Genomic DNA, 55772 nt, shown 5'->3' with positions numbered 1-55772 from the left:
CGACGCGGTGACACGCGCGCCCGCATGGTGCGCAGCGCCATCGGTCTCATGCAGCGCAACGGTGCGGCCGCGGTGACGGTCGACGCCGTCCTGGCCGACAGCGACACCCCTCGGGGATCGGTCTACCACCACTTCCCCGGCGGTCGCGATCAACTCGTCGGCGATGCCCTGCGCAGCGCGGGCGACATCATGACGTCCATGATCCGGTCCAGCATCGACAAGCCGCTGCGCGAGGCGGTCGACGAATACTTCGACTTCTGGCGTCACATGCTCACCTCGAGCGACTACCGGGCAGGGTGCCCGATCGCCGGCGCGGCGGTCGGAGGCGCGGAGAGCGACCCCGCACTGCACGATCAGGTGGCCGAGATCTTCACCGAGTGGCACGTGATCATCCGCGACACCCTCGTCGCGGCCGGGGCGTCTGCCGCCCGTGCACAGTCCGTGGCGATCATGCTCGTCGCCGCCACCGAGGGGGCGTTGATCCTCGCCCGCGTCCAGCGCTCGCTCGCGCCGGTCGACGACGTCGCCGACGAGATCCGACACGTCATCGACTCCCTCGACCTCGCGACCTGAGACGGCGGCGCGCCTCCTCGTCGCGGCCCGCGAAGGGGAGCCTGACCTTGCTGGTGAAATCGGTCACACGGTCGTAGCGTGATGTGTGCCAGGCGATCCCGACGCCCCGTGGTCGCCGGTCCCAGCCGACTGTCCGGAGGTTCCCATGGCCACTCTCGAGATGCCGCACGTCACCGAGTGTTCGGTGAGCGCATGCTCCTACAACCACGACGGATGCCACGCATTCGCCATCAACGTCAGCGGTGACAACGGCACCGCCGACTGCGCCACCTTCATCCCGCTGTCGACCAAGGGTGGCCTCGACGTCGTCTCACCCCAGGTCGGCGCCTGCCAACGAGCCGACTGCACGCACAACGCCGATCTCGAGTGCACCGCCGCGGCCGTACGCATCGGCGCCGGCGAGTCCTCGGACACCGCCAACTGCCTCACCTACTCGAAGGCCTGACGCAGCCCCCTTTTTTCGATGAGAACGCCCCGCGCTCCTTCGCGGGGCGTTCTCGCGTCCATGGGGTACGAGCGATGAGTTCTCACCCTCCCCCGAGTCGACACCACCGATGAGAACGATCTCGAGGAGAGGACGACGCATGCGCGTGGTGGTGATCGAGCATCTGAGCCTCGACGGAGTCGTACAGGGACCCGGTCGCGTCGACGAGGATCCCCGCGGCGGTTTCGAGCACGGCGGATGGGCGCTCGCGGCGGCCGACCCGAGCACCGGCGCCGCGATGGGCGCGGCGATGGGCCCCGACTTCGCCTGGTTGTTCGGCCGCCGGAGCCACGACGACATGCTGGCCCACTGGAACGCGGTCGGCGGACCTTTCCGTGACGGACTCAACGCCGCCACGAAGTACGTCGTGTCCCGCGACCCGACGACATCACTCCCCTGGCCGAACTCGATCCTCGTCGCCGGCGACGCCGTCGAGAACGTCGCGCGACTGCGTGAGCGCCCGGGCGGGAACCTCGTCGTGATGGGCAGCGGTGAGCTCGTACGAGCACTGCTGGGCGCCGGGCTCGTCGACGAGATGCTGCTGATGGTGCATCCGGTCGTCCTGGGTTCGGGCACACGGCTCTTCGGCCCGGGTGATGCACCGATCCGCCTGCGCCTCGTCGACACCGCGTCGACGCCGACCGGGATCCTGATGACCACGTATCGGCCGCCGACCGACTGATCGCCCGGCGCCGACCGGACGCGGGGGCGTCACGCTGTCACACGCGGGCCGGCCACCACACGCGGTTGCCGATGACGGCCATCGCCGCCGGCACCAGAACGGTGCGCACGATCACCACGTCGAGGATCAACCCGACGCCGATGGTGAACCCCAGCTGCAGCAGGTTGATCACCGTGGCGCTCATGAGCGCGAACATGGTGACCGCGAACACGATTCCCGCCGTGGTGATCACGCCGCCGGTGGAGCCGAACCCGCGCACGATCCCGCTGATCATCCCGGTCGAGGAGTGTTCGCGGATCCGCGACGCGAACAGCATGCTGTAATCGGCGCCCACCGCCACCAGCGCCATGAACGCGATCGGGATCACCGACCAGTCGAGGTCGATGCCCAGAAGGTGTTGCCATACCAGCACACTCACGCCGACGGTCGCCGAGAACGACAGGACGACCGCCAGCACGAGCAGCGCGGGCGCCAGCAGACTCCGCAGCAGCACGCACAGGATCGCGAACACCGCGAGGATCGCCACGATGGCGTAGAGCGCGAAGTCGCGGTCGACCTGGTCGCTCATGTCGGCCGACAGCGACGCCAGTCCGGTCGATGACACCTCGGCCCGCTCGAGCACGGTGCCGGCCGCAGCGGTGCGCGCGGTCTCGGCGATCCGACCGACGTCACGAAGTGCTCTGTGGCCGTACGGGTTGTCGCTGCGGATCACCAACATGCGTGCGGTGTGCCCCGACGGCGACAGCAGCAGTCTCGACCCGGCGACGAAACGTGGATCGCTCAGCCCCTGCGCGGGGAGGTAGAAGCCGGCACCCGGGCCCGAGGTGGTGTCGCGGGCCATCGTCTGCAGGTAGCCACCGGCCTCGCCGAGTCCGGCGGTCAGTCGCGCGGTGAGGGCGACGGTCTTGTCGGTTCCGTCCTTCACCTGGCGTAATCCGTCGGCCAGGCGGTTCATCCCGCCCGTGAGCTCTGTCATCCCCGCGGTCAGTCGACCGAGGTCGCCGCGCATCTGCTCGATGCTGCGCCCGCCGAGTCCGTCGAGCAGGGCCTGAATCTGGCGCAGTCCGGTGCGGATCTCGGGCAGCGCGGCGGTGGCGCGAGCCACGACCTCACCGGGTACCCCGGCGATCGCCGACACCTCGCGCAGCGCCCTCGAGGCGCGTCCGGCGGTGGCCTGATCGAACATCCCGAACGCCGCGCGGGCGGCGAGGCAGCGCGGATCGGTCCGGCAGGTCGCGTCGGGGGCGGCGGTGAGCATCGGACCGAACACGTCCTGCAACCGCGCCGCCGCGGCAAGGGTGGACGAATTGCTCTGCGACACATCACGGATGAGGTCTCCGAGTACGTCGGCGAGCACCGAGAGCGCGCGCACGCCCTGCGGGAGGTTCAGCGATCCCCCGGACGCTGCGGCGACGATCCGGTCGGCGGTGTCGGCGGCACCGAGCACCCCGTCGGCCAGCGACACCACCTGATCGGTGCCGGCGACGAGATCGGGGAGCCGGGCGGCCGCTGAATCGGCGCCGTCACGCAGATCGGTGACACCCGAGGCCAACTGGCGCAGTTGTGGTGTCGCATCGAGCACCTGACGGTGGGCGTCGGTGAGTCGACCGCCGACCTGGCCGACCTGATAGCCGGTGGACGCCTCCGGGATCGGCGCGCCGTCGGGTCGCGTGATCGACCGGACGTGGGCGACGTCGGGCAGTTTCGACACCGCCATCGCCATCATCTCCAGTGCCGCGAGGTCATTCGTGTTACGCATGTCGTGGTCGGCGCGCACCACGAGGTATTCGGGGAGGATCTCGTTGACCCCGAAGTGTTTCAGGACCGCGTCGTACCCGCGCGTGGAGTCGTTGGCGTAGAGCTGCACCGACTCCTCGTCGAAACTCACCCGCATCGTGGGGATCACCATCGCCAACGCGATCAGCACCACCAGCGAGGCCGCGGCGAGCGGTCCACGATGTCGGATCACCTGCGCGCCGCGCCGTCGCCAGCGACGCTCGGTGTCGGCGCGGGGCTCGAGGTGCCCTCGTCCGGCGGCGACCGCCATCAGCGCCGGGGTCAGCGTCACCGACACCGCCAGGATGACCAGCACCCCGATCGCGGTGGGTGGACCGGAGGTGGCGAACATGCCCACCTTCGCGAAACCCATCGCGGCGGCGGCCGCGGCGATGGTGAGAGCTGAGGCGATCAGGATCGGCGACACGCGCCCGCTCGCCGTGGCGATCGCCGTGCTCGGATCCTCTCCGGCGCGACGCGCATCGTGGTAGCCCGCGATCAGGAAGATGGCGTAATCGGTTCCCGCGCCGAGCAACAACGCGGTCATGATCGCGATGGTGAAATTGGAGATCGACACCACCTCACCGGCGCCGAGCGCGGAGATGATCGGCCGCGCGATCCCGAGACCGACCCCGATGGTGATCAACGGGACCAGCGCCGCCACCAGCGAGCGGTAGGCGATGAGCAGCATCACGGTGATCAGCAGCAGCGACACCACCGTGATGATGAGCAGCGAGACGTCGATCGACGAGAACAGATCGGCCAGGGTCGGCGAGGCGCCCGTGTAGTACACGTCCAACCCGGGCGGTCGCGGGATCGCGTCGATCTGCGAACGGATCTCGACGGTGCTGTGGTGCGCGCGCGTGCTGCCGACGTCACCCTGGGCGACGACCATAACGGTGACGGCCTTGCCGTCGGGGCTGCGCGCGGAATCCCGCGTCGCGGGGTTGCCGTACATGTCGAGCACGTAGGCGACGTTGTCGGTGTCGGCGGCGAGCCTGCGGACCAGTTCGCCGTAGAACGTCGTCTCCGCCGGTCCGACACCGCGATCGGTCGCGAGCACCACGTTCCCGACGGCCGTCGAGGCCGGTGACCCGAAATCGGTCGACATGTCCCGCAGCGCGTCCACCGAGGGCATGTGGTGGGGCAGGAACGCCGCGGACTTCTCCGCGGCGGTGTGTTCGATCTGGGGCACCGCCAGGTTGAGGCCCGCGACGGCGATCAGCCAGAAGCCGATGACCCACCATCGGCGGCGGGCCACGAATTCGCCCGTGCGACCGAGGACCGAACTGTGCCCGTGCGACATCCTGCTCCCCTGCATTCCTTACCAACCGGCATTGTTATGTCGGGATGCATAGTAAGACACAGAGGCGGGTGTTCTGCCCACCTGGAGTGACGAGCGACACAGTGGGCGAGGCGCAGCGAGAGGAGACGAGAACGGGCCGCGGTCAGCGACCGGCGACCCAGCGCGATTGCGGGACGAACGGTTCCGCGATCGGGACGCCCCGTCGCGCGGGTGTTCCGATACCCGCGGTGAGCAGCGCGAACACGCCGGCGGCGACGACACCGATGGCGGCGAGCACCAGGTGACCCGTGTGCACGGCCCACACGAGGGGGCCGATCGCGGCGACGACAGCGGTCAGCGCCGCGACGCCCGGCGGTACGCCCGAGCGCGTCGAATCGGGTACGAGGATCATCGCGGCCCCCACCATGAACAGGGACCCGACGATGTCGCTGGGCCGATGGGCGCCGACCTCCATGAGCCCCTGCCCCACCACGGTGGTCCACATGGCGCCGACGACCGCGACGACCGGCGCGACCACCCGGGGCGCCGCGCGGATCGCCGCCGCGACACAGCCGGCAGCGGCCGCGGTGTGACCGCTGGGAAAGGTGTTGAACGCGGCGCGGGCGATGTCCATCAGTTCGGGCCGCGGGAGGATCTCGGTCCGCAGCATCCGTGCGACAACCACACCGAGCGCGGGCAGGACGAGCAACGCGATGATGCTGCCCCGACGACGCGCCAGCAGGCCCAGCACGATCACGACGACCGCGGCGACGAGCCACAACCGTGGATCGGTGACCCGCTGGAAACCGACCCGGTGCAACAGGTCCCGCCACGAGTCGGCGCCGTACATCGCCTCGTAGACGCGTTGGTCGACACGCTGGCCCGCCGTGGTCCACACGGTGACGAGATAGACGACCGCCATCGCGGCCAGCAGCACGACGCTGCCGACGATGCGTCCGGTCATCTCCTTCACCGGCTCAGGGTACCGACGCGGCGCGGGAACCCGCTGGATCAGTGGACCAGGCGATACCGGACGAACGCCGGCACCGCGAGTGCCGCGACCACCGTGAACACGATGACCGCGACACCACCGCCCGCCGTGGTCACCGCCACACCGGCGGTGGCCGCGACACCGCCGTGCGCGACGTCGGCGATACGGGGACCGCCTGCGACGACCACCGTGAACACACCCTGCAGGCGGCCGCGCACGTCGTCGTTGGCCGCCGACTGCAGCATCGACTGCCGGAAGGCCGCCGACGCCATGTCGGCCGCGCCGCCGATCATCAACAGCGCCACCGCGATCGGCAGCATCGGCAGCGACGCTCCCCCGGCGAACGCCACCACCACGCCGAGCCCGGCGATCGACGCACCCCAGATGACGATGCAGACGATGACCGCCAGGCCCTGTCGCTGCACGCGCGACACCCACCCGGAGAACACGCCGCCGACGACCGCGCCCGCCCCGATCGCGGCGAACAGCAGCGCGAAGGCGAGGCCACCGCCGTCGGGACCGCCGAAGTTCTCGTGGGCCATCTGCGGGAACAGCGCGCGCGGCATGCCGAACACCATCGCGATGAGGTCGACGACGAACGACATCATCAACACCTTGTGTCCGCGCAGGTAGACGAACCCGTCGATCACCGATCGCAGTCCGGCGACCCGTGGCGCGTCGTCGCTGCGTTCGGGTTTCAGCGAGGGCAGCCGGATCACCGCCCACAGCGTCGCGAACAGGAAGATCGTGTCGACGAGGTAGAGGGTGGAGTACCCCAGCTTCGGGATGAGGGCGCCGCCGATGACCGGTCCGGCGATGGCGCCGGCCTGCATCACCGTCATGTTCAACGAGTTCGCGGCGGGCAGGTCCTTGATGTCGACGATCTTCGGCAGGATCGCCGACTTGGTCGGCTGGTTGACCGCGAAGAAACCCTGCTGCACGGCGAACAGCGACAGGATGACCCACACGTTGTCGATCCCGGCGGCGGCCTGCAGCCAGAACAGGGCGCTGCACCCGATCAGGCCGATCGTGGTGATGATCAGCAGCAGCCGACGATCGACGATGTCGGCCACGGCGCCGCCCCACAGCCCGAACACGACCAGCGGGACGAGACCGAACAGCCCGGCGAGACCGACGTAGGCCGAGCTGCCGGTGATGAAGAAGATCTGCGCCGGCACCACCACGACGGTGAGCTGGGCGCCGATGACGGTGATGATGTTCGCCGACCACAGTCGGCGGAAGTGCGGACTGCGCAGCGGCGCGGTGTCGGCGAGGAGTCCCGCCATCAGGGTTGCAGCCTGCGTGCGTCCCACACGCCCGTGTCCGGGTCGCGCACGACGCGCACCCGATCGTGCAGACGGTCGGCACCGCCCTGCCAGAACTCGACGGTCGTCGGCTCGATGCGGTAGCCACCCCAGTTGTCGGGCAGGGGCACCGGCTCGTCGCCGTCGACGCCGCCGAAGCGATCGGCCACCGCACGTGCCTGGTCCTCGAGTTCGGCCCGCGACGCGATGGGATGCGACTGGGTCGAGGCGAGTGCGCCGAGCTGTGATCCGCGGGGGCGACTGGCCCAGTAGGCCTGCGTCTCGGCGCGCTCGATCTGCACCACCGGCCCACGGAAGTGGACCTGCCGCTCCATCGCGATCCACGGGAACGTGGCCGAGGCAACGGGTTGCGCCGCCAGGTGTCGTCCTTTGTCGGAATCGTGGTTGGTGTAGAACACGATTCCGCGGTCGTCGACCGCCTTGCACAGCACCGTGCGGGTCGCGGGTACGCCCTCGGCGTCGACGGTCGCGACCACCATCGCGTTGGGTTCGGGGATCGAGCGGGCGACCCCGTCGGCCAGCCACCGCTCGAACAGGTCGAGCCACATCGGCTCACCGGTCAGCGACTCCGGCCCGAGTCCGCCGCCCCCGGCCGACCCGTAGCCGACGCGCATATCGGACACGTTCACTGCCTCACCATCCACGCGAGACGACGCTACTCGCGGGCACTAGAGTTCTCGTCGTCAGCAGTGCGCACGGGCGACGAAGGAGTCGACACGATGGCAGAGAGCTCACCGACCCCCTCGGACACCGCACACGTGCCCGACGACTTCGTCCCAGGACTCGAAGGTGTCACCGCCTTCACCACCGACATCGCCGAACCCGACAAGGCCGGGGGCAACCTGCGCTACCGCGGTGTCGACATCGAGGACCTCGTCGAGAACCGGGTCACCTTCGGTGACGTGTGGGCCCTGCTGGTCGACGGACGCTTCGGTGACGGGCTCCCGCCCGCCGAGCCGTTCCCGCTCCCCATCCACACCGGCGACGTGCGCGTCGATGTCCAGGCCGCGCTGGCCATGCTCGCGCCGATCTGGGGTTACCAGCCGCTGCTCGACATCGACGACGCCACCGCTCGCGACAACCTCGCCCGGGCATCGGTGATGGCGCTGTCGTACGTGGCGCAGTCGGCACGCGGCATCCATCAGCCCGCCGTACCCCAGGCCCAGGTCGACGAATGTGACACCGTCACCGCACGTTTCATGACCCGGTGGCGAGGCGAGCCGGATCCGGCGCACATCCGCGCGATCGACGCCTACTGGGTCAGCGCAGCCGAACACGGCATGAACGCCTCGACGTTCACCGCCCGCGTGATCGCCTCGACCGGCGCCGATGTCGCCGCATCGCTGTCGGGAGCGGTCGGCGCCATGAGCGGACCGCTGCACGGTGGCGCGCCGGCACGCGTGTTGCCGATGATCGAAGAGGTCGAACGCTCCGACGATGCCCGCGGGCTGGTCAAGGGCATCCTCGACCGCAAGGAGAAGCTGATGGGCTTCGGGCACCGGGTCTACCGGGCCGAGGACCCACGGGCACGGGTGCTGCGGCGCACCGCGAAGGAGCTGGGGGTGCCGCGTTTCGAGGTCGCCGCCGCACTGGAGCAGGCGGCGCTGACCGAACTGCGCGAACGGCGCCCCGACCGCGCCATCGAGACCAACGTGGAGTTCTGGGCCGCGGTGATCCTCGATTTCGCCGAGGTGCCGACCCACATGATGCCGGCGATGTTCACCTGCGGACGGACCGCGGGATGGTGCGCCCACATCATGGAGCAGAAGCGCCTGGGCAAGCTGGTGCGGCCGGCGGCGATCTACACCGGACCCGGCCCGCGCCGCCCCGAGGACGTCGACGGATGGGCCGAGATCTCCTGATCTCGCTGCGCGAGCACCGTTCTCACGGACGAGCGAGCGGTTCGACGAGGAAGGCGCGGCCCGCACCGGCGACCCGGGTGAGCACGATGAGCGCCGAGCGACTGCCGGTGAGCCGGAGCTTGGCGATGAGGTCTTCCGGGACCACCTGCACGCCACGCTTTTTCACGGTCACCGTGCCGATGTCGAGATCCTGCAGAGCAGTACGCAGCTGCTTGGTCCGGTAAGGCAGTTCGTCGAGCACGAGATACCCGCGGGCGAACGGGGTGTCGGCGGGTTCGTCGGTGGTGATGTAGGCGATGTGCCGGTCGGGCAGCCACCCGTCGATCCGCTCGGCCAGGTGCGCGACGAGACCGGCGCGGATCACCGCGTCGTCGGGTTCGAAGAGGTAGCGGCCCACCGGACCCGCCTCGTCGCTGTCGGCCCCGTCGGACCCGGCGCGCTCGCCGCCGCTCATCGTGGCACCCGACGGCAGCACCGTCGCGACACGGGTGTCGGCGTCGGGGTGGGTGAATCCCGCTCCCCACAGGCAACATTCGACGAGCTTGCCGCGCTCGGAGACCCATTCGGCGCGCACGCCGTCGCCGATGTCGTCGTGGCCGATGCCGGGCATCACCTTCGCGACCGCGCGCCCGGTCAGCCGCTGCGCCACGAGATCCCATGGCGGCGTGAGGCCGTCGAGCCGGAACACGCGGCCCCGTGCGGTGCGCCGGGCGGGATCGAAGAACGCGACCTCGTCCTCGGCGACGGTCGCGGCGGTGGCGTCACCGACCTCGACGGTGCCCGGCAGACCCAGGGCCGCGAGGTTGGCGCGCGCGATCTCGACACGCACCGGGTCGATGTCGACGCCCCGTACCGCGATGCCGGCCCGCGCGAAGGCGATGAGATCCGACCCGATGCCACACCCGAGGTCGACCACCGCATCGGCGCCGAGCGACCGCAACGTACGCGCGCGATGGGTCGCGACCGAGGCGCGCGTGGCCTGCTCGAGGGCGTCGTGGGTGAAGTACATGCGCGTGGCGTCGTCGCCGAACTTGGTCCGCGCCAGCCCGCGCAGATGGTTCTGGGTGACCGCGGCGGCCACGAAGTCACCGTCGTGAACGGTGCGCAGCCGGCTGCCCAGCGCGTGGTCGGACTCGACGCCGGCCCGCTGTGCGATCTCGGTGAGCAGCGCCTGTCCGGGTTCGGTCAGCAGTCGGCGAAACGTCTCGACATCCACGACCGCATCGTGTCACCTGACCGTTCAGCCCGGGATGTCGCGGCGACCGAACCCCCATCCGCCGAGGCCGAGAAGCACCGCCGCAGCCACCAGGCTCAGGATCGGTGCGACGAGGCCGACGTCGCCGGGCGGCATGCCCGACACGTGGGTGTGGGGCGCGAGATCGCGCACCCACATGGGCAGTCCGAACAGCTCGCCGAACTGCGCGAGCAGCATGTCGGCCAGTACCGCGGCCCACCCCACCGCGACGAGTCGTGGTCGTAGGCCCCAGGCGGCGACGCCGACCGCGACGACGACCAGGGTTCCGGGGATCTGGACGGCCCCGGCGGCGAGGACGGTCCCGATGTCGGGTGCCGCCGACGTCCCGGCGCTGATGGTGTGGGCGACCGCGATGGCGACCGATGCCGCCACGATCACGACGATCGACGCCCCGAGCGCGGCACAGGAGGTGCTCACGAACCACCGTGTGCGTGACGTCGCCGTGGCGAGGACCTGCTCGGTGCGGCCCGCGGTCTCGTCGGCGCGGGCCCGCACCACCACCGCGAGGCCGGCGAGACCGGCGATCACCCCGACGAACCCGAGCACCGCGGTCATCACCGACTCGGCGAGCGCGCCACCGCCCCCGAGGTCACGGACGATGTCGGTGACCCCGCCACCCGACGGCACCAGGTCGCTCACCGATGACAGCAGGAATCCCAGCAGCAGGCAGTAGGCGGCGGTCGCCGACACCCACGGCGCGATCGTCGGCGCCGACACCCGCGCCACCACCGCACCCACCGAGCGCAGTCGGCGCGATCCCGCGGGGCCGGGTCGCCGCACCAGCAGGCCCTCCCCGAGGTCGCGGCGACGCGCGATGGTCGCCGCCACCGCGACCCCGACGACACCCACCGCCACACCGGCGACGACGGGCAGCACCCGACGATGTCCGAACGGGTCGATCAGCTCGACCCACCCCACCGGCGAGGCCCACCGCAGCCAGGTGACCCCGTCGACGAGATCACCGACACCGCGTAGGACGTAGCCACCGGCGAGGACCGTCACCACGGCGACATTCGCCCCACGTGCGGTGCCGAACACCTGATCGGCGACCGCGGCGATCCCCACGGCAGCGGCACCGACCGTCACATAGCCGATCCCGACCATCACCGCCGACGTCGCCGACGCTCCGACGAGCGCTGTCGCACAGGCCATCACGACGCCGAGGACCGCGCCGGCGATCATCGCGGCCGCGGCGGCGACGAGCACCGGGGCCGTCGGCGCGACGACACCGGCGCGCACGAGTTCGCCCCGTCCGGCGTCCTCCTCGGCGCGGGAATGACGGATCACGGTGAGGGCGACAAGGATTGCGGCTACGAGCACGAGGAACAGTCCGACCCGCCACGTCGTGATCGCCGCGGCCGAGGTGTCCTCGCCGAGCGGACCCAGCAGCAGCCGGAACGCGGGGTTGTCCGCGGCACCCGATCGCAATTCCTCCCGAGCGGCGGCATCGGGGTACAGCGACGCCATGGCCACACCGGTGACCACCACCAGGACCGGCAGCGCGACGATGCCCAGCGACGAACGGATCCGTTCGCGCCGCAGCGCGACACCGGCCAGCAGCCCCGCGCCTGCGACGTCAGTGCTCATCGCGGTCGGGCCCCTCACCGTGGCGTCCGTAGTAGCCGAGGAACAACTCCTCCAACGACGGCGGTGCGATCTGCAGCGACCGCACACCACGGGTGCCGAGTGCGGTGAGCAGCGTCGACAGACCCGCCGGCGCGACGGAGAGGGTCACCCCGGTGGCGTCGGTGGTCGATGACGTCGTCTCGAGGTCGGCGACGTCCGGGAGCTCGGCCAGGCCGTCGGTCGATCCGACGACCTCGGCGGTCACCCGGGTCCTGGTGAGGTGACGCATCTGCGCGAGTGTGCCGCTCTCGACGGTGCGACCGGCCCGGATGATGGTGACGGTGTCGCAGAGGCGTTCCACCTCGCCGAGGATGTGGCTCGACAGCAGGACCGACGTGCCCGCCTCGGCCGCCTCGCGCACGCAGTGACCGAAGACGTCCTCCATCAGCGGGTCGAGTCCCGAGGTGGGTTCGTCGAGGATCAACAGATCGGCGCGGGAGGCGAACGCGGCGACGAGGACGACCTTCTGCCGGTTGCCCTTCGAGTACGCCGAGATCCGTTTCGTCGGGTCGAGGTCGAAACGGTCGATCATCGCCGCGCGATCGGCGGGACGCGGCGTCGCCCCACGCAACGCGAGCAGGGCGTCGATGCACTCGCCGCCGGTCATCTGCGGCCAGAGGTTCACATCGCCGGGTATATAGGCGATCCGGCGATGGATCGCGACGGCGTCACGCACCGGATCACCGCCGAGGACGCTGACCGACCCGCCGTCGCGGCGGTAGGTCCCGAGCAGTACTCGGATGGTGGTCGACTTCCCGGCGCCGTTCGGGCCGAGAAAGCCGGCGACGGAACCCTTCTCGACGGTGAGATCCAGGCCGTCGAGAACCTGGTTGCGGCCGAACCGTTTCCGGAGACCTGACACGGCGATGACCGCTTCTGGTTCGCTCATCGCTCGCTCCCCCGGTAGGCCACGACGGCGTCGAGGACGGTGGTGTCGGTGAGGACGCCGTGGGTCGCGTACTCCGCGGCGGGCAGCATCGTGCGCTGCGCGTACGCGGCGACGATGGCGGCGCTGTCGGCGTGGTCGGGTGGCGGGTGCACGGCGAGGTCGACGAGCATCGCCCCGATCGACTGCGCCACCAGATAGCGCGCCCGGGCCGCCTCGTCGAGCGAGGGACGGATGCGACCGGCCGCGACGCCGACGGCCATCGATCGCTCGGTGTCGGCCACGAGTCGTTCGATGAACGTGCGCGCGAGGTCGCCGCCCTGCTGCACGCTGCGTAGGAGGTACATCAGCGACGGACCGGCGTCGGCGAGATCGGCGAGTTGGTGGTCGAGCGACACGGCGTCTCCGACGGGATCCCGCAGCGACGCGAGGTTGCGGTTCCTCGTCTGCTCGAGCACGTGGGTGTCGCACTCGGCGCGCAGACCGTCCTTCGACCCGAAGTGGTGGATGACCAGGCCGGGACTCACCCCGGCCGCCTCGGCGATCGTTCGCACCGACGCGGAGAACCCGTCGCGGGCGAACACGGCGATGGCGCTGTCACGCACCGTCGCACGCGCCGTGAGATCGCTCATCGGGTCTCCTCCGCTCGGTCGTGCCACGCGTCGACTGAACGCGCGTTCAGGACATTAAACAGTTGTTCAGCCGTGCGCAAGGGTCAGGCCGTCGAGGCCGCGCGGGTGGGGCAACATGCGCCGTCGGTGACCTCGGATGCGGCAACTACGATTGCGGCCATGAGCGATTCCGCGATCACGATCCCCGCCGACCTCCTCCCCGCCGACGGCCGCTTCGGTTGCGGCCCGTCCAAGGTCCGCCCCGAGCAGCTGCAGTCGCTCGTCGACACCGGTGCGTCGGTGTTCGGGACCAGCCACCGCCAGGCACCGGTGAAGAACGTCGTCGGCGCCATCCGCGACGGTCTGCACACCTTCTTCTCACTGCCCGACGGCTACGAGGTGGTCCTCTCCAACGGCGGCTCGACCGCGTTCTGGGATGCCGCGTCGTTCGGCCTCATCGAGAAGAAGTCGCTGCACCTCACCTACGGCGAGTTCTCGTCGAAGTTCGCGAGCGTCGCGAAGAAGGCGCCGTTCATCGACAACCCGACCGTGATCTCCACCGACCCGGGTACCGCGCCGAACCCGGCCGACATCACCGCCGAGCAGGCCGGCGACGTCGACCTCATCGGCTGGGCGCACAACGAGACCTCGACCGGTGTCGCCGTGCCGGTGTCGCGCCCGTCGAGCGCCGGCGACGCGCTGATCGTGATCGACGCGACCTCGGGTGCCGGCGGACTGCCGGTCAACGCGGCCGACGCCGACGTCTACTACTTCGCGCCGCAGAAGAGCTTCGCCTCCGACGGCGGCATCTGGTTGGCGCTGATGAGCCCCGCCGCGCTCGAGCGGATCGCGACGATCGAGGCCTCGGGCCGCTGGTGCCCCGACTTCCTGTCGCTGCCGACCGCCGTCGACAACAGCTCGAAGAACCAGACCTACAACACCCCCGCCGTCGGGTCGCTGCTGCTGCTGGCCAACCAGCTCGAGTGGATGAACGCCCAGGGTGGACTCGACTGGGCCACGAAGCGCACCGCGGACAGCTCCAGCCGGCTCTACCAGTGGGCCGAGGCCAGCGAGTTCGCGACACCGTTCGCCGCTCCGGAGCACCGCAGCCAGGTGGTCGGCACCATCGACTTCGACGACTCGGTCGATGCCGCCGCGGTCGCCAAGACGCTGCGCGCCAACGGCGTCGTCGACACCGAGCCGTACCGCAAGCTCGGTCGCAACCAGCTGCGCATCGGCATGTTCCCGGCCATCGAGCCCGACGACATCACGCAGCTCACGAAGTGCATCGACCACGTGGTCGCCGCCCTCTGACACCGGTCGGGCCGCCGTTCCGGTGGGGGCGGACGTGACGCATGTGACCCGTGGGACAATCGATCACAGCCCTGCTGAGCTGGTGTTTCCCGGTGTGTCATCGACCCGACACGCCGTCGCTGCACTAGGGTCGGGTGAACAGTCGCTCGGATGAACATCGGTCATGGCAGATCGGTACCACCCGCTCTCACTCGAGGAGGAGGGGCAGATGCGTGAACTGCGTGTCATCGGTCTGGACACCGACGGCGGATCGGTGATCTGCCAGGATCCCGACTCCGGTGAGAAGTTCCACCTCCCCGCCGACGATCGGCTCCGCGCCGCCGCCCGCGGCGACATCTCCCGACTCGGACAGATCGAGATCGAGATGGAGTCCACCCTGCGACCGCGCGAGATCCAGGCCCGCATCCGGGCCGGGGCCAGCGTCGCGCAGGTCGCCTCCGCGGCCGGCGTGACGCCCGAGAAGGTGTCCCGCTTCGCCCACCCGGTGCTGCTCGAGCGGTCGCGCGCCGCCGAGTTGGCGTCGTCGTCGCACCCCATCCGCATCGACGGGCCTGCGCTGTCGACGCTGGCCGAGGTCGTCGCGTCCGCGCTCGGCGCCCGGGGCCACAATCCCGAGGACACCGACTGGGACGCGTGGAAGAGCGAGGACGGTCGCTGGATCGTCCAGGTCAGCTGGCGCGTCGGACGGTCGGAGAACCACGCCCACTGGCGGTACCAGCCGGGGTCGGGTGGCGGCACCACCGAACCGCTCGACGAGACCGCCGACGAGATCACCGATCCCGACCTGAGTCGTCCACTGCGCGGGCTGACCTCGGTCGTCTCCCTCGCCTCGGCCGGTGAGCAGTACACCGTCGGCGCCGACGATCTCATCGGTCGCCAGCGTGCGCGGGTCGTCTCCACCGACACCCCCGAGGCGCTCCAGCCCACGCTCATCGACCACCACGTCGAGCCGGTCGAGGATCTCGACGACATCGACGATCTCGACCTCGACGACGTGCCACCTGCCGAGATCGCCAGGGAGACAACGGCCGAGCCGACACCGCCTCCGGTCGACGACACCGAGCCGACGGCGCCCGCGGCCGACCCGCTCGACATGCGCAGCAGCGCACCCACATCGGACGAGACACCGACCCCTCGTCGGCGCAAGGCCGCACGCAAACCCGCGGTTCCGGCGTGGGAAGATGTTCTCCTCGGAGTTCGAAGCAACGGACACCAGTAACGGGTTGAGGCGTTAGTGACCGAAAGGGTGCCTGTCGTGGCGACGACATCGATGCTCTGGTTGATCGACAGCGATGACCCGATCGCCGATCTACGGGTCGGCGTCGTCAACGACCATGTCACCGCGGAAACGTTGGCACGTAACATCATCGGCGATTCGGTGCTCGTCCCGCGCGGCGAGACCACCCTCGACCGTGTCGCCTCGGGGGCCGACGACGAGATCGGCGTGGGCGTGTACGGACGTCTCGCGGTGATCGCCGGTCCGCGCCTCGCCGCCACGGCGCCCTCGGAGCTGCCGACCGAACTCGTGACCGCACGGCCCACCGCGCACGCCTACCTCGTCCACACCGACACCGACGCCGCGTACGGGGTGTTCGCGCAGTGGGATGAGGGCCGTCTCCGTCGGTCGTTCGCCGCCGACCCGGTCGACATCGTCGAGAACGAGGGCCTGCCCTTCGTCTTCGAACGTGCCTTCTGGGCCGGGGAGCATCCCCTGCAGTACGTCGACGGCGTCGCCCATGACCCTCAGGCACTGCCGTTCCACCCGGTCGAGTTCGCCGCCTCCGCCGCGCACACCTGGCTGGGGCTGCGCCTCGACGCGGCGGCGGCGTCACCGGACGACACCGGTTCCGACTTCCCGATCTCTCGTCTTCCCGTGTCGCGCTTCGTGATCCGTCCCCCCGGCCACCAGCCGACCGACGACGATCATGCGCAGGGCCCGTCGGCCCCCCACGCCGCCGACGGCGACGCCGGTTCGAACGGCGACGACGCACCGCCGGCGGTCAAGGTGGCGCGGTGGTTCGGATTCGGCAAGCGCTGACTCACCGGGTCGCGGCGTAACCGACCGCGACCAGCAGACCGACGACGAGGCCGACGAGCGCACCGCCGCCCATCCATCGCAGCACCGGGCGTTGTCGCCACACCCATGCCGACGGTCCGATCCCGCCACACACGACGACGACCGCGAACACGGCGAGCAGACGGCCGGTCTCCGCGACGACGCTGTAGACACCGAGGACCACCCCGGTCACGACCACCGTCGAGACCGCGGCCAGCGTGAGGCCCAGCGCCCAGGGCGTCGGCTCGGCGGACGACATGACTCATTGTCTTCCCGCGGGCGTGAGTGGGTAGCGTCGGACGTATGGGTCGCAACGTCGTGTCGGGAGGTCCGTCCTCCGGTGGTGGCACTCCCATGACGACCGCCGTGGTGGTCGGGTCGGGTCCGAACGGGCTCGCCGGTGCCGTCCACCTCGCGCGTTCCGGTGTCGCGGTCACGGTGCTCGAGGCCGCCGACACCATCGGCGGCGGCACCCGATCCGGCGAACTGACCCTCCCCGGGCTCACCCACGACCACTGCTCGGCGTTCCACCCGCTCGGCGTCGGGTCGCCGTTCCTGTCGGGTCTCGACCTGGCCCGCTACGGCCTGCAGTGGGATCACGCGCCGATCGACTGTGCGCACCCCCTCGACGACGGCACCGCGGCGCTGATCCACCGGTCGATCGATGCCACCGTCGAGGGCCTGGGCCGCGACGGCCCGCGGTGGCGTGCACTGGTGGGGCCGCTGGCGGCGCGGTTCGACGACCTCGCCGCCGAGGTGATGCAGCCGATCGTGCATCTGCCCCGACACCTGCTCGCCCTGGCGACCCTCGGACCCCGTGCCCTGCCCCCGGCGACGGTCACCGCGCGGCTGTTCGCGACCCCGCAGGGACGCGCCGCGTTTGCCGGCGCCGCCGCGCACGCCTACACCCGCCTCGACCGACCGCTCACCTCCGCGGTCGGGCTCATGCTCGCCGCGTCGGGTCACCGCTTCGGCTGGCCGGTCGCGCGCGGTGGCTCGGCCGCGATCACCTCCGCACTCGCCGCGATGCTCGTCGACCTCGGCGGGGCCATCGAGACCGGGCACCGGGTGACGAGCGCCGCCGACCTGCCGCCGTCCGACATCGTGCTGCTCGACACCTCACCGCAGGTGGCGGCCGACATCTACGGTGACGCCCTCCCCCGTCGGGTGCAGCGCGCCTACCGACGGTTCCGCCGCGCACCGGGCGCCTTCAAGGTCGATTTTGCGATCGAGGGCGCCGTGCCGTGGACCGCGCCGGCCGTCGCCTCGGCGGGCACGGTCCACGTCTGCGGCGACGCCGACGAGGTGTTCGCGGCCGAACGCCAGGTGGCCCGGGGCGAGATGCCCGACCGGCCGTTCCTCATCGTGGGGCAGCAGTACGTCGCCGACCCGTCCCGCTCCCACGGTGAGCTGAACCCGCTGTACGCCTACGCCCATGTGCCGCATGGGTTCACCGGCGATGCGACCGAGGCGATCACCACCCAGATCGAGCGGTTCGCGCCCGGTTTCCGATCCCGCATCCGCGCGACCTCGGTGACCAGCACCGCCGACTTCGCCTCCGGCAACCCCAATTACGCGGGAGGCGACGTGATCGGCGGGTCGAACGGCGGGCTGCAGGTGGTACTCCGTCCGCGACCGGCGATCGACCCCTACGCCACCGGGATCAGCGGTGTGTACCTCTGTTCGGCATCGACTCCCCCGGGTGCGGGCGCCCACGGGATGGGTGGGTACAACGCGGCCGCCTCGGCCCTGCGACATCTCTGAGTTCGCACGTCGGCGCACTGTTCGCACGCCGCCCGGGGCATGCGAACAGCATTCGAGCGCGCGAACGAGCAGCTACCGCGCGACGCGGGCGTAGAACGAGATCGCCGCGGCGGTGGCGACATTGAGCGAGTCGGTGCCCCGGGCCATCGGGATCCGCGCCCGCACATCGCCGGCGCGCATCGCGGTCTCCGACAGTCCTGGGCCCTCGGCGCCCACCATGAACGCGACACGTTCGGCGCCGACGGCATCGGCGAGCGGTACCGCGTCGGCGTCGGGTGTCAGCGACACCACCGTGAACCCGCGGTCACGGAGGTCGTGGAGATCACCGGGCCAGTTCTCCGCGGCCGCGAACGGCACGAGCAGTGCGTGTCCCATCGAGACGCGCACGGCGCGGCGGTAGAGGGGGTCGGCGCACCCGCGACCGAAGACGACGGCGTCGACCGCGAGTCCGGCGGCGTTGCGGAAGATGCTGCCGATGTTCTCGTGGTCGTTGACGCCCTCGAGCACGACGACGGTGCGGGCCTGCGCGACGACGTCGTCGACGGTGAGACGTTCGGGTCGACGCGCCACACCGAGGACGCCGCGGTTGAGATGGAATCCGACGATCTCGGCCATCACCTCGGCGGTGGCGCGGTAGAACGGCAGCCCCTCGACCGTGGGCTGCGCGAGGTCGTCGGCGAGTTCGTGCAGGCGTTTGTCGACCCCGAGGAACGCGTGCGGCGTGAACCGGGAGGCGATCATCCGCTGCACCACCAACACGCCCTCGGCGACGACGAGCCCGCGTCCCGGACGGCCACCGGGCAGCACCGGGAGGTCGGGTCGGCGGTCGACGGAGTTCAGGTCGCGGAAGTCGTCGACGCGCGGGTCGTCGGGATCGACGATGTCGATGACGTCAACGGGCATCCGCCCATCCAACCCGACCGACTCGCCACGGCATCGTCTGGATGTGCAGGGCGTGGTGCGATGGTCGCACCGTCAGGCCGGGGCGTCCGCCGTCGCGGGTGTCGTGCGCGCGGCCTCGACGCGGCGCTCGCGGACCAGCAGCAGGGCGGCGACGGCGACGAGGCCGATCACCACGGCGGCGAACGTGATGCCCGCGGTCTTCACCCCCACCGCACGCGAGAGGAACCCCTCGGCGACGACGGGCAGGCTGATGGCGATGTAGGTGATCACGAAGTACGCCGAGGTCACCGCAGCCTTCTCGTCGGCCGGAGCGCCGGTCGCGATGCCCTGCAGGCCGCGGGCGAACGCGATGCCCTGTCCGGCACCGCCCACGATCCCGGCGACGGCGAGCAGCTCCCACCGCCCGGCGACGAGGGTGATGATGAGGACGGCCATACCGGCGATCATCGCGACGATCGCGAGGATGTCGGCGGCCTCGCGGGCGAGTGCGCGGCCGATGATCTGGCCCAGCAGCGACCCCGCCATCACCGACACCGTCAGCAGCGCCGCGCCGATGGCGGAGTGCACGCCGACGATCGTGGCCGAGATGGTCGGCGCGAGGGCGGTGAACAGTCCCATCACCGCGAAGCCCGCGAATCCGAGCAGGGCCGCCCGCAGGAAGAAGGCGCGGATCTCCTCGGGCACGCGCACCGGCATCAGGCCGAGCGAGCGTTCGCGGTGGCGACCGCGGGTCTCGGGGACGACAGCGATGATGGCCAGGGCGACGGCCATGAGGCCCAGGTGGACCCAGTAGGTGGTGTGCAGGGGCGCCGGAGCCCACGTGATGAGCATGGATGCGAGAACCGGTCCGAGTCCGAGCCCGCCGATCGTGGCCAGGGAGGCGATCACCGGGGCGCGTCCGGCCAGCCGTCCGCGGGCCATCTCGATGATCGACACCGACGCCGTGCCCACGAACACACCTGCCGACAGACCCGAGACCACCCGGGCGACCAACAGGACGGCGGTGTCGTCGGCGAGGAGGAAGACGACGTCGCTGGCCGCGGAGAACACGACACCCAGCGCGAGGATGGGGCGACGACCCAGCACATCCGACCAGGTCCCCAGCCCGATGAGCGCCGCGAGGACGCCGACGGCGTACATCGCGTAGACGATGGTCACCGTCAGCAGCGAGAACCCGAACTCGCGCTCGTAGGTGGAGTACAGCGGGGTCGGCATGGTGGTGCCCAGCATCACCGCGCCGAGCACGACGGCGAGTCCGGCGGTGGGCAGAGCACGGGTGCCGACCCGCTCGTGCGACGCGTGACTGTTCGACTGGCTCATGACCACAGTCAAGGCAGGATCGAGTCCCGATATTTCCGGGGCCGGCCTGTGTGAAAACGTAGAAGGTGTGACCGACACCGATCTGACCCTGCGGCGGGCCACCGACGCCGACTGGCCGGCGATCATCGCGGCCGACGCCCGCGCGTTCGCGTTCATCCATCCTCTCGACGCCGAGGCCGAGGCCGACATCCGCAGCAAGCTGCGCGACTCGGATGTGGTGGTGGTCTACGACGACTCCGGTCCGCACGGGTCGGTGCTCGCCGGTGTCGCGATGTTCTACCGGATGACCCTCACGCTGCCGGGCGGTACGCGCGCCGACCTGCCCGGACTGTCATGGGTGTCGGTGGCGGCCACGCATCGTCGTCGCGGCATCCTGCGCATGATGATCACCGAGCTGTTCGACCAGTGGGAACGTGAGGAGAGCGTCTTCTCGATCCTCACCGCCAGCGAGGCGACGATCTACGAACGGTTTGGCTACGGCCCCGCCTGCTTCGAGCAGAGCGCGTCGATCGACCTGACCAAGGCCGAGCTGCGCGACCCGCCGCCGTCGTACTCCCCGGTGCGGTTCGCGACCGACGAGCAGGTCCGTGAGCTGGTGCCCGACCTGCACGACCGGTGGGCGTCGATGAACCCGGGCGCCATCGTGCGGTCGCGGGTGTGGTGGAACATGATCTTCGCCGATCGGGAGATGTTGCGCGACGGGCGTTCTGCGCTGCACTACCTCGTGCACCCCGACGGATATGCGAGCTACCGGATCAACCACGTCGACGGGCAGTCGCGTGCCGAGGTGTCGGAGTTCGTCGCGATCACCGACACCGCGCACACCGATCTGTGGCGCGTCCTGCTCGGTCTCGACCTGACGCCGACGGTCACCGCGTCGATCCCGGTCGACGACCCGCTGCCGATGAAGCTCACGAACCTGCGGGCGCCGACGGTGACGGCGATCAAGGACTCGATGTGGTTGCGCATCATCGACATCCCCACCGCGCTCGAGGCGCGGACGTACGCCGAGGACTTCGACGCGGTTCTCGAGATCACCGACACCTTCCGCGGCAACGGCGGTCGCTTCGCGTTGTCGGTGCACGACGGCCAGGCGACCGCGACACCGACCGAGGAGCCCGCGACGGTCCGCATGGACGTGTCGGTGCTGGGCAGCATCTACCTCGGCGGCTATCGCGCGACCGAGTTCGCCGCCGCCGACCGGCTCTGGGCCGCCGACCACACCACGCTCTGCGATCTCGACCAGGCGTTCCTCACCGACCGGAAACCGTTCTCGGGCACCTTCTTCTGACCCACCCGCGTCGATCGGGCACGTAACTGCGTCGATCGGGCACGTAACTGCGTCGACCGTGCAGATAACCACGTCGACCGTGCAGAAATGATGTTGTACCCCGTGGATCTGCCCGATCGAGACGTATACCTGCCCGATCGATGGAGATAAGTGCCCGCTCGACGCCGGTAACTGCACGGTCGGCGGATCAGACCGTGACGGGGTCCTTGGTGTCGCCGGCGGTGAGCACGAGTTTGCCGTGGTCGACGTGGGGCCTGATGCGGCGGACGCGCATGAGCACTGCGATGCACGCGACGGTGGCGACGACGCTGATGGTGCCACCGAGGATCAGCGGCGCACGCGGGTTGGTGACCTGGGCGATCCACCCGAGCAGCGGGCTCCCGAGGGGCGTGCCGCCGAGGAAGCACAGCATGTAGACGCCCATCACCCGACCACGCATCGACGAGTCGACCGACAGCTGCACGATGTTCATCGCCGACGTGCTGAAGGTGAGCACCGCCGCGCCTGTGGGGACGAGCATCACCGCGACCCACGCGAAGTTCGGCATGAGGCCCACGACGACCTCGAGGACCCCGAACGCCGCCGCCGCGGCAAGGAAGTGCCGCAGGCGCGCCGGGTTGCGCCGCCGCGCGGCGAGCGTCGCGCCGGCCAACGTCCCGACGGCGAGCATGGTCGAGAGAAACCCGTAGCCGCCCGCCGAACCGGCAAAGGTGTTGGCGGTCAACAGGGCCAGCGACAACGGGAAGTTCATGCCGAACGTCGACACCATGAACACGGTGGCGAACACGACGACGAGGTGCGGTCGGGCGCGCACGTAGGCGATACCGGCCCGCACCGACGAGCGTCCGGTCGACCGTTCGCTGCGCAGCAGGTCGCCGGGTCGCATCAGCGTCAACCCGATGAGCACGGCGACGAAGCTGACCACGTTGACGAGGAACACCGGGCCGGTGCCGATCACGGTGATCAGCACGCCGGCGACGGCCGGGCCGATGATGCGCGCGAGGTTGAAGGTCATCGAGTTCAGCGCGACGGCGTTGGGCAGGTGTTCGGGTCCGACCATCTCGACGGTGAACGACTGACGGATCGGTGCGTCGACCGCCGAGATGCACCCGAGGATGAGCGAGAGCGCGTAGACCTGCCCCAGGGTGGCCATGCCGAGCGTGTCGGAGACGCCGAGGAACAGCGCACAGAGCGCCATGCCGATCTGGGTGGCCATCAGCAGACGGCGTTTGTCGAAACGGTCGGCCAGCGCTCCGGCGGGCATGGAGAGCACGACGGTGGGTCCGAACTGCAGGGCCATCACGATGCCGACGGCGAGTCCGCTGTTACCGGAGAGATGCAGGACCAACCAGTCCTGCGCGATGCGTTGCATCCAGGTGCCGACCAACGACACCACCTGGCCGCCGGCCCAGAGGCGATAGTTCCGTACCCCGAGGGACGAGAACATCATGGGCAACGGCACCCAGCCATGTTACCGCCGCTAAGAACAGCTCAGATCAGGCGAAAGCGACCCGTGGCTGCTCGACGTCGAGCTAGTCGCTGCTCGACACCATCGTCGACATGATCTCGACGGCCTGGCGGAGGACGGCCTGTTCGGAGCCGTCGAGCTTCTCGAGCTGTCCCCGCAGCCACGCCTCGCGGGCGTTGGTCTCGTCCCGGACGACCTCGTTGCCGAGATCGGACAGCGTGACGATGATCTGGCGGCCGTCGGTGGGGTGCGGGTCACGCTTGACCATGCCCAGATCGGCGAGCGAGGCGATGACGCGCGTCATCGACGGCGGCTGCACGCGCTCCTGCGCGGCCATCGCACCCGGGGTCATGGGCCCCTCGCGATCGAGGGTCGACAAGGCAGACAGCTGCGTCAACGACACCGTGGAGGACTGCCGCCGCCCGCGCAGGTGCCGCGCCAGGCGCACAACCGCAAGGGCCAGATCGCTGGCGAGCTTGTCGTCTTTGGCATTCACGGGCTCAACAATAGGTCACGTGATACCGAATGCACGCCGAACTACCAATGTGACGCGCCAACTCATGTGAACGAGTGCGCATCAGTCATCGGTATGAAATGCGTGGTCAACGATCGATCAGCGTCTCGATGGGGCCCTTGGCGAAATACACCACGAACAGCACCGCGATGATCCACAGCAGCGGATGCACCGAGCGTGCTTTCCCGCGCGCCGCGGCGAGTACCACCCAGCTGATGAACCCGACACCGATGCCGTTGGCGATCGAGTAGGTGAACGGCATCACGACGACGGTCAGGAAGCACGGCAGCGCGTATTCGAACCGCGTCAGGTCGACCGATCGGATCTGGGCGATCATCAGCGCGCCCACCACCACCAGCGCCGGGGCGGCGGCCTCGAGCGGGACGATCTGATAGAGCGGCGTGAAGAACATCGCGACCAGGAACAGCAGTCCGGTGACGACGTTGGCGAGTCCGGTGCGCGCGCCCTCGGCGATGCCCGACGCCGATTCGACGAACACCGTGTTCGACGACGCCGACGCGGTACCGCCGGCGATGGCCCCGACGCCCTCGACGACCAACGCGCGCCCCACGTTCGGCAGGTTGCCGTCGGCGTCGACGAGTCCGGCCTCCTTGCCCAGCCCGGTCATGGTGCCCATGGCGTCGAAGAAGTTCGACAAAACGAGGGTGAACACGAAGATCGACGCCGAGAGGACGCCGATGCGGATGAAGGCGCCGAAGATGTCGACGTCGCCGACGAGGCTGAGATCGGGCAGGTCACCGATGGTCCCCGGCCACGTCGGGATGTTGAGGCTCCACCCGCTGCGACCGTTGCCCGAGGCGGGCAGGTCGGCGAAGGCCTGCACGACGACCGCGAGCAGGGTGGTCACGACGATGCCGATGAGCAGTCCGCCGCGCACCTTGCGCACCACCAGCACACCCATCACGAGCACACCGACCGCGAACACGAGGGTGGGCAGGGTGGTGATCGAGTTGCCGACACCGAGGCCGACGGGGACGGTGGTGCCCGCGGCATCGGGGGTGCGGGTGACGAACCCGGCGTCGACGAGGCCGATGAACGCGATGAAACAGCCGATGCCGGCGGCGATGGCCGCCTTGAGCTCGGCGGGGATGGCCGCGAACACGCGACTGCGGAGTCCGGTGACGGCGAGCAGCACGATGATGATGCCGTCGATCACCACGAGGCCCATGGCCTCGGGCCAGGTGACGTCGGGCGCGATGCTGACCGCCAGCAGGCTGTTGATGCCGAGGCCGGTGGCGATGGCGAACGGGTAGTTCGCGATGACGCCGAAGGCGATCGACATGAGCCCGGCGACGAGCGCGGTCACCGCGGCGACGGCCGCGATCGGCAGCACGTTGCCCAGCACGTCGGCGTTGCGGTCGCTGCCGGCGACCCCGCCGATGATGATCGGGTTGAGGACCACGATGTAGGCCATCGTGAAGAAGGTGACCAGTCCGCCGCGCATCTCCCGGGAGATCGTCGAGTCGCGTTCGGAGACATGGAAGTATCGGTCGATCCGACCGCGCAGGGAGCCAGATCCGACGGGGGCGGACCCCGGTGCGCCGGTGTTCTCGGGATCGGTCTTCTCACTGGGGGTGCGCGGCACGCCCGCCTCCTGGTGTGTCGGGTTCTCGCGAGCCGATGGCTCGTGGGCTGTCCCCTGCCCGGAGGAGACCCTACGCTGGCACCCATGACCGATGCGGGCGATGTCCAGGCCCTACCCCAACCACCGCGATGGCTGATGACACCCGACAACGTCGTCTACGTCGGGATGGCTGCGTGGCTCATCGCGACGATCGTGATCGCGGCGACCGGCATCGGGTCCACGTCGACCCTGGTGAGCGCGATCATCGGTCTGGTGGTGGGGGTCTTCGGCACGACGATCTTCACGGTGCAACGGCGTGCGAGTCGCCGCGGCGACCGCGCCGCGCAGCGCGGCCTCAACTGACGTCGGCACCGCCCTGCGTGTGCCCGAGGACGGGCCGCAGCGCCTCGGCGACCTGCCGCGGCGACTCCTCGTGGACGAACAGTCGGCCGCCGGGGATCGCGGCGAGCGCGACGGGCCCACCGAAAGTGGACACCATCTCGCGTGCCCGCTCCACCGGGAAGAACGCGTCGGCCTCGCCGTAGACCAACGCCACCGGTACCTCGATCGCGCGGTGGAGCCGTGGTAGCGCGGCGATCGCGCCGACGTCGAAGGTGCGCAACAGCTTCCCGACCGCCCAGCGTCGGTCGGCGTCGTGACGGAGCGGGTCGAGGAAGAACTCGGCGAACTCTCCGTCGAGTCTGCCGCGATCGGCGAAGCAGTCCCCGAGCGCGACGCGCAGCCGCCGGAGAGCGGGTGTGGTGAGCGCCGCCGTGAGCGGTCGACCGACACCCGGCACGTGGCGTAGGGCCAGGAACGACGCGAAACGCAGGCTCCTGCGGCCGGTCTGTTCGGTGGCGACGAGTCCCCACGCCCGGACCCTCGGGTCACCCGCGAGCGCGTGCCGGGCGATCAGTCCGCCGCTGTCGTGGCCCACCACGGCGACGTCGTCGAGGCCGAGCGCGTCGACGACTGTGCGCACCGACGCGGCGTGCTCGGCGATCCCGAGGGGCGTGTCCCGGTCGAAGCGACTGTCGCCGGCACCGGGGAGATCGATGACGTGGCAACGGAAGTCCTCGGCGAGATGCGGCATGAGATACCGGAAGGTCGCTCCCGAGACCGGCCAGCCGTGCACGAACAGGACGTCGGGACCGGCACCGATGCTGCGGACTGCGACGGTGCCGCCGGACACCGCCACGTGGCGATCGGGCGGTGAGCGGAAGAGGTCGACGCCGGTGGATGTGGTGCGGTCGTTCATCATTCGTCCTCTCGTCGAGGGAGACACCGGGGTTCGGGGGGCCTCCTCGAGACCATCGGAGCGCACGGACACCGCGGGACGCAATGACGTGACGAGGTAGGTGCGGGCTCGTGTCGGCTGTCCTACGCTGCGCCCATGGCCTCGCACGAACCGGACTCCCCCGCCCGCCGCGGCGGCGTGTATCCGGCTCTGCTGCGGCACTGGCGCCACCGACGCGGACTCAGTCAGCTCGATCTGGCGGTCGCCGCCGACGTGTCGAGTCGCCACATCAGTTTCCTCGAGACCGGACGGTCGGCGCCCGGCGCCGAGATGGTGGTGCGGCTCGCCACGGCGCTCGACGCGCCGCTGCACGCCACGAACGAGATGTTGCGCGCCGCCGGCCATCCGCCGCGGTTCCCCGAGGCACCGCCGGGCGGTGATCCGCTGGCGCCGGTCCGCGCGGTCGTCGAGGTGATGAAGTCCCACCACGATCCGCTACCGCTGGTCGTGATGAACCGCGCGTACGCCATCCTCGACCTCAACCGTGGCGCGCAGGCGCTGCTGACCGCCGCGATGACCGACCTCGACCCAGACCGGGTCGCGGCCGCCGGCCTGAACCTGGCGCGGCTGACCCTCGACCCCGAGATCGGACCGCGAATCCTCGTCAACCATCGCGACGTCGCGCGTGACCTGCTGTGGCGGATCCACCACGAGGTGCTCGGCGACGCGAACGACGAGCTAGCCGCGCTGCATGCCGATCTCGTCCGATCGCCTCTGGTCGAGCCCGACTGGCGCTCCCCCGATCCGACGGTGCCCGCCGCGCCCTCGCTCGAGCTCGAGGTCCGCGTCGGAGCAGACATCCTGCGCTTCGTCGTGACCGTCACCGCGCTGCTGGCGCCGCTGATGGTCGGCGTCGACGACATCCGGGTCGAGCAGTGGTTCGCCGCCGACGCCGAGACCGCCCGGGCGTGCGCGCAGATCGTGGCCGATCAGGTCGACGCGGCCACCTGACCACGACGCGTCCGCAGCGCCCGCGCGACCGCGACGGCGAGCACCACCCAGATCGCGCCGATCAGCCAGCCCGCGACGACGTCGGTGGTCCAGTGCACGCCGAGGTAGATCCGGCTGGCACCGATCAGCAGCGAAGCGACCGGCGCGATCGCGAGGATCGGGGCGTGCGCTCGAACCCAGGTCGAGGTCTGCCACGCCGCGACCGCGACCAGGCCGAGGACGACCGCCGACATCATGGCGTGCCCCGAGGGGAACGAGTAGGTGTCGATGGCGATCACCCGGAACCGCGGTTCGGGACGCGGCCGCGCGACGAGGTGTTTCAGTGCCTGCATCAGCAGCCATCCCGACGCCGACCCGATCAGGACGGTCAGCGCCCGGTCGCGGGAGCCGATGCGCCACAAAACGATCGCCGCGACGATCGCGATCAGGGTCATGGCGGCGGTGTTGCCGACGGTGGTGATGACGCGGAAGACATCGGTGAGCCACCCGGTCCGGTGGTCGGCGACCCACTCGGTGACGTCGTGGTCGACACCCGGTGTCGTCAACTGCATGTCACCTTTCTACCGGCTGTGTCCCACCGGTCGGCCGAGGTGGTGGATGCCTGCGTCGTCGACCCACCAGTCGACCTCGACACGGCGGGTGTCGGTGCCCCGCCGGACGTCGAGTCGCACGATGTCGTGCAGGCGCACCTCCCCGCCGGGCGAGGCGATGCCGGTGGCCAGCGCGAAGGTCAGCGCCACCGCGCTCTGCGCCCACGTCGACGGTTCGCCTTCTTCGACGACGGTGACCGCGATGTCCTCCGTCGCGGTCGCGATGTCGAGGATCGTGGCCAGCCGCGACGCGTCGGCCGACACCAGCGGCGGTGGCAGCACCACGGCCTCGTGAGGGTCGACGATCTGCAGCATCCACGGCGCGTCGATGACGACGGCGGTCTCGCAGACGGTGCCCGCGAGGGTGCGCACCCCGACCGGCGGGTCCAGGTCGTCGAGGTCGAGCACACCGCGACGATGTGCGCGCACCAGCGCGGCGTGGGCCGTCGCGGCGACACCGGGGGCGATCACGCGGTCGGGATCACCGAGGCGACGCAGCACCACCGCGGCCAGATCGGTCGAGGTGACCTCGGCGCCGGCGAGCGCCCCGGCGAGCAAGGCGGCGTGCGGATGATCGAGCGGGTCGAGAACACCGGCGAAGGTGGCGTCGTCGGGTGCGCGGAACCACCCCAGCGGCGTGTCGTCGATCTCGGCGTAGGTCTGCAGCCACCAGGCGGTGTAGCCGGCCGGGTCGGTCAGCGTGGCGACCGTCGCCGGGTCGGTCGCGAGGAGCGACAGTGCGGCGGGCCATCGATCGGGGTCGACGAGATCGAGATCGCGCACCGCGACGAGTTGTTGCGGCTCGGCATCGAGGTGGTCCCACCACTGTGCCTCGTCGGGGAGGTCGTGGTCGGGGCCCGTGGGCAACTCGTCGGCGACGACGGTGAAACCCCACCCGACGCCGATCCGACGCAGCGCGTCGATGCCGTGCCTCGTCACGACATCGGCGGCGACACGACCGAACGGCGCGTCGGCCACGAGCACCGACGCGATCGGGCTGTCGGGCAGCAGGAGTTCGTCGGCGGGCCTCAGCGGGTCGTCATCGGGTGAGTCGGTGCGGGTCGGGATGAGAAGCTGCCCCAACCAGGGTGGGATGTCGGCCTCGGGGTCGGCGGCCACGAGACCGAGCACCTCGTGTGCCAACCGCTCTGCCGGGTCGTCGCCGGGGATTCCTTCGGACGCCCACGAGTTGGACTCGTGGGTCTCGGTGATGGCCGACCGCAGTGCGGGGTCGGCGAGCAGCTCGCTCACCGATCGTCGCTGCGCGCCGAGCCGTTCGAGCAGCGGGTGCTCGGCCTCGGGGTGCACCGTCGCCACCCACGAGATCGACGGTGGCGCAGCGTCGTCGGCGCTCTCGGACGTCGCGCGGATGTCGGCCAGCACCAGTCCGCGGGCCCCGATCGACATCCGGCCGTCGGCTCGGGGCACCGGGATGGTCGCGATCTCCCCCCGGACCCTGTCGTCGGCGATCATCGGCGAGATCGCCTCGTAGAGGTCGTGCCACCACCGCGGTGGGCGCGTCACGCCGGAGAGTCGTTCGCACACCTCGACGAGGGAGGTCTCGGTGACACCGACCGCGGCGAGTCGGCGCAGCGACGTCGTGTCGGACAGCGCGGCGATGACGACACCGTCGAGGAACTCGGCGACCATGTCGGTGACACGCTCTGTGACATCGGCGATCACGACCGCGCGAGCGGGAGCGACCAGTTCGCCGTCGGCCGTGGGCAACCAACGGTGCTCGGCGAGGTCGGCGATCACGGCGTCGCGCAGCACACCGTCGGTGGCGCTCGCCGGGAAACCCGCCGACGGGAGGACTGCGAGTCGGTGCGCGGGGTGCAGCGCCAGGGCGAGTCGGTGGTATCCGTCGGCGACGACGCGGATGTCGGTGTCGGGGTGCAGCGCTCGTCGATCCGGCGTGACCGCGACGTCGGCGACGCACATCGCGGGCAGCGTCAGGGCGAGGTCGGTGCGGGTGGGGGCGTGCAGGACGTCGGCGCCCCGGGGCGCGGGCGCATCCGCGGGTCCGGGCATCAGCCACCGCGCGTGTGCGGCGCGGATCTGCGTCCAGGTCTCCTCGCCGATGGTGATCGTGTCGACGTCGTCGACGGTGCTGTCGTGTCGCCGCACCGACGTGTCGCCGCAACGGATCGTCTGCAGCGCAGGCAGTTCGAGTAGCAGGGTGGTGACCTCGGCGGCCATCGACGCGAGGAGCGCCGGTCCGTCGACGTCGTCGCGCAGCGTGATGACGACCTCGGTGTCGAAGCCGTCGGCGGGCGCGATCGGGTCCGGCCACGGCAATCGGAGCATGGGGACGGTCGGCTCCGCGACGGCGACATCGCTGTCGCTCAACGCTTCCCGGGTGCGATCCAGTCCGAACACGACGCCGCCGGTCGTCGATCGGACGGACACCTCGATCCCCACCGAGGCGACGGCGTTGAAACCCACGCCGAACCGTCCGACCTGCCCCGATCCCGCATCCGCCCCGGCCTTGGCCGACACCCGCAGCGCCGCCAGCGAGCGCACGCCCTCGGCGTGCAACGGGGAGCCGGTGTTCGCGACGTGCAGGACGGTCTCGGGTTCGAGCCACACCGCGAGTTCCCCACCACCGGTACCGGCGGCGGCGTCGGCGGCGTTGGCCGCGAGTTCGGTCAGCAGTCGATCGCGGTATCCGAACTCGACGAGTTCGGATTCGGCTGCGACATCCTCGGCGAGCCGGGTGGCCGACGATTGCCACGACCGCAGCGTCGACGACCGGATCGATGCGGTGTCGAACGGGTCATGGTCCGGCGAGACGACGGTGGTCATCGCCGGCCGTGGAGACGGATCAGCTGTCGGCGGAGGCGGATTCGTCGGCCGCGGGCGCAGCCTCCGCCTCGGTGGGCGCGTCAACCGGCGCCACCGTGTCCGACGGCACTGTGTCCGACGGCACCGTGTCCGACTCGGCCTCCGACGCGGCGACGACAGGCGCGTTGTCGGCGGGTGCGGCGGGCACGATCTCGATGGCGCCGTCGTCGTAGGCGTCGTAGGCGGGCGATCCCTCGCCCGAGGGCGCGACCGCGTCAGAGTGTGCGCCGCAACCGTATTCGGCGGAGACGACGGTGCCGTCGGCGGCGTATTCGTTGGCGCAGACACCGAACGCGACACGGAGGGCGCCGGCGACCGGGAGATAGAAGCCGCAACTCCCGCAATGCAGTTTGCTGGCACCGGCCATGTCGCTGTCGGGTCCGTGGGTGCCCTCGAACCAGCGGGTCGCGGCGTCGTCGCGGCCTTCGCGGGAGAGCACGCGGGTGCGTCCGAGTCCGAGTTCGAGCATGACGGCGGACATATCGTCGAGGTCGGACTCCGACTGCAACGAGTCGGAGTCGATGTGGTTCGGGACGAGACGGGGGTCGTCGGCCGGTGCGGCCAGGACGTCGCCGGGCCCGAGATCCCCGGGGGCGATCCGCTGCGACCACGGTACCCACTGCGGGGCGGTCAGCGCGTCGGAGCCGGGCAGCAGCGCGATCTCGCTGACGGTGATGTCGATGTCGTCGCCGGCGTCGATCGGCGGACAGGTCGCGAGCACCGAGCACCAGACCCAGCCGCGGTAGCCGGTGATGTCGGCGGCGAAATAGTGCGAGACCGTGCAGTCGCCCTCGACGACCGCCTCGATGTGGTCGCCCACCGCTCCCTCGCCGGAGGCCTCGACGGCCTCACGCGCGATGTCGACGGCGGCGATCAGACGCGCCTCGAGATCGGCTGTCGACGTCGACCGATCGGTCGGCGAGTCCTCGAACGCGGCGTCAGCACCGTCCACCACAGTATTCACACCGTCATTCTGCCGCATCGGGCGCCGACACCCGCGTTGCGGGTTGGTCGCGATCGGAGCGATAGGGAAGAATCGGCACGGTGAACCGGCCCGGAGAGCGTCGTGGAGTGCGTCCGCGTGTGCGGCGCGCGCAGGCCGATCCCGCGGCTCCCACCGACCGCTTCGTGGGGCCTGCCGACCGGCCTGCCGGCGAACATCCCGGCGCCGCGAACTATCCCGTCGACGGGCGTCGTCGCGTCCCGACGCCGCCACGTTCCTCGACGACACCCCGCGCCTCGGCCTACCGGCCGCCGCCCACGCACAATCCGCACCTCGATCCTCTCGACGACCGTGTGGAGCGCGACCATCCCCCCGCACCCGAGCGCGGCCCGACGAGGGACGGTTCGCGCGCGATGCCGCGCAAGCTCACCGTCACCCGGGTCGCCGCCCTGCGCGGGCGCGAGCTGACCTCGAAGGGCATCGACAAACTCCATCGCGCGGCCACCGCCGACGGCGCCGACCGATCGGGCCTCACCGCGCTCACGTTCCCGGTGATCCTCAACAACGCCGTCGACGCCGCGATGACCGTCGCTCTCGCCAACACCCTCTTCTTCGCCGCGGCGAGCGCCGAGTCGAAGGGCAAGGTGGCGCTGTACCTCGCGCTGACGATCGCGCCGTTCGCCCTCATCGCGCCCCTCATCGGCCCCGCGCTCGACAAGCTCCAGCGCGGGCGCCGCATCGCGATGGCCACCACGTTCGGGGTCCGGGTCCTGCTGGCGCTGCTCATCATGACCAACGCCGGCTGGGATCCGGTGAAGGACCAGTTGACCTACGACCCGTGGGTGCTCTACCCCTGTGCGCTGGGTCTGCTGGTGTTGTCGAAATCGTTCGGCGTGCTGAAATCGGCTGTCACACCGCGTGTGTTGCCGCCGAGCATCGACCTGGTGCGCGTGAACTCCCGCCTGACCACCTGGGGACTCGTGGTCGGCACGGTCATCGGCGGCGCCATCGCCGCACTGTTCGAGACCATGCTCGGCCAGGTGTTGCCCCTGCACGTACCCGGCGCGATGGTGTGTCTGGCGTTGCTCGCCATCGCCGGCGCGGTGTTCTGCATGCGCATCCCGGCGTGGGTGGAGGTGACCGCGGGTGAGATCCCCGCGACGCTGGCCTATCACGGTGAGCCACCCGCCCGCCCGGACACCGACCGCAAGGAACGCAGCTTCACCCCCGCCGCGCTCGCCGCCAAGATGCGACAGCCGTTGGGACGCAACGTGCTCACCGGCCTGTGGGGCAACGGCACCATCCGCATCCTCACCGGCTTCCTCACCCTCTACATCGCGTTCTGGGCGAAATCGAACCAGAACTCCCACACCGGCTGGATGCAGCTGGCGGTGCTCGGTGCGGTCGGGGCGGCCGCGGGTGTCGGCAACTTCGTCGGCAACGCGACCGGTACGCGACTCGAGCTGCGCAACCCGCAGAAGATCGTGGTCGCGGTGACCGGCGCGAGCCTCGCCGCCGCCGTGCTGGCCGCGGTGTTCGGGTCGATCCTGTTCGCCGCCCTCGCCGCGCTCGTCGCCTCGGGGACGAGCGCCATCGGCAAGGTGTGTCTCGACTCCTCGATCCAGGACGACCTGCCCGACGAGTCGCGCGCCTCGGCGTTCGGCCGATCGGAATCGGTTCTGCAGCTGTGCTGGGTGATCGGGGCCGCGCTCGGCGTGCTGCTGCCCTCGACGCTGTGGATCGGATTCACGGTGGTGTCGGTGCTGCTGGCGCTGGGCATGTCGCAGACGTTCTTCACCTACCGCGGCGCCACCCTGGTTCCCGGGTTCGGTGGACGGCGCCCGGCGCAGACCCAACCCACCGGCGCCATCGACCTCGACCGCCTGGCCACCCGCCGCGTCCGCGTCGAGTCACACGAGAAGAACGGACTGTAGAGCCCCGTGTTCAGACTGAGCTCCGGCGAGAAGAAGTTCGTCGCCATCATCGCGATCATCGGTGTCGTCTTCGTGGCGGTGGTCGCGGGCGGCGTGTTCGCGCTGACCTCCGGCCACGAGGAGGAGGCGCCCTACCTGCAGGCCACCACCGGGAAGACACTGGTGAGGGTGCAGCCGACGATCCTGTGCGACATCGACCTCTCGAACTGCCGCAAGGGCGCCGAGGGCACGTTCGCGCGAGAGCTGCCCGTGCCGGTCGGTGAGCAGGCCATCATCTCGGTGTCGCAGGGCATCGCCGACGCCCCATGGGCACTCACGATCGAGTATCTGACCCCGAAGGGCTTCGAGCAGGAACCGCCGGTGTTCTACGCACCCAACGAGCGATTCACGTTCACCGTGTCGTCGACGAAGGACAAGATCGTGTCGAACGTCGAGGTACGCCTGCCCTCGGGCCGCACCGACGCCGGCGGCGCACCCATCACCCGCGGCTTCTGGTCACTCAAGACCCTGCCCCCGAACACCGAGGTACCGGCCGCACGGTAGGTAGCGGCGTTCGCATGGCGCCGTGTTGTTCGCACGTCGCCGACGGCATGCGAACGGTCAGCGAGCGTGCGAACGGTGTCAGAACAGGCGAGAACTCAGTGCTCGAGCTCCCGGGCGACGGCGCGGACGACCTCGGAGATGCGCTGCGCGGTCTTGCGATCCGGGTAGCGGCCGTGACGCAGATCGGGCTGCACCTTGCCCTCGAGCAGGGTGATGAGATCGGCGACCATGCCGTGCAGCTCGTCGGGTGAGTGACGCTTGGCAGCCGGCTCACGCGCGGCGGCGGCCTCGCGGGCGTTCTTCGCGACGCTCGGGGCCGGTTCCAGCACGGTCACCGACAGCGCCTGCGGGCCGCGACGTCCCGCGGCCATGCCGAACTCGACCTTCTGGCCGGGTTTGAGACCCTCGACGCCCGAGGGCAGCGCACTCGACCGCACGTAGACATCCTCCCCGCCCTCCTGGGACAGGAAGCCGAAGCCCTTTTCTGCGTCGTACCACTTCACCTTGCCGGTAGGCACCGTGCTCACCTTCACATCGTCGTAGCGTCTCGAGTCGTCGGCCCGGGGAATGCCCTGGCACGACGAAAGCGCACCGAGGTGGAGACATCAGTCCCACTCACCGACGCGCTACTCCACCATTCTATGCCCTCGTCGTCGAGTAATTTGCCCGCACGGACTCCATCACCACCGACGGCGGGCGCCGATGCGCGCCCCACCGGCGCGCTGCTCTACCGTCGTGGGTATGCCATCGGCTTCCCGGAACCGGCTGCTCTACGCAGCGCTGATCTTCTTCGCGATCGGCATCGCGGCCACCGTGACGATGTTCGCCGTCCCCGCACTCGACGACGGCACACGCGCGCCCGCCCTGGTGTACCTGCTGACCCTCGGCCTGCCGATCGGCTTCGTTCTCGCGCTCGTGTTCGCCCTGCGTTCCGGGCGACGGCACCGATGACGAGGACACCGATGAGGGGGCAACAATGAGGGGATACCGATGACCGTGACCGTGACCGATCTGCGTCCCGCCGCCGACGGCGACGCCCTGCGCAGCGCATACAGCTGTTTCCCGTCGGGGGTCGTGGCGGTGTGCGCCCAGATCGACGGCGTCGCGGTGGGCATGGCCGCGAGCTCGTTCGCGACGGTGTCGCTCGATCCCCCGCTGGTGTCGCTGTGCGTGCAGCACACCTCGAGCACCTGGCCGAAGCTGCGCGACGCCCCGTCGATCGGGGTCAGCGTGTTCTCCGCCGGCCAGGACGCGCTGTGCCGCCAGCTCGCCGGCGCGGCCGATCACCGCTTCGACGGCGTCACCCCCGCGGTCACCGATTCGGGCGCGCTGTTCGTCCCCGATGCCGCCGCGATCCTCTCGTGCACCCTCTACAACGAGATCCCCGCGGGCGACCACAATCTGGTGCTGCTCGAGATCACCGCGCTCGACGCCGACCCCGACATCGAACCGCTGGTGTTCCACGCGAGCACGTTCCGGGCCCTCGAGGCGCGCGCCTGACCTTTGCGCGACCTCGCGGCCGTCGACGTGATCGTCGCTCGCGGTCGTAGCTGGCTACGCTGGTGTCATGACAGCCATCGCCCTGGGCATACCCATCGCCGTGCCCGGCGTCTCGGGCGCGGCGGTCGACACCGACGGCATGCCCACCGAGGGCCCGATGATCGACACCTTCGGTCGAGCCGCCCGTGACCTGCGTGTCTCGCTCACCGACCGCTGCAATCTGCGCTGTACCTATTGCATGCCGGCCGAGGGCCTCGACTGGCTCCCCGGCGACGCCGTGCTCTCGGCCGACGAGATCATCCGTCTCATCACCATCGGTGTCACCGAACTGGGCATCGAGGCCGTCCGGTTCACCGGTGGCGAGCCGTTGCTCCGCAAGGACCTGCCGCGCATCGTCGAGGCCGTCTCGGCGCTGCCCGGGCACCCCGAGACCTCGGTGACCACGAACGGCCTGGGACTGCGCCGGCACGCGCGGGTACTGGCCGACGCGGGGTTGAGCCGGGTGAACGTCTCCCTCGACACCCTCGACCGCGAACGCTTCGCGGCCATCACCCGCCGCGACCGCATCGCCGACGTGCTCGACGGTCTCGCCGCGGCCGCCGAGGCCGGTCTCACGCCGGTCAAGGTGAACGCGGTGCTGCATCCCGACGGCGGTCTCGACGACGCCCCGGCCCTGCTGGCCATGTGCCTCGAGCACGGCTTCTCGCTGCGGATCATCGAGCAGATGCCGCTCGACGCCGAGCACCAGTGGTCGCGGGCGGACATGATCACCGCCGATCAGGTCGTCGAGCGACTCTCGCACGACTACGTTCTCGTCGCCGACACCGCGCCGCGCGGATCGGCACCGGCGCAGACGTGGATCGTCGACGGCCACCACGTCACGGCCGCCGACGGCACCGTCACGCCCGCGCGGGTCGGGATCATCGCCTCGGTGACCCGCCCGTTCTGCGGTGACTGTGACCGCACGCGCCTCACCGCCGACGGTCAACTGCGTACCTGCCTGTTCTCGACCACCGAGACCGATCTGCGCGCACTCCTGCGCACCGGCGCCGACGACGCCGCGATCGCGCTGGCCTGGCGTGGCGCCACCTGGGGCAAGCTGCCCGGGCACGCCATCAACGACCCGGGCTTCCTCCAGCCCACCCGCCCGATGTCTGCGATCGGCGGATGAGCGTCGACAGCGGCACCGTGGCGGTGCAGGTGCGCTACTTCGCGGCGGCACGCGCAGCGGCCGGTCACGACGAGGAGACCGTCGAGGTCGGGGCGTCGGCGACCGTGGGCGACCTGGAGTCGGCCCTGGGTCGCGAGAACCCGGCGTTGGCGCAGGTCCTGCGCCGATGCACCTACCTGCGCGACTCCGTCGCCGTCCGCGACCGTTCGATGCCGGTCGCCCCGTGCGCTGTGATCGAGGTTCTACCACCGTTCGCCGGTGGCTGAGGTCACAACTACGTATCTGCGAGATCCCGACTGCGCGACCATCTTTCGCGTGTCGACGGAACCATTCCCATCCGCGTGAATCCATGCCCGATCTGCGCTGTGACCTTGTTCACATCACGGGGGGATAACGGATCGGACACGGACCGGCTATCAGCGCTGTGGCCTGCGATGACGCCCGAAACGCGTTCGACACCCAGGACGACACACCGACTCGTTCGTCATGCGAAGGTATGACACACCTGAGACGAACACGTAGCGTCTCGTTCGGCTGCACCTGTGGCCACACCCGAAACAACATGTTCTGTCTGCCGCGCCAAACCTCGTTCCGTGGACAGAGCCTCCAGAGACACACTTCAGGAACGAGGGCGGGGGACCCACCTCCGACATCGACGGTCACGACCGCCGACATCGGAAACGGAGCTCGTCAACCACGACGAGTCCCTCGGGGTGAAGCTCCGCACTGCGGAGCCGGGCAACCTCTCAGCCCGAACCCGACAGCTGACTTCGTCGGCGCGTGGAGAGAGGAAACAACAGCTCTATGTCCGGACGTCATCGCAAGCAGTCATCCGCCACCCGTACCGTCGCCCGAGTGGCCGTGACCTCCGCCGTTCTCGGCGGTGGCGCCACCCTCCTCATGGGAGTGGGCAACGCCTCGGCCGCCACCGATTCCGAGTGGAACCAGGTCGCACAGTGTGAGTCGGGCGGCAACTGGGGAATCAACACCGGCAACGGCTACCAGGGTGGGCTGCAGTTCAGCCAGAGCACCTGGGCCGGCCACGGCGGCACCCAGTACGCACCCACGGCCAACGAGGCCACCAAGGAGCAGCAGATCGCCGTCGCCGAGCGCGTGCTCGCCGGCCAGGGCAAGGGCGCATGGCCCGTCTGCGGCACCGGCCTCGGCGCCCCGACCCCGCGTTCGGCCCCGACCGACGTGCCGAAGCTCCCTGAGTTCAAGGCGCCCGACTTCAACGGCAAGGCTTCGGCCCCCGTGAAGTCGCTGGAGGAGGCCGCACCGGCCAAGACCACCGCCGACGTCAAGAAGCAGGTCGACGAGGCTGTCGCCAAGCCCGGCGTGAACCCGGCCGTCGCCGCGTTCTGGGAGCAGGCCAAGCGGAGCGGTTTCCAGCTCGACGCCGGACAGATCGCTCTGTTCAACCAGAACAAGGGACTTCTCCCCCTGCCGTGATCTCCTGACACGGCTCGCAGTCGAAGGGCCCCGCACGTGACCTCGCCGTCCGTGCGGGGCCCTTTTCCATTCCCCGACCGTGCCAAAACTATCCGCCGAACGTGCCAAAACTATCCGCCGAGCGTGCCGAAAGTTTCCGCCGAACGTGCCGAAACGTCAGGCCGAGCCGACCCATTCGTCGGTGCCGTCGGCGAAGATCTGGTGTTTCCAGACCGGCAGTGCCTCTTTGACCTCGTCGACGAGGCGGGCGCAGGTGTCGAAGGCGGCGCGACGGTGGTCGGCCGCGACCGCGACGACGAGAGCCGCATCGCCGATCACGAGATCACCGACGCGATGCGAGACTGCGATCGCCCGCACACCGGCCGATTCCGCGGCGACCTTCGCGACGACCTCGGCGACCACGTCGCCGGCGGTGGGGTGCGCCGAGTAGTGCAGTGCGCGCACGTCGCGACCACCGTCATGGTTGCGGACCGCGCCGATGAACCCGACGACCGCGCCCGCGGCACCGCCGGCGGCGTCGACCACGGCACGCTCGTGGTCGGCGAGGTCGATGGGCGCGTCGGTCACGACAGCGCGTGCGACGACCGCGGTCATCAGTGGTCGCCGCCGCGGATCTGATCGAGAGCGTGGGCGAGCACCGGCTCGAGCACCGCGAGACCGTCCCTCACGCCGCCGGTGGAGCCGGGGAGGTTCACGATCAGCGTCGAGCCGGCGATACCCGCGGTGCCACGCGAGAGGATCGCGGTGGGCACCTTGTCGACACCCGCGGCGCGCACGGCGTCGGCCAATCCGGGGATCTCGCGGTCGAGGACGGCGCGGGTCTGTTCGGGCGTCAGGTCGGTCGGGTGCAGCCCGGTGCCGCCGGTGGTGATGATCAGCGACACCTGCGCCTCGACGCCGGCGCGGAGCGCGTCGCCGACACCGTCCCCGTCGGCCACCACGACGACGTCGTCGACCTCGATGGACCGTTCGGCGAGCCAAGCGGCGATCACGGGCCCGGTCCGGTCGGCGTAGACACCGGCCGCGGCGCGGGTCGAGGAGACGACGACGCGCGCGGTGTGGGCGGTCATCGCGACCAGGTGCCGCGTTTGCCGCCGGACTTGGTGAGCAGTCGGATGTCGGTCATGCTCGCCCACGGATCGAGTGCCTTGACCATGTCGTGCAGAGTCAGACCGGCGACGGCGACGGCGGTCAGCGCCTCCATCTCGACACCGGTGCGATCCGACGTCGCGGCGGTCGCGGTGACGTCGATGCTCGCGGCGGCGATCGTGAAATCGACGGTCACCGACGACAGCGCCACCTGATGGCACAGCGGGATCAGGTCGGGAGTGCGTTTGGCGCCCATGATGGCCGCGATGCGCGCGGTCGCGAGGGCGTCGCCCTTGGCGAGCGCGCCGTCGGACAGGGCGTCGATCACCTGGGCGGTGGTGCAGAACGTCCCACCGGCGACAGCGACACGGTCGCTGACCGACTTGCCCCCGACATCGACCATGCGCGCGGCCCCGGTCGCGTCGATATGCGTCAGACCGGAGGCGATGGGATCCCCGGGGAGGTCGTCACCCGGTGATCGCGGATCAGACACCGATCAGCGGTTGGGCGTGGTCTTGGCGTGCGTGTACGGCAGCTGGTCGACCGGCAGCGGGAACTCGACGTCACCGAAGGGCGACAGCGCTCCGGAGATGCTGGCGGCGAACTCCGACACGGCGTGCTCGTGATCACCCTCGTCCGACTGGGGCCAGCCGTTGTCGACGTATCTCTTCTTTTCAGCCACGGCGATCATTCTGCCATGGGAGCGGTCCCTATCATCGGTGGGATGAGTTCTGGGGATCGACGCGACGGCTCGATCGATGCCGCAGGTCCCGGCGGGCTCGCGGCCGACCTCGGCGCACGCACCGACGACCAGCTCGTCGCATTGATGGCGGCGCGCCCCGACCTCGCCAGTCCCCCACCCGCGGGCACTGCGGTCCTCGCCCAGCGCGCCCTGGCCGGACCGTCGATCAACCTCGCCGCCGACGATCTCGATCTGCTCACCGTGGCCGTGGCCGAGCAGACCATCCGCCTCGGCACCGACACCGATCGCCGACGCATCGGTGTCCCCACGTCGGTCGACGCGGTCGTCGCAGCGCTCGACGGACGGGCCGAGAAGGACGACATCGTCGCGCGACTCGACCTGCTGCGCACCCGCGCGCTCGTGTGGGGCACCGACACCGAGTTGATGACCGGCGCCCACACCCCCGCACTGCTGCCCACCCGGGCGCTGCATCTCACGGGCCCGTTGGCCGATCAGACCCTCGCCGACATCTCCGCGACGCTGTCGTCGGTGAGCGAACGCGAGCGGGAACTGTTGGACACCCTCGCCACCGGATCGCCGCTGGGTCGCACACGCGACGCCGCACCCGACGCCGACCCGCAGCGCCCCGTGCCGCGGCTGGTGTCGCTGGGGCTGCTGGCCCGCGTCGACGATCAGACCGTCGAGCTCCCACCCGTTCTCGGGCAGTTGCTGCGTGGCGAGAAGCCCAGCGAGCCACAGGATCTGCGCGAGCCCGCCCTGGTCCCGGTGACCGGAGCACGGAAGTTCACCGTCGCCGACGTCGAGGCCGCCGCCGGTGGCGAGGCCCTGGAACTGCTACGCCACCTCACCGACACCGTCGACGCGCTGGGCACCACACCCGCGCTGGTGTTGCGAGCGGGTGGCCTCGGCGTCCGGGAGCTGCGCAAGCTGAGCAAGACGACCGGGATCGACTCCACGCGTCAAGGTTTCGTGGTGGAACTGCTCGCCGGGGCCCGATTCATCGACAGCGGCTTCCCCGATCCGCCCCTGGAGAGCGGCGAGCCGGCGTGGGCACCGACGGTGTCGGCCGACCCGTGGCTCCACCAACCGCCCGAGCGGCGCTGGTTCGCCATCGCCGACGCCTGGCTGACGTTGCCGCGCCGGCCCTGGCAGATCGGCGAGGCGAGCACCGAGGGCGCACCGATCCCCTCGCTCGCCGGGGACCTCTACGATGTCTCGGCGGTGGTCGAGCGGCGAATGGTGTTGACCGCGTTGGCCGCCGGCGCGCCCGGCAAGTCGATCGACCCCGACGCGCTGATGGCCTTGATCGCCTGGCGACACCCCCGCTGGCAACGACGACTGTCTCGGCGGCTCGTCGATGCCACCCTGGAGGAGGCGCGCGCCCTCGGTCTCGTCGCGCACGGCGCCTTGACGGCGTCAGGGCGCGCGCTGTTGACGATGGCCGAGCGCGACGTCACCGCAGTCGACGTCGACAAGCCTGTCGTGGCCGCGATGGCCAAGGCGCTGCCCGATCCGATCGACTTCTTCCTCACTCAGGCCGACCTCACGGTCACCGCGCCCGGACCGCTCACCGCAGAGTTGTCGGCCGAACTCGCGCTCGTCGCCGATCTCGAATCCGGCGGCGCCGCATCGGTGTATCGCGTCACCGACACCTCGGTGCGTCGCGCCCTCGACACCGGCCGCACCGGCACCGAGCTCCTCGGATTCTTCACCGCGCACTCCAAGACCCCGGTGCCGCAATCGCTCGAGTACCTGATCGACGACGTCGCGCGGCGCCACGGCCAGCTGCGCGTCGGTGTCGCCTCGTCATTCATCCGGTGCGAGGACGCCACGACGCTGGCGGCGGTGTTGTCGTCGCCGGTCACCGAGGCGTTGGCGCTCCGGGCCCTCGCCCCCACCGTCGCGGTGTCGCAGGCACCGCTACGGCAGGTGCTCGACGAACTGCGCGCGGCCGGATTCGCGCCCGCGGGCGAGGACAGTGCGGGCGATCTGGTCGACCTGCGCGAGCGCGGCGCGCGTGTGCCCATCCAGCGCAATCAACGTCGTTCGGCCCGCCGACCACCCACCCCGAACGCCGACCAGCTGGCGACGGTCGTCACCCGCATGCGGATGCAGGACACCGCCGTCTCCGCGGTCCCGGCGCACTCGACGAGCGCGGTCCGTGCCGGCGGAGGCGAGCCGGCCACCGCCCTGTTGCAACTGGCGATGCGCGTGGGCCGCGAGGTGCGGATCGGCTACGTCGACGCGCACGGCTCGGCGAGCAAACACGTGGTCGTGCCGAAGCTCGTCGGTGCAGGTCAGCTCGTCGTGAACGATGCCGACGGCGCCGACGAGCGCTACGCCCTGCACCGCATCACCTCGGTGGAACTGCTCGAGGGCTCCTAGCTGCGAGGGCCCCGTCCCACCGGCCGCGACACGGTCTGCGAAAACCGTGGACAATGGATCGGTGACCGAAGGCCCTTTGATCGTCCAGTCCGACAAGACCCTGCTCCTCGAGGTCGACCACCCCGATGCGCCCGCCGCGCGTGGCGCGATCGCGCCGTTCGCCGAGCTCGAGCGTGCCCCCGAGCACGTGCACACCTACCGCATCACCCCGCTGGCGCTGTGGAACGCGCGCGCCGCCGGTCACGACGCCGAGCAGGTGGTCGACGCCCTGGTCAGCTTCTCCCGCTACGCGGTGCCGCAGCCGCTGCTGATGGACATCGTCGACACCATGGGCCGCTTCGGCCGTCTGCAGCTGGTGAAGAGCCCGGTGCACGGTCTCACGCTGGTCAGCCTCGATCGCGCGGTGCTCGAAGAGGTGATGCGGCACAAGAAGATCGCGCCGATGCTCGGCGCGCGGCTCGACGACGACACCGTCGTGGTGCATCCGTCGGAGCGCGGTCACATCAAGCAGTTGCTGCTCAAGATCGGTTGGCCGGCCGAGGATCTCGCCGGATACGTCGACGGCGAGGCCCATCCGATCGAGCTCGCCGAGACCGACTGGGAGCTGCGCGACTACCAGCAGATGGCGGCCGATTCGTTCTGGGCCGGCGGCTCGGGCGTCGTCGTGCTGCCCTGCGGCGCGGGCAAGACGATGGTCGGTGCCGCGGCGATGGCCAAGGCCGGTGCCACCACCCTGATCCTGGTGACGAACACCGTCGCCGGTCGGCAGTGGAAGCGCGAGCTCATCGCCCGTACTTCGCTGACCGAGGAGGAGATCGGCGAGTACTCCGGTGAGCGCAAGGAGATCCGTCCGGTCACCATCGCCACGTATCAGGTGATGACTCGTCGCTCGAAGGGCGAGTACCGCAACCTGGAGCTGTTCGACTCCCGCGACTGGGGACTCATCATCTACGACGAGGTGCACCTGCTGCCCGCGCCGGTGTTCCGGATGACCGCCGACCTGCAGTCGCGTCGCCGCCTCGGCCTCACCGCGACGCTGGTCCGCGAGGACGGTCGCGAGGGCGACGTGTTCAGCCTGATCGGGCCGAAACGCTATGACGCGCCGTGGAAGGACATCGAGGCACAGGGCTGGATCGCGCCCGCCGACTGCATCGAGGTCCGGGTCACGCTCACCGACGAGGAGCGGCTGCAGTACGCCGTGGCCGAGCCGGAGGAGAAGTACAAGCTCTGCTCGACCGCACACACCAAGGTCAACGTGGTGAAGTCGATCCTGGCGCGCCACGAGGATGCGCCCACACTGATCATCGGTGCCTACATCGACCAGCTCGAGGAACTCGGTGCCGCGCTCGACGCACCGGTGATCCAGGGGTCGACCAAGAACAAGGACCGCGAGATCCTGTTCGAGCAGTTCCGGCGCGGAGAGGTCTCGACGCTGGTGGTCAGCAAGGTCGCCAACTTCTCCATCGACCTGCCCGAAGCATCTGTGGCCGTGCAGGTCTCGGGGACGTTCGGGTCACGTCAGGAGGAGGCGCAACGCCTCGGCCGGCTGCTGCGACCGAAGAAGGACGGCGGTCAGGCCCACTTCTACTCGGTGGTCTCCCGCGACACCCTCGACGCCGACTACGCCGCGCACCGGCAGCGTTTCCTCGCCGAGCAGGGCTACGCCTACCGCATCACCGACGCCGACGACCTGCTCGGACCGGCGATCGGCTGAGCCGGCGGTTCAGGTGGGTGTGCCCGACGGCGGTGCAAGGCAGTAACCGACGGGGCGCGGCAGTGCGAACCCGACGGCGCGACTGCCGTCCGGACACTGCGGCGTGATGTCGCCCGCGGTCCGGCGGGCGACCTGCACGATGGTGTTCGATCCGCGGGCGATCGCGGTGCACGCACGGTCGACGAACGCCGATCGTGAGCCGATCTCGTAGCACCGACCTTCGCGCAGATTCGGTGACAGACACAGCGATCCGTCTCCGGACAGCGAGACCTGGTCGTAGGCCGGGCCCGGGCACCGCGACCGTGACAGGTCCGACGCGCTCGCGACGTAATAGGTGACCTCGTCACGGCCACAACTGGCCCGCCGGACGCTCACCTCGTCGTTGTCGGCGTTGCGCACCGAGACGCAGTCCCCGACGGCGACATCGTCCGTCGAGTCGACGCGGTTGTGGATGTTCGTGAACGCGAACACCGCGACCGCGATGACGAGCCCGAGGATCACGACCAGCGCGATCCAGAGGATCGGGGGCACCGCACGTCGTCGCGCCGACGGCAGCGGCGGGTATCCGCCGTAGGGCGATGGAGGGCCGAGAGGCGGCGGCCCGAAGCCGGGGTGGGTCACGGACGGGTTCCTGTCATTGCGGGGTCAGCAGGGATGCACAGTAGGTGAGCGGTGTCGGTCGGGTGAACTGCAGCGGCGTCCCCTGCGTGCAGACGTTCACCGACGCGGACTCGATCCGGTCGACCACCTTGATGGCCAGATTGCCCGCATTCGGAGAGGCTGTCGCACAGCCGATCTCGGCAAAGTCGACGATCGAACCGTTCGCGGTCGGGAAGACGTAACACTTGCCGGTCCGCAGATTCGGGACCAGGCAGAGCTTCCCGCGGTCGTCCTGGGTGAGTTGGGCGTCGAGGGGATCGCCGCAGACACTGAACTCACTGTCGGTCTTCTGCGCGACGATGAAGCTGAACGACTGCGCGTCGCACGAGGCCTTCTTCGGTGTCGCGTCGTCCTTCTCACCGGTCACGGTGATACAGCTTCCCACCGACACGTCGTCGATGCGGGTGATGGTGTCGCGCGTCAGCACAGCGGCGGCCACCACGATCGCGCCGATCAGCGCGATGATCACCCCGACGGCGAGCAGGACCCACTTCAGGCGGGAACGCCGCGGCGGTGGTGTGCCGTACGGGTTCATCCCGTAGCCCATCGCGGCCGACGGGACACCGGGACCGTACGGGCCGGGTGCCGCCGGGAACGGGGTGGGTTGTCCCGGGGGCGGGTAGTACGGCATCTGCGGCGCCGGGTTCGGGGCGCCGACGGGCGGGTACTGGGGAGGCGGGTAATACGGCACCGGATCGTGCGGGGGCGGATCGTGCGGGGGCGGCGGGACCGGCGGACCTCCGTCGGCCGGGGTCCATCCGGGCGGCGTCGAGTCCTCGGGACCGGTCATCACACTCTCTCCGCTTCCTCGGGTCTGCGCCGAATGGGGCTGCCCTCATCGGTACTGGGATCGAGACTACTGCCATCGTCGGGCAGCTCGCGGACGGTGTGACAGCCTGGAGTGCATGACCACCGTTGCCCGCCTGGCGCCGTTCGCGACCACGATCTTCGCCGAGATGTCGCAGCTGGCCGTCGAGCACGACGCCATCAACCTCGGTCAGGGTTTCCCCGACACCGACGGTCCGCAGTCCATGCTCGACGCCGCTCGTGCCGCGATCGCCGACGGCCAGAACCAGTACCCACCCGGCCCCGGTATCCCGGCGCTCCTTCAGGCGGTCGCCGATCACCAATCACGCCGCCTCGGAATCGATTATGACCCGCACACCGAGGTCCTCATCACCGTCGGCGCCACCGAGGCGATCGCGGCGGCCGTCGTCGGGCTGGTGGAACCCGGCCACGAGGTGGTCCTCATCGAGCCGTTCTACGACGCCTACGCCGCGGCGACCGCGATGGCCGGCGCATTCCGGTCCACCGTCCCGCTCGTCGCCGACGGTGACGGGTTCGTCCTCGACCGCGACGCCCTCGCGACGACCATCACCGACAGCACCGCCATGGTCATCGTCAACAGCCCGCACAACCCCACCGGGACGGTCCTCTCCGACGACGACCTCGCGGCGATCGCCGACGCCTGCATCCGCCACGACGTGATCGTGCTCAGCGACGAGGTCTACGAACACCTCATCTTCGACGGTCGCTCACACTCGACGATCGCGACGTTGCCGGGGATGGCCGAACGGACCTTGCGCGTGTCGAGCGCGGCCAAGACGTTCAACGTCACCGGGTGGAAGGTCGGCTGGATCTCGGGTCCCGCCCATCTCGTCGCCGCAGCACGCACGGCCAAGCAGTTCATGTCCTATGTCGGCAGCGGCCCCTTCCAGCCGGCGATCGCGCACGCGCTCAATCACGAGATGGAGTGGGTCGACGCGTCGTGCGCCGCGCTCGAGCGCAAGCGCGATCTGCTGTCGGGGGCGCTGCGCGAGGTGGGTTTCGACGTCCACCGGACCGAGGGCACGTTCTTCGTCTGCGCCGACCCGCGTCCCCTCGGCTACTCCGATGGCGAGCAGCTGTGCCGGGACCTGCCCGCACGGATCGGGGTCGCCGCGGTGCCGGTGAGCGCCTTCGTCGACCGGCGTGACAACTGGTCACACCTGGTCCGGTTCGCGTTCGCCAAGCGCGACGAGGTCCTACTCGAGGGGGCAGAGCGCCTGCGCGCGCTGCGACGATGATCGACCAACCCCCTCGCACAGGTGTTCGATCGTCGCTACACTGAGGCGATGAGTACGGCCGGGTTGCAGGGTTCCCTGTTCGACGAGGTGACCGATGAGCCCACCTGCGCCGACCTCGCGCCGATCGTCACGCGGCGCACCCTCACCGACGGCGCGTGGGTCGATGTCGCACCGGGATGGGTCGCCGGCGCTGCGCAGCTGCACGAGCGCCTCACTGACGACGTCCCGTGGCGGGCCGAGCGACGCGCCATGTACGACCGCGTCGTGGACGTGCCCCGGCTGCTGTGCCAGTACGGCGAGGGTGTCGCGCTACCCCATCCACTGCTCGTCACGATGCGCGACGCACTGTCCGAGCACTACCGCGGCGAACTCCCCGAGGGTTTCGCGACCGCCGGCCTGTGCCTCTATCGCGACGGATCCGACAGTGTGGCGTGGCACGGCGACACCATCGGACGCGGAAGCACCGAGGACACGATGGTGGCGATCGTGTCGCTCGGCGCGCCCCGCCCGCTGATGCTGCGCCCGCGCGGGGGCGGCGCATCCCTGAAGTTCGTTGTCGCGCAGGGTGACCTGCTCGTCATGGGCGGGAGCTGCCAACGCACCTGGGAGCACGCGATACCCAAGATCACCGGCGTCGGCCCGAGAATCAGCGTGCAGTTCCGCCCCACCGGGGTGTGGTGACCTCGACGACGGTCACCCTCGACCACCCCCGACTGTGCCGAAACTCTTCGCCGAGTGTGCCAATCCTCGTCGTCAGCCCCCGCTGCGTCGTCAGCACACTCGACTCGAGTTTCGTCACAGTCAGCATCTGGGTGGCTAGCCGGTGGAGTTGTTCACCGCGAGGCAGTAACCGAGTGGTGTGGGCTTCTCGAATGTGATGGGAATGCCGTCGGTGCAGTCGATCTCGGTGGCGTCCTCGCGGTTCTTCACCGTCACCACCTGGGCTCCGCCCTCGGCCGGCTTGGCGCCGCACTCGACCTCGGTGAAGTCGGTGATCGATCCGCCCGGACCGGCGAGCTGATAGCACTTGTCCACCTGCATGTTCGGCACCAGGCACAACTTGCCCTTGTCCTCCTGCGTCAGCTGGGAGTACTGCTCGTTGGCGCAGTTCGCACCGCCGTCGACCTTCTCGGCGACGACGAAGTTGAATGTGTCGCTGCCGCAGTCGACCGTCTTCGGCTTGGCGGCGGTGCTGCTGCCGCTCACGGTGATGCAGTCACCGGCCTTCGCGTCGTTGATGTCGGTGATGGTGTCCTTCGAGGCGACCACGCCGATGATCACGACGACCACGAGAAGCACCACCACGACGCCGCCGATGATGGCGAACAACTTCTTGCGCGACTTCTTCGGAGGTGCGCCGTAAGGCGCAGCACCGTAGGGCGGGGGCGCTCCGTAGGGCGCGGCGCCGGGGCCTCCGGGCTGCGGCGGGACCCCACCGGGAGGGATCGGTGCCGATCCGGGCGGCCCTGCCTCCGGGTATGTCGGCGGGTACGTCGGGGGCTCACCCGCGGGGATCGGCGGTGACGGCTGGTCCGGCTTCGGATCATCAGGACTGGTCACGACTGTTCTCCGATCATCGCGGGCGGTGATCGGAGAGAAGTTACAGCGCCTTCCGATCGAAAGCGACTGTTACCGACGGGTGCGAACGTGTCCTCGTGGCCGTCAGAGGTCGAAGGTGACGCCCGTCAGTTTCTCCGATGCGACCCACAACGACTGGGCCACACTCTCGTTGCGCGCCTTCGGCAACGGTTTGGTGAGCGTGGGCGCGCCCCGCAGGCCGCCGAGACCACGCGGACCGTAGAACGCCCCCGACGCCGCCTCGGGCGAACTCGCCGCGTACAGCTCGGGCAGCGCGCCGTCGGCCGCCGACTGGGCGACGAGATTGCTCAGCTTCATGAACCGGTCGTAGAACGACTCGGTGTGCGACTGCAGATTCGTGCTGGCGTAGCCGGGATGGGCGCACATCGACGACACCGCCGACCCCGACCGGCCGAGCTTGCGCGCCAGTTCGAACGCGAACATGAGGTTCGCGAGCTTCGACTGACCGTAGGCCGACCAGCGCTCGTAGCGGCGACGGTCGTAGTTGAGGTCGTCGAGATCGATCTTGCCGATCGCATGGGCGAACGACGACACCGTGACCACCCGATCGGTGATCTTCGGCAGCAGCAGCCCGGTCAACGCGAAGTGACCGAGATGATTTGTACCGAACTGCATCTCGAAGCCATCGGCGGTGCGCGACTTCGGGACGGCCATCACGCCGGCGTTGTTGATCAGTACGTCGAGGTGGTCGACGCGGGCGGCGAACGCCCGCACCGACGACAGGTCGGCGAGATCGAGCGCGGCCACCGAGGCATTCGGTCCGATCTCGGCGGCGACAGGCTCGGCCTTCGACACCGTGCGGCATGCGAGGATCACCGTCGCTCCCGCGGCGCCGAGAGCCTTCGCCGCCTGGGCGCCGAGACCACTGTTGGCGCCGGTGATGACCACCGTGCGGCCGGTCTGATCCGGGATGTCGTTCGTCGACCATGTGCTCACGCGCCGATGCTACCCGGGCGCCGCGCGTGGGTAGGGTCGCGATCATGGCCGACCCCGTGACCCCGGAGCCACCGACCCCGGAGCCGTTGACGTTCACCGATGTCAGCGACGCCGCATCCACGCTCGCCGGTGTCGCCCACCGCACCCCGGTGCTCACCTCCGGCGCGATCGACGCCGCCGCCGGCGCGCACCTGTTCTGCAAGTGCGAGAACCTGCAGCGCATGGGCGCCTTCAAGTTTCGTGGCGCCTACACCGCTGTTGCACGTCTCGACCCGCAGGTGCGCGAGCGGGGAGTCGTGACCTTCTCCTCGGGCAATCATGCGCAGGCGTTGTCGCTGGCCGCGCGACTGCACGGCATCGACGCGACCATCGTGATGCCGCACGACGCACCCGCACCCAAGGTCGCCGCGACGCAGGGGTACGGCGGCACCATCGTGCGCTACGACCGGTACACCGAGGACCGCACCGCGATCGCGATGGAGATCGCCGAGCGGACCGGGGCGACGGTGATCCCGCCGTACGACCATCCCGACGTGATCGCCGGCCAGGGCACCGCGGCGCTCGAACTGCTCACCGACGTGACCGATCTCGACGTCCTGCTGGTGCCGCTGGGCGGGGGCGGGCTGCTCAGCGGCTCACTGCTCGCCGCGGGAGGTCTGGCCCCCGACACCCGCGTCTACGGGGTGGAGCCGGCGGCCGGTGACGACGGTCTGCGGTCGCTGCGATCGGGATCGATCGTCACGATCGACCCGCCGCGCACCATCGCCGACGGCGCCCAGACCACCCATCTCGGCGACCACACGTTCGGCGTCATCGCCGAGCGGGTCACCGACATCCTCACGGTCGAGGATTCCGAACTGATAACCGCGATGCAGCTCGTGGCGACACGCGCCAAGCTCGTGATCGAACCGACCGCGGCGCTGGGGGTGGCCGCCGCGCTCGACCCCCGACACGGGTTCAGCGGTCTGCGCATCGGCGTGATCCTGTCCGGCGGCAACGTCGATCTCGCGCGCCTGGCGGCCCCGACACCATAGACCGCAGGCTCAGCGGCGGCCGCGCAGGATCGACAGGGGCTTGCGGATCAGTCCGTCGACGAGCTCGGTGATCGGCGACTCCCCGTCGGGCAGGAGGTCGATCGGGGCGAACAGCTCGGTCGCCGCGCCCCGGCCGCGCAGGGTGACCGCACCCATCGACACCCATTCCCACATCTCGTCGTGCGCCACGATCTCGGATCCGGCGTCGTCGTCGTCCTCGTCGCCGGTCGCGGGTGCATCGCCGAGCAGATCCGCGACCGCCGCACCGCCGGCGAGCACGTTGGACTTGGCGCTCTTCGCCACCTCGGCGAGGCGCGCGCACTCGTTCACCGGATCGCCGATCACGGTGTACTCGTAGCGGGTCTCGGCGCCGATGTTGCCGGCGAACACGCGCCCGGCGGACACACCGATACCCACCCGCAACGGGTGCAGCGCCTCGAGTTCGGCACCGAGTTCCCGGGCGGCGCGCAACGCCGCGGCCGACGGGTCGTCGATGGCGTTGGGTGCACCGAACACCGCGAGGGCGGCGTCGCCCTCGAACTTGTTGATGAAGCCGTGGTGGCGTTCGACGACCTCGGCGACGATGGTGAAGAACCGGTTGAGCATCTCGGCGACCACGGTGGGGTCGGCCGACTCGGCGAATCGGGTGGATCCCTCGATGTCGACGAACAGCACACCGACGTCGGTGTTGACGCCGTGCATGCCGACGTCGTGCGACAGCGCCTGCGCGGCGACCTCGCTGCCGACGTGGCGCGCGAACAGATCGCGCAGCCGCTCGCGTTCGGTGAGGCCGTCCACCATCTCGTTGAAGCCGTGCTGTAGCACGCCGAGTTCGGACGAGTCGTAGACGTCGACCTTCGTGTCGTATTCGCCCTCCCCCACACGGTCGACGGCACGCCGCATACCGCGCAGGGGGTCGGTGATCGACTTCGACACCAGCGCGATCGCGCGGGCACCACTGAGGAGACAGACCGCGGCGAGGACCACGGTGGGGACGTCGAGTGCGGTGTGGCTCGGCGGCACCCAGCCGATCGCACGGCCGATGTTCATCATCAGCATCCCGACCAGGGGCACGCCGCTGCACACCACCCAGAGCACGATCATGCGTTCGCGAACGCCGAGCATGGGGCGACGCGGCGGGGCGTCACGCATGGCCGCGGCGACCACGGGACGGCCCGCGCGCTCGAGCACCATGTAGGTGACACAACCCGAGGACGCGCCGGCGAGCGCGAAGGCGCAGCTGACGATGGCCATCTGGATGGGTGATGCGTCGGCGCTGACCACCGCGTACGTCAGGACACCGGCGGCCCAGCCCATCGCGGTCGCGACGACGCCGTGCATGGGCATCCGTTGCACCGAGCGTCGGCGATGGGCGTCGGCGGGCGCACCGCTGGTGAACCACGCGGTCTGCGGGCGCACCATCGAGACGCCGGCGATGAGGTCGACGACCACCCCGACGATCAGCGCGAGGGTGACCGCGACGATCGACGTCCCGTCCTCGGAGATCAACGACAGATCGCCGCCACTGGTGACCAGGGCGACAAGGATGACCGTCTCGATGCCGACCGCGACATTGGCGACCACGATGCCGAGTACCGCGATCGTCATGAGCCGACGTGCCACGGTCCGTCGTTCGGCCGGATCGATCGACTCCCAGTCGCGCCCGGCGAACGGATAGTCACCGGCGACCGACCGCACCAGGCCGAAACCCGGGAGTCGGGAGGGGTTGAGGAGGCGCTCGCGCGCGCTGCGGCCACCGAGCCGACGCACCCGCGCCGTCGCACGTCCTGTCATCTCGATCACCGCCTCCCCCGAGTCCGCATCGTCTAACGCAATAGCTTTTGCGAAAGCGTACATAACGCAACCGACATTGCGTTAGGCTCGGCCGCGTGGCAACCCCCCAGAAGACCCATCGCCGCGGCAAAGCGGTTGTCGACGGGGTGCTCAACGCCGCGGTGAACGAACTGCTCAACACCGGTTTCGACGGTGTCACGATCGCATCGGTGGCCGAGGCCGCGGGCGTACATGTGACATCGGTCTACCGGCGCTGGAAAACCAAGGAACAGCTCATCACCGATGCGCTGCTCAGCCACATCGACATCGGTTCGGTGACCGTTCCCGACACCGGGAACCTCCGCAGCGACCTGTTCGAGCTCACGATCGGGCTGCGCGACTCGCTCTCGGCGCCGCAGAGCAAGGCCCTGCTGCGCCTGGCGACCATGTCGATCGACTTCGACCGGCTCGACGAGGCGCGGCAGCGACTCGTCGACGACCGCATGACCACCGTCGGGGTGATCCTCGAGCGAGCCGTGGCCCGCGGCGAGATCACCGACACCGTCGATCACCGGCTCGCGCTCGAGTCGCTCTACGCGCCGATCTACGCACGACTGCTCCTCACGCACCAACAGGTCGACGAGGAGTATCTGACCGGCCTCGTCGACCTGCTGGTGCACGGCATCGCGCCCCGCTGATCGATCAGCGGCGGAGCACGAGCTGGTGGTAGGCCGCGCGGTACGCGGCACGCTCGATCTCACGCCGGTTCTGTCGACGCAGATGTCGTTGCAGCCGTTCCTCGCCGGTCAGCTCCACCGGCTCGCGCCGCGGACGCAGACGCGTCCACACCGACCGCAGGTCGAGGCCGCGGGGCGTCCATGCAACGTGTGATGCACTCATCGTCTCTCCTCCGATCGGTGTTTTCCTGCAACACATTTCACCGATGAAGGTAGACGTCTCGTTCAGGCACGTCGACTGATTTGATTGCCCCGGAAAAGGATTGGCGCGGCCACCCTCGCGTCTGCAAGGATGGCCGCGCCGATCTTTGAGCGCCGGGCCCGCTGTCAGGCAGCTTTGAGTGCCTCGATCTCGAGGGTGATGGTGATCTTGTCGCCGACCACGGCGCCGCCGGTCTCGAGCGGCATGTCGATGTCGATGCCGAAGTCCTTGCGGTTCAACTCGACCGAGGCCTCGAAGCCCGCGACCTCACCGTGGCCCATGCCGGGGTTGACGCCGTTGAACTCGAGGTCGAGATCGACCGACTTGGTGACGCCCTTGAGGGTGAAGTCGCCGGTGAGGACGTAGTCGCCGCCCTTCTTCGCGACCGACTTCGAGACGAAGGTGGCCGTGGGGTGGGTGTCGGCGTCGAAGAAGTCGGCGGACTTGATGTGGCCGTCGCGCTGCTCGTTCTTGGTGTTGATCGAGGTGACGTCGATCTCGGCGGTGACCGACGGGGTGCCGTCGGCGGCGATGGTGATCGCGCCGCTGAAGGTGTCGAACGTGCCCCGCACCTTGCTGACGACGAGGTGGCGGACCGAGAAGGCGATCGCCGAGTGGACCGGATCGATGTTCCAGGTGCCCGCGGCGAGATCGGTGGTGGTGATGGTGTCGGCCATGAGGTTTCTCCTACAGGGATGGTGTGAACCGGGGCGGTTCGCGTTGCTGACACCCATTCAACCGGACCGCGGTCCGGATGTATTCCACCGGGGCGCACATTCATGGTGAACAGTCGGTGTGCGCAGGTCAGCGCCAGGCGAACACCGGCTGTTCGAGCTCGTCCACCCGCGTCGCCCGCCCCGCGAGGACCACCTCGGCGAACTGGTAGATCACCGCGGCGGTCGGAGCGTGCACCAGCGCACCCACGATCGGCAGCTGGATCACCGGCCGCGGCGACTCCGGTATCGAGATGAATCGCGGCTCCACCGCGACCTCGTCCATCGGGATGAAGAAGAGGGTGGCGACCTCGTCCTCGTTCAGCGTGGTCACGCGGTCGGGTCCGGCCCACACCACGATGGGCGCCATCACGTAGCCCGAGCGTGTCGGGTAGTCGTCGAGCCGACCGATGACGTCGTCGCGGCCGGCGGTCACGCCGATCTCCTCGTGCAGTTCCCGCAACCCGGCGTCGATGTCGTCCTCACCCGGGTCGAGACGCCCTCCGGGCAGCGCGTACTGGCCGGGGTGCTCGCGCATCCGATCGGGCCGCTTGGTCAGCCAGATCCCGTGGACACCGTCGACGGAGGTGACCGCGATGACCACCGCGGCGCGCCGGGTGTCGGGCGGGTCCACCCGGGTGAAGGGAAACGCCGCGAGGCGGTCGGCGATCCGGGCACGCACGCTCGGGTCGTCACCGGTGAGGTCGATGGTGGCCCCGCTGCTGTCCATCACCCCACTGTCCAACGACACCGCGCACCGCGCACGCGCGGGGTGCGTTTCAGACGCGGCGGCCCTGACCCTCCCAGAACGGGGCACGCAGCTCGCGTTTGAGGATCTTGCCGCTGGGGTTGCGCGGCAGCGCATCGATCACGTCGACCGTGCGCGGGCACTTGTATCCGGCGAGGCGGGTGCGACAGAACGCGATGACCTCGTTGGCATCGATGGGGGCCGACACCACGACCACCGCCTTCACCGATTCGCCCCACCGCTCGTCGGGGACGCCGATCACCGCGGCGTCGGTGACCGAGGGGTGTTCCATGAGCACGCGCTCCACCTCGGGCCCGTACACGTTCTCGCCGCCGGTGATGATCATGTCCTTGATCCGGTCGTCGACGAAGACGTATCCGTCGGCGTCCATGCGCCCGATGTCGCCGGTGCGCAACCAGCCCTCGGGGGTGATGGTCTCGGCGGTGGCGTCGGGCCGGTTGAGGTACCCGGTCATGGCATGCACTGTGCGCAGCCAGATCTCGCCCTCCTCGCCTGCGGCCACGTCCTCGCCCGACACCACGTCGACCACGCGGATCTCGACACCGGGGAGCGCGGTGCCGACCGACACCAGCAGGTGTTCGCGGGCGGGATCGCGA

56 protein-coding genes and 1 riboswitch (2 of these 57 cut by a window edge) are annotated in these 55772 nt (G+C 69.9%); of the genes, 24 read left to right on the top strand and 32 right to left on the bottom strand.

Annotated elements, in window-relative coordinates; genetic code table 11:
* From ASG12_RS07135 to ASG12_RS07125, 3 genes are all read left to right on the top strand, one after another.
* Positions 1–573 carry the 3' portion of a TetR/AcrR family transcriptional regulator gene (locus tag ASG12_RS07135; RefSeq protein WP_055786823.1) on the top strand. Its footprint begins 6 nt before the window's first position, so the window shows 573 of its 579 coding nt (coding positions 7–579); its start codon lies off the left edge, out of view; it ends in the stop codon at positions 571–573.
* Positions 574–718: 145 nt separating this feature from the next.
* The gene (locus ASG12_RS07130; protein WP_045824128.1) at positions 719–1018 is read left to right on the top strand and encodes a DUF1540 domain-containing protein; all 300 of its coding nucleotides are present in this window, start codon (positions 719–721) and stop codon (positions 1016–1018) included.
* Between the two features lie 139 nt (positions 1019–1157).
* The gene (locus ASG12_RS07125) at positions 1158–1739 is read left to right on the top strand and encodes a dihydrofolate reductase family protein (protein WP_055786818.1); all 582 of its coding nucleotides are present in this window, start codon (positions 1158–1160) and stop codon (positions 1737–1739) included.
* Between the two features lie 37 nt (positions 1740–1776).
* Here ASG12_RS07125 and ASG12_RS07120 read toward each other — a convergent pair whose 3' ends face one another.
* From ASG12_RS07120 to pdxH, 4 genes are all read right to left on the bottom strand, one after another.
* The gene (locus tag ASG12_RS07120) at positions 1777–4821 is read right to left on the bottom strand and encodes an MMPL family transporter (protein ID WP_055787878.1); all 3045 of its coding nucleotides are present in this window, start codon (positions 4819–4821) and stop codon (positions 1777–1779) included.
* Between the two features lie 142 nt (positions 4822–4963).
* A complete protein-coding gene (locus ASG12_RS07115) occupies positions 4964–5764 on the bottom strand; it encodes a phosphatase PAP2 family protein (protein WP_235456327.1) in 801 nt (266 codons plus the stop codon).
* 47 nt (positions 5765–5811) lie between these two features.
* Positions 5812–7077 (bottom strand): MFS transporter, encoded by a 1266-nt coding sequence (locus ASG12_RS07110; RefSeq protein WP_055787875.1) that lies wholly within the window; start codon positions 7075–7077, stop codon positions 5812–5814.
* Entirely contained in the window at positions 7077–7730 is a 654-nt protein-coding gene (gene pdxH / locus ASG12_RS07105) for a pyridoxamine 5'-phosphate oxidase (protein ID WP_055786812.1), read from the bottom strand. The genes ASG12_RS07110 and pdxH overlap by 1 nt, the downstream gene beginning before the upstream one ends.
* A 105-nt stretch (positions 7731–7835) precedes the next feature.
* Between pdxH and ASG12_RS07100 the strand changes: the two genes are divergently transcribed.
* Complete coding sequence (locus tag ASG12_RS07100; protein WP_055787873.1) at positions 7836–8978, top strand: citrate synthase 2; 1143 nt, start codon at positions 7836–7838, stop codon at positions 8976–8978.
* 22 nt (positions 8979–9000) lie between these two features.
* On the opposite strand, the gene ASG12_RS07095 is transcribed toward ASG12_RS07100, so the two are convergent.
* The 4 genes from ASG12_RS07095 to ASG12_RS07080 are packed head-to-tail and all read right to left on the bottom strand — an operon-like array spanning position 9001 to position 13377.
* The gene (locus ASG12_RS07095) at positions 9001–10194 is read right to left on the bottom strand and encodes a class I SAM-dependent methyltransferase (protein ID WP_055786810.1); all 1194 of its coding nucleotides are present in this window, start codon (positions 10192–10194) and stop codon (positions 9001–9003) included.
* 24 nt (positions 10195–10218) lie between these two features.
* Positions 10219–11820, bottom strand: coding sequence for an ABC transporter permease (locus tag ASG12_RS07090; RefSeq protein ID WP_156377951.1), 1602 nt, complete (start codon positions 11818–11820; stop codon positions 10219–10221).
* Positions 11810–12748 carry an ABC transporter ATP-binding protein gene (locus tag ASG12_RS07085; protein ID WP_055786804.1) on the bottom strand — a complete coding sequence of 313 codons (939 nt, stop codon included), beginning with the start codon at positions 12746–12748 and terminating at the stop codon, positions 11810–11812. Before ASG12_RS07085 ends, ASG12_RS07090 begins: the two co-directional genes overlap by 11 nt.
* On the bottom strand, positions 12745–13377 hold the full coding sequence (locus tag ASG12_RS07080) for a TetR/AcrR family transcriptional regulator (protein WP_055786802.1): 633 nt from the start codon (positions 13375–13377) through the stop codon (positions 12745–12747). Before ASG12_RS07080 ends, ASG12_RS07085 begins: the two co-directional genes overlap by 4 nt.
* Before the next feature lie 159 nt (positions 13378–13536).
* Here ASG12_RS07080 and serC point away from each other — a divergent pair, with 159 nt between their 5' ends.
* The 3 genes from serC to ASG12_RS07065 all read left to right on the top strand — a co-directional run bounded on the left by serC (position 13537) and on the right by ASG12_RS07065 (position 16708).
* The gene (gene serC / locus ASG12_RS07075) at positions 13537–14670 is read left to right on the top strand and encodes a phosphoserine transaminase (protein ID WP_055786799.1); all 1134 of its coding nucleotides are present in this window, start codon (positions 13537–13539) and stop codon (positions 14668–14670) included.
* A 208-nt stretch (positions 14671–14878) separates the two neighbouring features.
* Positions 14879–15889, top strand: coding sequence for a septation protein SepH (gene sepH, locus ASG12_RS07070; protein WP_055787870.1), 1011 nt, complete (start codon positions 14879–14881; stop codon positions 15887–15889).
* A gap of 36 nt (positions 15890–15925) precedes the next feature.
* Positions 15926–16708 (top strand): DUF6928 family protein, encoded by a 783-nt coding sequence (locus ASG12_RS07065; RefSeq protein ID WP_156377950.1) that lies wholly within the window; start codon positions 15926–15928, stop codon positions 16706–16708.
* Between the two features lies 1 nt (position 16709).
* Here ASG12_RS07065 and ASG12_RS07060 read toward each other — a convergent pair whose 3' ends face one another.
* Complete coding sequence (locus tag ASG12_RS07060; protein ID WP_055786793.1) at positions 16710–16985, bottom strand: DUF2537 domain-containing protein; 276 nt, start codon at positions 16983–16985, stop codon at positions 16710–16712.
* Positions 16986–17080: 95 nt separating this feature from the next.
* Between ASG12_RS07060 and ASG12_RS07055 the strand changes: the two genes are divergently transcribed.
* The gene (locus tag ASG12_RS07055; RefSeq protein WP_055786791.1) at positions 17081–18490 is read left to right on the top strand and encodes a phytoene desaturase family protein; all 1410 of its coding nucleotides are present in this window, start codon (positions 17081–17083) and stop codon (positions 18488–18490) included.
* A gap of 72 nt (positions 18491–18562) precedes the next feature.
* Here ASG12_RS07055 and ASG12_RS07050 read toward each other — a convergent pair whose 3' ends face one another.
* Both ASG12_RS07050 and ASG12_RS07045 read right to left on the bottom strand, forming a co-directional pair.
* On the bottom strand, positions 18563–19393 hold the full coding sequence (locus tag ASG12_RS07050; RefSeq protein WP_055786789.1) for a TrmH family RNA methyltransferase: 831 nt from the start codon (positions 19391–19393) through the stop codon (positions 18563–18565).
* Between the two features lie 72 nt (positions 19394–19465).
* Positions 19466–20713 carry an MFS transporter gene (locus tag ASG12_RS07045; RefSeq protein WP_055786786.1) on the bottom strand — a complete coding sequence of 416 codons (1248 nt, stop codon included), beginning with the start codon at positions 20711–20713 and terminating at the stop codon, positions 19466–19468.
* 67 nt (positions 20714–20780) lie between these two features.
* Between ASG12_RS07045 and ASG12_RS07040 the strand changes: the two genes are divergently transcribed.
* On the top strand, positions 20781–22004 hold the full coding sequence (locus ASG12_RS07040; RefSeq protein ID WP_055786783.1) for a GNAT family N-acetyltransferase: 1224 nt from the start codon (positions 20781–20783) through the stop codon (positions 22002–22004).
* 187 nt (positions 22005–22191) lie between these two features.
* Here ASG12_RS07040 and ASG12_RS07035 read toward each other — a convergent pair whose 3' ends face one another.
* The 3 genes from ASG12_RS07035 to ASG12_RS07025 form a co-directional block, all read right to left on the bottom strand.
* Positions 22192–23451: an MFS transporter gene (locus ASG12_RS07035; protein ID WP_055787866.1), complete on the bottom strand. Its 1260-nt coding sequence runs from the start codon at positions 23449–23451 to the stop codon at positions 22192–22194.
* A gap of 85 nt (positions 23452–23536) precedes the next feature.
* Positions 23537–23968, bottom strand: a complete 432-nt coding sequence (locus ASG12_RS07030) for a MarR family winged helix-turn-helix transcriptional regulator (protein ID WP_045824141.1) — start codon at positions 23966–23968, stop codon at positions 23537–23539.
* A gap of 106 nt (positions 23969–24074) precedes the next feature.
* The gene (locus tag ASG12_RS07025; protein ID WP_235456309.1) at positions 24075–25514 is read right to left on the bottom strand and encodes an NCS2 family permease; all 1440 of its coding nucleotides are present in this window, start codon (positions 25512–25514) and stop codon (positions 24075–24077) included.
* A 162-nt stretch (positions 25515–25676) separates the two neighbouring features.
* Between ASG12_RS07025 and ASG12_RS07020 the strand changes: the two genes are divergently transcribed.
* Positions 25677–25934 (top strand): DUF2530 domain-containing protein, encoded by a 258-nt coding sequence (locus tag ASG12_RS07020; RefSeq protein ID WP_055786777.1) that lies wholly within the window; start codon positions 25677–25679, stop codon positions 25932–25934.
* Here ASG12_RS07020 and ASG12_RS07015 read toward each other — a convergent pair.
* Positions 25927–26829, bottom strand: a complete 903-nt coding sequence (locus ASG12_RS07015) for an alpha/beta fold hydrolase (protein ID WP_055787862.1) — start codon at positions 26827–26829, stop codon at positions 25927–25929. The genes ASG12_RS07020 and ASG12_RS07015 overlap by 8 nt on opposite strands.
* A gap of 135 nt (positions 26830–26964) precedes the next feature.
* Between ASG12_RS07015 and ASG12_RS07010 the strand changes: the two genes are divergently transcribed.
* The gene (locus tag ASG12_RS07010) at positions 26965–27819 is read left to right on the top strand and encodes a helix-turn-helix domain-containing protein (RefSeq protein ID WP_055786774.1); all 855 of its coding nucleotides are present in this window, start codon (positions 26965–26967) and stop codon (positions 27817–27819) included.
* On the opposite strand, the gene ASG12_RS07005 is transcribed toward ASG12_RS07010, so the two are convergent.
* Genes ASG12_RS07005 through ASG12_RS06995 form a run of 3 tightly spaced genes read right to left on the bottom strand, consistent with a single transcriptional unit; the run spans position 27798 to position 32235 of the window.
* Positions 27798–28370 (bottom strand): phosphatase PAP2 family protein, encoded by a 573-nt coding sequence (locus ASG12_RS07005; protein ID WP_055786771.1) that lies wholly within the window; start codon positions 28368–28370, stop codon positions 27798–27800. The two genes, ASG12_RS07010 and ASG12_RS07005, sit on opposite strands and share 22 nt — an antisense overlap.
* Positions 28371–28379: 9 nt before the next feature.
* Entirely contained in the window at positions 28380–31214 is a 2835-nt protein-coding gene (locus ASG12_RS07000) for a sacsin N-terminal ATP-binding-like domain-containing protein (protein ID WP_055786768.1), read from the bottom strand.
* A 19-nt stretch (positions 31215–31233) separates the two neighbouring features.
* Positions 31234–32235, bottom strand: coding sequence for a DUF3027 domain-containing protein (locus tag ASG12_RS06995; RefSeq protein WP_082501698.1), 1002 nt, complete (start codon positions 32233–32235; stop codon positions 31234–31236).
* Between the two features lie 62 nt (positions 32236–32297).
* Here ASG12_RS06995 and ASG12_RS06990 point away from each other — a divergent pair, with 62 nt between their 5' ends.
* Together ASG12_RS06990 and ASG12_RS06985 are read left to right on the top strand one after the other, a co-directional pair.
* Entirely contained in the window at positions 32298–34130 is a 1833-nt protein-coding gene (locus ASG12_RS06990) for an MFS transporter (RefSeq protein ID WP_443089075.1), read from the top strand.
* A 6-nt stretch (positions 34131–34136) separates the two neighbouring features.
* Positions 34137–34673 (top strand): DUF2771 family protein, encoded by a 537-nt coding sequence (locus ASG12_RS06985; RefSeq protein ID WP_055786763.1) that lies wholly within the window; start codon positions 34137–34139, stop codon positions 34671–34673.
* A gap of 95 nt (positions 34674–34768) precedes the next feature.
* On the opposite strand, the gene ASG12_RS22295 is transcribed toward ASG12_RS06985, so the two are convergent.
* Complete coding sequence (locus ASG12_RS22295) at positions 34769–35191, bottom strand: cold-shock protein (RefSeq protein WP_045824184.1); 423 nt, start codon at positions 35189–35191, stop codon at positions 34769–34771.
* 223 nt (positions 35192–35414) lie between these two features.
* On the opposite strand from ASG12_RS22295, the gene ASG12_RS06975 reads away from it, so the two are divergent.
* The 5 genes from ASG12_RS06975 to ASG12_RS06955 all read left to right on the top strand — a co-directional run bounded on the left by ASG12_RS06975 (position 35415) and on the right by ASG12_RS06955 (position 38796).
* A complete protein-coding gene (locus tag ASG12_RS06975) occupies positions 35415–35624 on the top strand; it encodes a hypothetical protein (RefSeq protein ID WP_055787857.1) in 210 nt (69 codons plus the stop codon).
* A 39-nt stretch (positions 35625–35663) separates the two neighbouring features.
* Positions 35664–36173 carry a flavin reductase family protein gene (locus ASG12_RS06970; RefSeq protein ID WP_055786760.1) on the top strand — a complete coding sequence of 170 codons (510 nt, stop codon included), beginning with the start codon at positions 35664–35666 and terminating at the stop codon, positions 36171–36173.
* A gap of 139 nt (positions 36174–36312) precedes the next feature.
* Positions 36313–37344, top strand: a complete 1032-nt coding sequence (gene moaA, locus ASG12_RS06965; RefSeq protein WP_235456305.1) for a GTP 3',8-cyclase MoaA — start codon at positions 36313–36315, stop codon at positions 37342–37344.
* Positions 37341–37610 (top strand): MoaD/ThiS family protein, encoded by a 270-nt coding sequence (locus tag ASG12_RS06960; RefSeq protein WP_235456098.1) that lies wholly within the window; start codon positions 37341–37343, stop codon positions 37608–37610. The genes moaA and ASG12_RS06960 overlap by 4 nt, the downstream gene beginning before the upstream one ends.
* A gap of 390 nt (positions 37611–38000) precedes the next feature.
* A riboswitch (cyclic di-AMP (ydaO/yuaA leader) is annotated at positions 38001–38139 on the top strand.
* 9 nt (positions 38140–38148) lie between these two features.
* Entirely contained in the window at positions 38149–38796 is a 648-nt protein-coding gene (locus ASG12_RS06955; protein WP_055786753.1) for a transglycosylase family protein, read from the top strand.
* A 156-nt stretch (positions 38797–38952) separates the two neighbouring features.
* Here ASG12_RS06955 and ASG12_RS06950 read toward each other — a convergent pair whose 3' ends face one another.
* From ASG12_RS06950 to ASG12_RS06935, 4 genes are all read right to left on the bottom strand, one after another.
* Positions 38953–39390: a molybdenum cofactor biosynthesis protein MoaE gene (locus ASG12_RS06950; protein WP_055786750.1), complete on the bottom strand. Its 438-nt coding sequence runs from the start codon at positions 39388–39390 to the stop codon at positions 38953–38955.
* Positions 39390–39866: a MogA/MoaB family molybdenum cofactor biosynthesis protein gene (locus ASG12_RS06945; RefSeq protein ID WP_055786749.1), complete on the bottom strand. Its 477-nt coding sequence runs from the start codon at positions 39864–39866 to the stop codon at positions 39390–39392. The genes ASG12_RS06950 and ASG12_RS06945 overlap by 1 nt, the downstream gene beginning before the upstream one ends.
* A complete protein-coding gene (moaC, locus tag ASG12_RS06940) occupies positions 39863–40288 on the bottom strand; it encodes a cyclic pyranopterin monophosphate synthase MoaC (RefSeq protein ID WP_055786745.1) in 426 nt (141 codons plus the stop codon). The genes ASG12_RS06945 and moaC overlap by 4 nt, the downstream gene beginning before the upstream one ends.
* Positions 40289–40381: 93 nt before the next feature.
* Positions 40382–40576, bottom strand: coding sequence for a hypothetical protein (locus ASG12_RS06935; protein ID WP_045824154.1), 195 nt, complete (start codon positions 40574–40576; stop codon positions 40382–40384).
* A gap of 33 nt (positions 40577–40609) precedes the next feature.
* On the opposite strand from ASG12_RS06935, the gene ASG12_RS06930 reads away from it, so the two are divergent.
* Together ASG12_RS06930 and ASG12_RS06925 are read left to right on the top strand one after the other, a co-directional pair.
* A complete protein-coding gene (locus ASG12_RS06930) occupies positions 40610–42973 on the top strand; it encodes a helicase-associated domain-containing protein (RefSeq protein WP_055786740.1) in 2364 nt (787 codons plus the stop codon).
* 61 nt (positions 42974–43034) lie between these two features.
* Positions 43035–44687, top strand: a complete 1653-nt coding sequence (locus tag ASG12_RS06925; RefSeq protein WP_055787853.1) for a DNA repair helicase XPB — start codon at positions 43035–43037, stop codon at positions 44685–44687.
* A gap of 9 nt (positions 44688–44696) precedes the next feature.
* Here the strand turns inward: ASG12_RS06925 and ASG12_RS06920 are convergent, their stop codons facing one another.
* Both ASG12_RS06920 and ASG12_RS06915 read right to left on the bottom strand, forming a co-directional pair.
* Complete coding sequence (locus tag ASG12_RS06920; protein ID WP_156377949.1) at positions 44697–45308, bottom strand: LppU/SCO3897 family protein; 612 nt, start codon at positions 45306–45308, stop codon at positions 44697–44699.
* 13 nt (positions 45309–45321) lie between these two features.
* On the bottom strand, positions 45322–46137 hold the full coding sequence (locus tag ASG12_RS06915; protein ID WP_055786734.1) for an LppU/SCO3897 family protein: 816 nt from the start codon (positions 46135–46137) through the stop codon (positions 45322–45324).
* A gap of 115 nt (positions 46138–46252) precedes the next feature.
* Here ASG12_RS06915 and ASG12_RS06910 point away from each other — a divergent pair, with 115 nt between their 5' ends.
* Together ASG12_RS06910 and ASG12_RS06905 are read left to right on the top strand one after the other, a co-directional pair.
* On the top strand, positions 46253–47413 hold the full coding sequence (locus ASG12_RS06910; RefSeq protein ID WP_055786731.1) for a pyridoxal phosphate-dependent aminotransferase: 1161 nt from the start codon (positions 46253–46255) through the stop codon (positions 47411–47413).
* A 48-nt stretch (positions 47414–47461) separates the two neighbouring features.
* Complete coding sequence (locus tag ASG12_RS06905) at positions 47462–48094, top strand: alpha-ketoglutarate-dependent dioxygenase AlkB (protein WP_055787851.1); 633 nt, start codon at positions 47462–47464, stop codon at positions 48092–48094.
* Between the two features lie 135 nt (positions 48095–48229).
* Here the strand turns inward: ASG12_RS06905 and ASG12_RS06900 are convergent, their stop codons facing one another.
* On the bottom strand, positions 48230–48973 hold the full coding sequence (locus ASG12_RS06900) for an LppU/SCO3897 family protein (protein WP_156377948.1): 744 nt from the start codon (positions 48971–48973) through the stop codon (positions 48230–48232).
* Between the two features lie 102 nt (positions 48974–49075).
* A complete protein-coding gene (locus ASG12_RS06895) occupies positions 49076–49948 on the bottom strand; it encodes an oxidoreductase (protein WP_055786725.1) in 873 nt (290 codons plus the stop codon).
* Between the two features lie 44 nt (positions 49949–49992).
* Here ASG12_RS06895 and ASG12_RS06890 point away from each other — a divergent pair, with 44 nt between their 5' ends.
* Positions 49993–50982 carry a threo-3-hydroxy-L-aspartate ammonia-lyase gene (locus ASG12_RS06890; RefSeq protein WP_055787849.1) on the top strand — a complete coding sequence of 330 codons (990 nt, stop codon included), beginning with the start codon at positions 49993–49995 and terminating at the stop codon, positions 50980–50982.
* 9 nt (positions 50983–50991) lie between these two features.
* Here the strand turns inward: ASG12_RS06890 and ASG12_RS06885 are convergent, their stop codons facing one another.
* Positions 50992–52776: an adenylate/guanylate cyclase domain-containing protein gene (locus tag ASG12_RS06885; RefSeq protein WP_082501794.1), complete on the bottom strand. Its 1785-nt coding sequence runs from the start codon at positions 52774–52776 to the stop codon at positions 50992–50994.
* Between the two features lie 95 nt (positions 52777–52871).
* On the opposite strand from ASG12_RS06885, the gene ASG12_RS06880 reads away from it, so the two are divergent.
* Positions 52872–53453 (top strand): TetR/AcrR family transcriptional regulator, encoded by a 582-nt coding sequence (locus ASG12_RS06880; RefSeq protein ID WP_055786718.1) that lies wholly within the window; start codon positions 52872–52874, stop codon positions 53451–53453.
* Positions 53454–53457: 4 nt separating this feature from the next.
* Here the strand turns inward: ASG12_RS06880 and ASG12_RS21575 are convergent, their stop codons facing one another.
* The 4 genes from ASG12_RS21575 to ASG12_RS06865 form a co-directional block, all read right to left on the bottom strand.
* The gene (locus ASG12_RS21575; protein ID WP_156377947.1) at positions 53458–53655 is read right to left on the bottom strand and encodes a hypothetical protein; all 198 of its coding nucleotides are present in this window, start codon (positions 53653–53655) and stop codon (positions 53458–53460) included.
* A gap of 164 nt (positions 53656–53819) precedes the next feature.
* Positions 53820–54371 (bottom strand): YceI family protein, encoded by a 552-nt coding sequence (locus tag ASG12_RS06875; protein ID WP_055786715.1) that lies wholly within the window; start codon positions 54369–54371, stop codon positions 53820–53822.
* A gap of 127 nt (positions 54372–54498) precedes the next feature.
* Entirely contained in the window at positions 54499–55137 is a 639-nt protein-coding gene (locus ASG12_RS06870; protein WP_055786712.1) for an NUDIX hydrolase, read from the bottom strand.
* 49 nt (positions 55138–55186) lie between these two features.
* Positions 55187–55772: the 3' portion of an AMP-binding protein gene (locus ASG12_RS06865; RefSeq protein ID WP_055786708.1), read on the bottom strand. The gene runs 1001 nt beyond the window's last position; the window shows 586 of its 1587 coding nt (coding positions 1002–1587); the start codon falls outside the window, past its right edge — the gene reads right to left on this strand; it ends in the stop codon at positions 55187–55189.

The organism is Williamsia sp. Leaf354 (genome assembly GCF_001424365.1).
In the GTDB taxonomy this organism is placed as follows: Bacteria; Actinomycetota; Actinomycetes; order Mycobacteriales; family Mycobacteriaceae; genus Williamsia_A.
The sequence above is the reverse complement of the archived record's forward strand: the minus strand, read 5'-3'. Positions and strand labels throughout refer to the sequence as shown.

What these genes read in the sequence shown, in the direction of transcription:
- moaA (WP_235456305.1), top strand. Translation starts at nt 36,313, where the DNA reads ATGCCCACCGAGGGCCCGATGATCGACACCTTCGGTCGAGCCGCCCGT.
- ASG12_RS07045 (WP_055786786.1), bottom strand. Translation starts at nt 20,713, where the DNA reads ATGAGCCAGTCGAACAGTCACGCGTCGCACGAGCGGGTCGGCACCCGT.
- ASG12_RS06890 (WP_055787849.1), top strand. Translation starts at nt 49,993, where the DNA reads ATGGCCGACCCCGTGACCCCGGAGCCACCGACCCCGGAGCCGTTGACG.
- ASG12_RS07050 (WP_055786789.1), bottom strand. Translation starts at nt 19,393, where the DNA reads ATGCCCGTTGACGTCATCGACATCGTCGATCCCGACGACCCGCGCGTC.
- ASG12_RS06975 (WP_055787857.1), top strand. Translation starts at nt 35,415, where the DNA reads ATGCCATCGGCTTCCCGGAACCGGCTGCTCTACGCAGCGCTGATCTTC.
- ASG12_RS06950 (WP_055786750.1), bottom strand. Translation starts at nt 39,390, where the DNA reads ATGACCGCGGTCGTCGCACGCGCTGTCGTGACCGACGCGCCCATCGAC.
- serC (WP_055786799.1), top strand. Translation starts at nt 13,537, where the DNA reads ATGAGCGATTCCGCGATCACGATCCCCGCCGACCTCCTCCCCGCCGAC.
- ASG12_RS06915 (WP_055786734.1), bottom strand. Translation starts at nt 46,137, where the DNA reads ATGACCGGTCCCGAGGACTCGACGCCGCCCGGATGGACCCCGGCCGAC.
- ASG12_RS07000 (WP_055786768.1), bottom strand. Translation starts at nt 31,214, where the DNA reads ATGACCACCGTCGTCTCGCCGGACCATGACCCGTTCGACACCGCATCG.
- ASG12_RS07130 (WP_045824128.1), top strand. Translation starts at nt 719, where the DNA reads ATGGCCACTCTCGAGATGCCGCACGTCACCGAGTGTTCGGTGAGCGCA.
- ASG12_RS07085 (WP_055786804.1), bottom strand. Translation starts at nt 12,748, where the DNA reads ATGAGCGAACCAGAAGCGGTCATCGCCGTGTCAGGTCTCCGGAAACGG.
- ASG12_RS06910 (WP_055786731.1), top strand. Translation starts at nt 46,253, where the DNA reads ATGACCACCGTTGCCCGCCTGGCGCCGTTCGCGACCACGATCTTCGCC.
- ASG12_RS06875 (WP_055786715.1), bottom strand. Translation starts at nt 54,371, where the DNA reads ATGGCCGACACCATCACCACCACCGATCTCGCCGCGGGCACCTGGAAC.
- ASG12_RS07005 (WP_055786771.1), bottom strand. Translation starts at nt 28,370, where the DNA reads ATGCAGTTGACGACACCGGGTGTCGACCACGACGTCACCGAGTGGGTC.
- sepH (WP_055787870.1), top strand. Translation starts at nt 14,879, where the DNA reads ATGCGTGAACTGCGTGTCATCGGTCTGGACACCGACGGCGGATCGGTG.
- ASG12_RS06945 (WP_055786749.1), bottom strand. Translation starts at nt 39,866, where the DNA reads ATGACCGCCCACACCGCGCGCGTCGTCGTCTCCTCGACCCGCGCCGCG.
- ASG12_RS07055 (WP_055786791.1), top strand. Translation starts at nt 17,081, where the DNA reads ATGACGACCGCCGTGGTGGTCGGGTCGGGTCCGAACGGGCTCGCCGGT.
- ASG12_RS21575 (WP_156377947.1), bottom strand. Translation starts at nt 53,655, where the DNA reads ATGAGTGCATCACACGTTGCATGGACGCCCCGCGGCCTCGACCTGCGG.
- ASG12_RS07115 (WP_235456327.1), bottom strand. Translation starts at nt 5,764, where the DNA reads ATGACCGGACGCATCGTCGGCAGCGTCGTGCTGCTGGCCGCGATGGCG.
- ASG12_RS07110 (WP_055787875.1), bottom strand. Translation starts at nt 7,077, where the DNA reads ATGGCGGGACTCCTCGCCGACACCGCGCCGCTGCGCAGTCCGCACTTC.
- ASG12_RS06955 (WP_055786753.1), top strand. Translation starts at nt 38,149, where the DNA reads ATGTCCGGACGTCATCGCAAGCAGTCATCCGCCACCCGTACCGTCGCC.
- ASG12_RS06995 (WP_082501698.1), bottom strand. Translation starts at nt 32,235, where the DNA reads ATGCGGCAGAATGACGGTGTGAATACTGTGGTGGACGGTGCTGACGCC.
- ASG12_RS07120 (WP_055787878.1), bottom strand. Translation starts at nt 4,821, where the DNA reads ATGTCGCACGGGCACAGTTCGGTCCTCGGTCGCACGGGCGAATTCGTG.
- ASG12_RS07125 (WP_055786818.1), top strand. Translation starts at nt 1,158, where the DNA reads ATGCGCGTGGTGGTGATCGAGCATCTGAGCCTCGACGGAGTCGTACAG.
- ASG12_RS07035 (WP_055787866.1), bottom strand. Translation starts at nt 23,451, where the DNA reads ATGTTCTCGTCCCTCGGGGTACGGAACTATCGCCTCTGGGCCGGCGGC.
- ASG12_RS07080 (WP_055786802.1), bottom strand. Translation starts at nt 13,377, where the DNA reads ATGAGCGATCTCACGGCGCGTGCGACGGTGCGTGACAGCGCCATCGCC.
- ASG12_RS06935 (WP_045824154.1), bottom strand. Translation starts at nt 40,576, where the DNA reads ATGATCGCCGTGGCTGAAAAGAAGAGATACGTCGACAACGGCTGGCCC.
- pdxH (WP_055786812.1), bottom strand. Translation starts at nt 7,730, where the DNA reads ATGCGCGTCGGCTACGGGTCGGCCGGGGGCGGCGGACTCGGGCCGGAG.
- ASG12_RS07060 (WP_055786793.1), bottom strand. Translation starts at nt 16,985, where the DNA reads ATGTCGTCCGCCGAGCCGACGCCCTGGGCGCTGGGCCTCACGCTGGCC.
- moaC (WP_055786745.1), bottom strand. Translation starts at nt 40,288, where the DNA reads ATGGTCGATGTCGGGGGCAAGTCGGTCAGCGACCGTGTCGCTGTCGCC.
- ASG12_RS06905 (WP_055787851.1), top strand. Translation starts at nt 47,462, where the DNA reads ATGAGTACGGCCGGGTTGCAGGGTTCCCTGTTCGACGAGGTGACCGAT.
- ASG12_RS07090 (WP_156377951.1), bottom strand. Translation starts at nt 11,820, where the DNA reads ATGAGCACTGACGTCGCAGGCGCGGGGCTGCTGGCCGGTGTCGCGCTG.
- ASG12_RS06870 (WP_055786712.1), bottom strand. Translation starts at nt 55,137, where the DNA reads ATGGACAGCAGCGGGGCCACCATCGACCTCACCGGTGACGACCCGAGC.
- ASG12_RS07100 (WP_055787873.1), top strand. Translation starts at nt 7,836, where the DNA reads ATGGCAGAGAGCTCACCGACCCCCTCGGACACCGCACACGTGCCCGAC.
- ASG12_RS07010 (WP_055786774.1), top strand. Translation starts at nt 26,965, where the DNA reads ATGGCCTCGCACGAACCGGACTCCCCCGCCCGCCGCGGCGGCGTGTAT.
- ASG12_RS06930 (WP_055786740.1), top strand. Translation starts at nt 40,610, where the DNA reads ATGAGTTCTGGGGATCGACGCGACGGCTCGATCGATGCCGCAGGTCCC.
- ASG12_RS07015 (WP_055787862.1), bottom strand. Translation starts at nt 26,829, where the DNA reads ATGAACGACCGCACCACATCCACCGGCGTCGACCTCTTCCGCTCACCG.
- ASG12_RS06960 (WP_235456098.1), top strand. Translation starts at nt 37,341, where the DNA reads ATGAGCGTCGACAGCGGCACCGTGGCGGTGCAGGTGCGCTACTTCGCG.
- ASG12_RS06970 (WP_055786760.1), top strand. Translation starts at nt 35,664, where the DNA reads ATGACCGTGACCGTGACCGATCTGCGTCCCGCCGCCGACGGCGACGCC.
- ASG12_RS06885 (WP_082501794.1), bottom strand. Translation starts at nt 52,776, where the DNA reads ATGACAGGACGTGCGACGGCGCGGGTGCGTCGGCTCGGTGGCCGCAGC.
- ASG12_RS07020 (WP_055786777.1), top strand. Translation starts at nt 25,677, where the DNA reads ATGACCGATGCGGGCGATGTCCAGGCCCTACCCCAACCACCGCGATGG.